This window comes from Candidatus Delongbacteria bacterium (assembly GCA_041675285.1).
Lineage (GTDB): Bacteria > CAIWAD01 > CAIWAD01 > CAIWAD01 > CAIWAD01 > CAIWAD01.
This window is the reverse complement of the sequence record JBAYTZ010000019.1, coordinates 1-57,671: the sequence shown is the minus strand read 5'-3', so window position 1 is coordinate 57,671 and position 57,671 is coordinate 1. Positions and strand designations below refer to the sequence as shown.

Here is a 57,671-nt window from a genome sequence, read left to right as displayed (position 1 = left end):
TCAGCCCGCCTCCCGGCGGGCTTCCGCTGGCGGCAGCGGCTCCTTCCTGTCTCCAGGTAGTTGGTTCCGCCTGACGGCGTCACCACCTGGTTCTGGTTCAGGCCTGAAGGCCTTCACCTCACGTGACACAAATCGTCTTTGAGCCTTAGAGCCTTCGTGCTCGACAGATCCTCTGACAAGCCGCACCCAACCCATTTCAAGAGTCATCCAAATGCCGAGCTCTGTGCCTCTGTGCCTCTCTGTTGGATCTACTCTCCGGGAGCCCCGAGCAGGGCGCGCAGGCCGGCCCGGAAGGCGGGCGCGCCGCCGTTGGCCGGATGGCGCACGGCCTGGTGGGCGATGCCCAACTCGTGTAGCACCTGCTCGGCCTTGCGGCCCACGGCGATCACCAATTCGATGGGAAAGAGCCCCAGGAGGCGCGGCAGCACGTGGGCGCAAGCCGCCAGCTCGGCGGGCGTGGGCGTGCGGTTGCTGGCCGGCCGGCCGGCGTGGTGCGGGTGGAGGGGAAAGGCGTTCCAGACGAAGGGCACGGCGGGCAGCTCCTCCACCACGCCCCAGAGAATGGTGCCCGAGGCCTCGCTCTCGCCCTTGGGATGCCCGCTGGTCCAGCCGTATCCCTTGCCCGGTCCGAACAGGCCGTGGCGCGGCAGCCCGCGGGTCAGCATCCGCTCCCCCATGAAGGGCACGCCCGACCAATGGCAGCCGTGGATGCCCGGCGCCTCGCCGATCAGCGCGGCGCGGGGTTGCCGCGCTCGCAGCTCCTCCAGGTAGAGGCGCAGGTTGCGCCGGCGCACGACGTCGCGGGTCGTGTCGCCGCTGGCGTAGGGGTGGTAGCAGTCGGACAGGGGCGGCAGGCTGAACAGCAGTTCCAGCACGCCTTCGAGTGCGGATTCCATCGAGGCTCCTGATTGACCCATCCAAGGTAGCGCTGCGGAACACCCGCCGCCGCCCGCATGTCCACGCGAGCGGACGAATCCCCAGGTTGGTGTCAGGCACGGTGCCAGAGCACTGCAGAATCGTCGTCGTGTCCCGCGTGTGCGCGAGTGGACAAATCCCCAAGTTGGTGTCAGGCACGGTGCCAGAGCATTTCCCAGAAAGGGAGCGGACGTGAAGGACGAGTTGATCGATCAGATGGAGCGCGTGCAGCGCGAGCACTTCTGGTTCCGGGCGCGGGCGGAGATCCTGCTGGCGCTGTTGCAGCCCCTGCTGCGGCCGGGCTTGCGCGTGCTGGACGCGGGCTGCGGCACGGGCCTGCTGCTCTCGCGTCTGACGGGCGGCCTGCGGCTGGCGGGCCTGGACCAAAGCCCACGCGCTCTGGAACACGCCGCCGCCCGCCTGCCCGGCGCCGAGCTGCGTGCCGGCTCGCTGCCCGGCCCGCTGCCCTTCCAGCCCGCCAGCCAGGACCTGATCCTGCTCACCGACGTCCTCGAACACATCGAAGATGATGCCGGCAGCTTGCTCGCGTTGCGGGATCTGCTGGCTCCCGGTGGCCGGCTGCTGCTCACCGTGCCCGCCCTGCCCACGCTTTGGACCCGCCATGACGAGGAACACGGCCACTTCCGCCGCTACACGCGTCCCCAGCTCGCGCTGCGGCTGGCCGCGGCCGGATTCGAACTCGAGAAACTGAGCTATTACAACTGCCTGCTGCTGCCGCTGGTGCTGGCCGTGCGCGAGCTGAAGCGTCTGTTGGGGCGGGACGGCGACGACATGGAGACACCCGCCCGCCCGCTCAACTCCCTGCTCTACCAGGTGTTCGCGCTGGAGCGCCACTGGCTGCCGCGGGCCAACTTCCCGCTGGGCGTCTCGCTTGTGGCCGTGGCCCGACGCCCGTCGAGCGCGCCCGCCGGCGCTTCGGCGGCGCCTCAGGCCCGGAACAGCGCCTTGTAGCTGGAGCGGTGGACCCAGGCCAGGAAAGCCGCGGCCAAGACCACAAACAACGCCACCGGCAGTCCCTCCGGCGCCAGGAAGACGTGCACCAGCAGGATGTTGACGAGGATCGGCGCCAGCAACAGCAGCGCCAGCGGCACGAAGCGCCCCAGTAGCAGGGCCGCGCCGCACGCCAGTTCCAGCGCCTTTACCGTGGGCAATAGATAGACAGAGGCTTCCAGCCCGGCGTTGAACTGCGCCAGCGCGCCCTCCGCGGGCGGCACGGGGATCAGCTTGAACCAGTAGGTGACGGACGCGAACAGGAACAGCAGCCCCAGCAGGCTGCGCACGATGACGACGGCGAACTTCATCCTCCGACCCCTTCCTTCCCGGCGCCCGCGCCGCGCGTGCACCGCGAGTCTGTTGCGAAAGTAGACGACACGGGAATCCTGCCCGCCGGCCCGCCCGCTCTACAGGGTGTTGTGGAAGACCAGCGAGACGCGCCAGCCCGCCACCGGATGGACGCTGTTCAAGTCGCCAAAGGCCTCCACACCCAGCCCCACTTCGGGCAGGACGAACCAGAGGGGCTTGACAAACACCTGCGCGTTGGCCCCCAGACCCACGCCCAGTTGCCGCGAGCGCTCCAGGCTCCAGTTGGCGTTCCTTGTTTCGTGGACGTGCCGGGACAGGGACGGACCCAGCGTGGCCGAGGCCAGCGCCCAGCGCTCGCGCGCGCGGACCCCCCAGCCGAGGCTCAGCCATTGCTGGCTGCGCTCGGCGTGACCAAAGACCTTGAAGCTGGTGTCCAGCCCCAGGCGCCAGACCAGATCGCCGCTCATCCAGCTCTGGCTGACCCCCAACTCGCCGCTCTCCTGCCCAGCCAGCGGACCCAGGCCCAGCGTGAGCCAGTGCGGAGTGTGCCCCACCGGAACCGATTCCCAGGCCGCCGCGCCCGTGCTCGCGCCCGCCAGCAGCAGGCCCACGTTCAGCGTGTGGATCAGCTTGTACATCCTGATTCTCCTGCTGCGCAGCGCATGGGCTGCGGATGACGGGTTTGGCTTGCCAGTGGCCTAGTCGCTGGGCTCGTGCGCTGACAATGCCATGCGTCCGGTGAGCACGAAGGCTCGAAGTCTCGAAGTGGTGTTACACTGCGGACCACCACCAGCGGCAATCTGGTAGCGCACATTCCATTTCCTGCGGGAGCCATCTCAATCCAAAGGGTGGATTGCCGGACCTGCGGGCCCGCACCGACCCGACCCTTCAGCCGTCCAGCAGAGCCCGGATGTATTGTCGCTGGTAATGCAGCTTGACGTTCCAGTTGAGCAGGCTGCCCCCGCCCACGACCAGAAAAATCGCGCCGGCCTTAAGGATCCAGGAATCCAGCTCCCGCCCGTACGCCGCCAGCAAGTAAAAAGACCCACCGAACAGCACGTTCGTGAGCCACACCTGCCAATGCCCAAAGGGCTTCCACATGGTGGCCACCAGCAGCTCGGTGCGTCGCGCCTTGGGCAGCCCAGCAAGTTCGGGAATGGAATGGGTGAACCAGTAGAATTTCATGGGTGGACCACTCTCAACTCAGAGACGCCTCTTATCATTCCTAAAAAAGCGCACAAATGAAGCAATAACCAGTGATATAGTTCTTCCTTATATCCACTACTTGCAACACATACAATCTAAATCAAACTCCTACTTTCTCTATTTCAATTGAAAGTAATAGGTTTGCCATTGAGTGATAAATTCCACCACTTCCTTTAATGACTAATGGAACATAAAGAACATAGACACCTAAAGCATCGAACAACATCGGACCATGGTCGACAATCACTGCTAATGCAATAGAATTGATTGCAATTCTGACGACTAATCTATTCCAACTTGCTGGGCGTTCGCCTTTCGTAAACCTAATCTTGCCGATGTACATTCCGAGAGTTTGACCTTGAAAGATGATAAGTCCTATCAAACCTGACAATAAGAAAAACATAGAATTTACAATCCATAGATCATCCAGATCACACAAGAATTTCCAATCAATATATCTCTTAATTATTGCAAAGTTGTCAAATATAAACAAAATATCAATCAAATCAGCCAATAAAATTCTAAGAGTTTTGTCAGTCACAACAACTCCTGATAGTAAACCTAACATTGGATTCAACTTCATCGCGCTTGGCGCGACGCTTGCCCTTTCCTACCGACTTCTCCTTCTGTCAAGCTCTGCAAGCGCCGTAATAAGCGCAAGATCGGCGGAAAACGCTGCTACTCATCATTGATTGATTGTGAATTGACTAATTCCAATAATCTATTCCATCAACGTGAAATTCAAAAGTTTGATTCCAGTACGTATAATTGTTACATTGATCAACAAATGCCGTGTTATTCCGCCAGTCACTCGATACATTTAGCCAGTCCCGAAATCTGATTCGTCCAAAGAGCAGGTATTTTTGACAGTTGTTTGACAAACGCTGATTATTATAGAAATATACTTCTTCATAGCCATTCCACCGATCACCCAGCCAACGTGTCTGGAATTGCTCGGATACGACAAACATATTCCCCCGTTCTGGGGCTACTGGAAAGCTATCGAAGCTAAACATGAGTCGCAGTTCTGATGCCCACAACGAATCTGGATTCGCAAGAAATGAATGATTGTTCCAGTATATCTGCGATTCAATCACAATTAGAGAGTCAACATAATTTACAATGCCATCTTCTGCGATTTCCTGAAGCGTGACACTAAATGTTTCGATTTGACCAGCGTCCGATTCACATCCAATGAAGCAAATACCTAGTAAAAGCGCGATTCCCAAACATCTATAGCCTCTCATGCCTACTCCCTTGGACGAGATGACGACCAGCTTTACACACACGGAGACCCCGTTGTAGCTTGATGGAGCGTCGACAAAGACTCAAACCCCCTCTCGCGACCAAGTGAACATTTCCGTGTGGGCGCTGCAAGGAGAATCTGGCCACCAAGGGAATCCAGGCAGGAAAAGCTGTCCAACACGTCCCCATCCGGTTTTGTCTGCGAAGCAGCCAAAACCGGCTTCCTTCGCGAGGCGCGGGGGAAGCGCCACCACCATCCACGTAACACGATTGGGCAGCGGCCACCAGGGATGGGATTCCCCGGTCAAGCCGGGGGATGACGGGACTGGCTGGGGATGACGAGCGAAGGTTCAGATTGGGCGACGCGGTGAAGGCCGCAGGGCTAACCGCCCGTGCCTGAACCACAACCGGGGTGAAGCGCGAAGGCTACCTGCCTGGGGCGAACCAACTACACGAAGACAGGAAGGAGGCGCTGCGGCCAGCGGAAGGCCACCGGGAGGTGGCCTGAGTCTGGACGGCCGGTCAGGCCCGTTGAGAAAAAGCGTTCTTTGGCGCCTAACCGGCCGTGCCACCTTTCTGCGCAACAGAAAGGTGGCATCAGGCGCGTCAGCGCCGAAGGGAGAAGCAACCGCAGCAGAAGCAGCGTCAGCGCAAACCAGAGCCAGCGCCAGCAGCAAGAGAGCCGTCAGTGCCAACAGGAGCCAGCGCCTGCAGCAGGAGCACCGTCAGTGCAATACGAGCCTGCGCCAGCATAAGCCCTCAGCCGCGAGGGTGATACGCCCGGTACTGCGTGCGCAGAAACTCGCGATCCACGTGCGTGTAGATCTGCGTGGTGGCGATGTCCGTGTGACCCAGCATCTCCTGCACCGCTCGCAGGCTGGCCCCGCCCTCCAGCAAGTGAGTGGCGAAACTGTGTCGAAGGCTGTGCGGATGGAATTCGCCCGTCAGCCCGGCCTCCGCCAGCCGCTTTTGGAGGATTTTCCAGAAACCCATCCGCGTCAGCGGTCCGCCTAGGTGGTTGAGGAAGAGGCGCCAGGCTGCGCCCCGGCTGCGCTCCGCGCTGCGCGAGCGCGCCACCAGACCGGGACGGGCCAGCTCCTGGTACTCCTTAAGGGCGTCCCAGGCCGGCGAACCCAGAGGTACCACGCGTTCCTTGGCGCCCTTGCCCAGGATGCGCAGCAGGCCCTCCTCGGGCAGCAGATTCTGGAAGCCCAGGCTGCAGAGTTCGCTGACCCGCAACCCCGCGCCGTAGGCCGTCTCCAGCAGGGCCTGGTCACGCAGCCAGAGCCAGCGTTTGAGGTCCGGGCCCGGCGCCGGCACCTCCAGCAGGCGATTCATCTCGTCCGCGCTCAAGGTGCGGGGCAGGGTGCGGATTAGGCGCGGCGTATCCAGCAAGCGGGCCGGATCGCTGCCGCGCAGGTTCTCCGCCGCCAGCCAGGCGTGGAAGCCGCGCAGAACGCTCACTGCCCGGGACTGGCTGCGCACGGAGAGGCCCAGTTCGTTGACCCAGACCAAGTAGCGCTCCAGCCCGCGGATGTCCACCTCCAGCGGCCCCAGGCCCTGCAGCTCCAGCGCCTCGAAATAGCGCAGCAAATCGTGCTCGTAGGCGGAGAGCGTGTTCTCCGCCAGACCGCGCTCGTAGCGACAGTGGTCCAGGTAGCGGCGCAGCAGGCGCGAGGTGTCAGACATGGGGGATTTCCAGACCGGCGGATGGAGCGGACAGCGGCGCGCCCGTCAGCGCCTCGGCGGGCCGCAGGTCCTCCAGCACCAGCTGCAGTTCCGTGCGGCCATTCCAGTGGTTCAGGCCCAGTTCGAAGACCACGTCCACCTGCTGGCCGTAGCGGATCCGCTCCGCTTGGGGGCCGTGCTTCCACCAGACGGCCTCCGCCCGCCGCCCTTCCGCCTGCAGCCAGAGCTTGAGGTGCTTGCCTTGCGACATCTGGAACACCCGCTCCACCTGGGCACCGAACAAGCCCAGCCGGGGCCGCGGATTGCCCGTGCCGCAGGGCTCCAGCACCTCCAGCTCGGCAGGCAGCGAGAGGGTCAGCTCGGACATGGCCACGGCGCTGTCCACGCGCAGCTCGGGCACGGGCAGGTCCGGAGCGCGCTCCTCCAGGTTCTCCCCCAGCCGGGCCATGAACTCGCGCAGGTGTTCCTCGCGCAGGGTCAGGCCCGCCGCCTCCGCGTGGCCGCCGAAGTCCACCAGCAGGTCGCGCTGACGCGCGATGGCTTCGGTGATGTTCAACCCGGGCACGCTGCGCGCCGAGCCCTTCACCAGCCCGTTGCCCAGCACGCGGCTGAGCACCAGCACGGGCCGCTCCCAGCTCTGGCAGAGGCGCCCGGCGATCAGCCCGATCACGCCCAGGTGCCAGTCCGCGCCCACGAAGATCAGGATGGCCGGCAGCTCGCCCGCGTCCCTCAACGCGTGCTCGGCCTGGGCCACGGCCTCGTCCTGCACGCGGCGGCGCTCCTGGTTCAGGGCGTCCAGCTGCGCGGCCAGGGCCTCGGTCTCGCGCCGGTCGCCGCCGTCCAGCAGGCGAAAGGCCAGCTCGGCTCCGGCCAGCCGGCCGGCGCAGTTGATGCGCGGCCCCAGCTGCCAGCCCAAGGTGCGGGCGTCCACGCCGCCCTGGGGCGGACGCACGCCGGGCAGCGCCAGCAGGGCCTCCAGGCCCGGCCGGCCGCCGCCGCGGATCACCTCCAACCCGCGCCGGATCAGCAGCCGGTTCTCGCCGGTCAACTGGGCCATGTCCGCCACGGTGCCCAGGGCCACCAGGTCCAGCCCGCGCTCCAGCTGACGCCAGCCCAGCGCCTCCAGCAGTTTCCAGGCCACGCCCACCGCGGCCAGGGCCTTGAAAGGGTAGCCGCAGCCCGGCTGGTGGGGATTGAGCAGGGCCACGACGGGCGGACGCGGACCGGTCAGGCTGTGGTGGTCCACCACGATCACGTCCAGGCCCTCGCGGGCGGCCAGCTCCAGCGGCTCCAGTGCCGACGTGCCGTTGTCCGCTGTCACGAGCAGGTCCGTCGGGCCGTCGAGGATCTCGCGCATCTGGGAGACCTGCAGGCCGTAGCCCTCCTCCACCCGGTGAGGCAGGCGCACGGCCACCGTGGCGCCCAGATCCGCCAACCCCTGGCGCAGCAGGGCCGCGGAGGTGACGCCGTCGGCGTCGTAATCGCCGAAGACCAGGATGCGCTCGCGCTCGCGGATCGCCCGCTGGATGCGCTCCACGGCTCTGTCCATGTCCAGCATGAGGAAGGGATCGTGCTGGCGCTCCGCCGCTGGGTCCAGCCCGCGCCGGCGCAGGATGCGCGCCGCCACGCCGCCGGGCTCCCAGGGGCCGCTCTGCACCTGCCAGCGCGGCCTCACGCCCGGGCCTCGGCGTCCAGGCGTGCGAACAGCCAATAGAGGCCCACCAGGGTCTTGCTGTCCTGGATCGCGCCCGACTCCAGCAGGTGGCGCACCTCGGCCAGCGGCAGGCGGTGGACGTCCAGGCACTCGCCCTCGTCCAGGCCCGCCCGGCCGGGGCTGAGTTCGTCGCAGTAGAAGATGTGGATCACCTCGTCCGAGTAGCCGATGCAGGGCAAGAGCGGCAGCACGTAGTGCAGGGCGCCCGCCCGCCAGCCCGTCTCCTCCTCCAGCTCGCGCCGACCGCAGGCCTCGGGGTCCTCGCCCGGATCCAGTTTGCCCGCGGGCAACTCCCAGACGGCCTTGCCGACGGGATAGCGGAACTGGCGCTCCAAGATCAATTCATCGCTGGCGCGCAGGTGCGCGATCACCGCCACCGCGCCGGGGTGGCGGATCCACTCGCGCACGGCCTCGCGGCCGTCGGGCAGGCGCACGGTGTCCGAAAAGACCTTGAGCAGCCGGCCGTCCAGCAGCTGCCGGCTCGCCACGCACTCCTCGTGCAGGTTCTCGGGTTGTCTCACGGCCGGCCCTGTTCCAGCAGGCCGCGCTCCCGCAGCCAGACCCGCAGGGCGGCGGCATCCAATGGATAGGCCTTGTGGAAGGCGCCCTGCCATTTCAGGTAGGGAATGCCGCGCTTGCCCGTGGCCGCCACCAGCTCCTCCGCCGCGGCGGGCCGGGCGTCGATGTCGATCTCTTCGTAGTCCACGCCCTCGGCGTCCAGGAAGCGCTTGAGCGCCCGGCAATCCCCGCACCAGGCCGTGCTGTACATTTGCAGACCCGTCATGATTCCTCCCTTGCTGCAGGCAAAGTAAGGAAGCCCCCGGGCTCCCCCTGAGCCGGGGCGAGGCGGGAATGGGCCGGCGAACCGCGGCGTCCAAGGCCCGTGACGAAGCGCCGGCCGCGGGTGGCCGGCGCCGCCGGGCCGCGCGCTGAGGCAGACAGGCAGCCCTTCAAACAGGACGGAACGATGCAGGTCGAATGGGACGCCAGCCGCGAAGAGCAGGAACGGGACTGGGTCCAGGCTGCGCTGGACGGCGACAGCGAGTCCTTTCGACTGCTGGTGGAAGCCTACGAGAGCCGCGTGGCGACCGTGGTGACAGGCATGCTGGGGGAAGGTCCCGACGCCGACGATGTGGGGCAGGAAGTCTTCATCCGCCTGCACCACTCGCTGGCCCAGTTCCGGGGCGAGTCCCGGCTGGGCACCTGGCTGACGCGCATCGCCATCAACCTCTGCCTGGACCGGCTGCGGGCGCGGCAGCGCTGGCACAAGCGCTTCCTGGGTCTGGAAGAAGACGAGCTGCGGCCCCGGGAACCCCGGGTGGACGGCGAGGCCCTGCTGGACGAGCGCGAGCGCGGGCGGATCGTGCGGCGCGCCGTGCGGCGCCTGCGGCCTTCCTGGCGGGCCGTGGTGGTGCTGCGCCACCTGCGCGGCTACAGCACCGAGGAGACCGCCCAGACCCTGGGCATTCCGTTCGGGACCGTGCTGTCCCGCCTGTCCCGCGCCCTCAAGGCCCTGCGGGAGGATCTGGGTCCCCTGCTCGAAGAGGGACCGACAGCGAGCAAGGAGAAGGTCGCATGAAGAACATCCAGGCTCCGGACCGACTGGAGGAGCTGCTGCGCGCCAGCGCCGACGGCACCTTCGCACCGGGCTTCTCCCAGCGCGTGCTGTCCCGGCTGGAACTCCGGCCCGGGCGGCCCGAGGCGGAGCTCGTCGCCCTCTGGACTTGCCGGCTCTTCCCGCGCGTGGCCGTCGCCGCCGGACTGCTGCTGGTGGCCATGGCCGCCTGGAATGTGGGCAGCACGGCCGGCGCAGGTGACTGGGTGGACCGCCTGCTGAGCCTGCCCGCCGCCACCCTGGACAACAGCCTGGCCCTCTCGCAACTGGAGGATTGGTCATGAACCCGCGTGTGCGCAGCTGGGCCGCCCTGGCCGTCACCCTGTTGCTGGGCCTGGGACTGGGCCTGTTGATCGGCAGCCGGCTGGCTGCCCAGCGCTTCTCCCGCCTGAACGCCCTGTCGCACCCGCCCATGCTGGTGGACATGCTGCACGAGACCCTGGATCTGGACGATGCCCAGCGGGCCGTACTCGACAGCCTGCTGGACGCCCAGGCCACCCAGGTGAGCCAGCGCATCCAGACCCATCGCCAGGTGATCCGCGAGCAGATGGACAGCCTGCTGCAGTCGCTGAGGCCCCACCTGCGCGCCGACCAATGGAAGCGCCTGCAGGAGAATCTGGGCCGCCCGCCCCGCCGCGGCTTCGGCCTGCGGCCGGACTTCGGTCCGGGAGGGCCCGGCATGCGCCGGGACGGTCGCGGACCCCACGGCCGCGGCCCGGGTAGACGTCCACGTGGCGGCTCCGACAGCCTGGACGTGCCGCCCCCGCCGCCTCCCGACATCGATTGACCATCGACCGAGCTGGAGATCCCCATGAATCTGCGTGAATCGGGCGCCGCCGGTCGGCGTCTGGCCCTGGCCATGGCCGTCACGGCCCTCGCCCTGTCCACCACGGCCTGCCGTGTCCAGCTGACGGCCGCACGCGCCGCGACGGCCCCCCGGGCGGACGGCGGCTTGGCGGACTGGGACTCCGTCCCGCGGCGACTGGTGGCCGGCGAGCGGCTGGGCCTGGCGGCGGCGTGCGACGAGGAGCGCCTGAGCCTGCTGCTGGAAGGCCGCGATCCGGCGTGGTTCCGGGCCCTGGCACAGGGCCGTGTGGAACTGCGCATCGGTCGCGTGGACGAGCGCGGACGGCGGCGCGTGCTGCGCCTCGCGCGCCCCCTGGCAGCCGGGATGGATGGTCTGGACGGACGGGCAGGCCGACCAAAACCGGGTCCGGGCGAGAGGCCTGGCAGCGGACCGGGACCGAGGCCGGGCACGGGTTCCCAGGCAGATCCGGAGCAGGCTTCGCGCCTGGAGTCCGGCCTGCGGGAAGCCATCTGGCTCTGGGTGCTGGAGGGAGAGGATTACCGCGATGAACGGCGACTGCCGCTTTCCGCACCACCCTCACCGCAGGCGGTCCTGTGCCAGCGGGCCGACGGCTGGTTCCTGGAACTGGAGCTGCCGCTGGAGCGCCTGGCCGCGGTTCAGGCCCAGCCCGGGCAGCTGCGGCTGGAAGTGGCCGCCGTCAAGGAGGCCGCGCAACCCTCGGCCGGGCGTGACACAGACGGCGCGGCGCTGCGCCAACCTTTCGGCGGCCCGCCCGGCGACAGCGCTGGCGGTCATCCGGGCGGCCGGGGCGGTGGTCCGGGTGGCGGCGACGGCGGAGGTTCCGGCAAGGGCATGGGCGGTCCGGGTGCTGGAATGGAGGGCGGTCCGAACGGTGGGATGGGAGGCCGGCCGGGCGGTGGCCCAGGCCAGCGACCGACGGAATCCACCAACAACCGACTCCAGCTGAGCGGACTGCCGGTGAAGCTGACCATTGAGTTGACGCAGTAGGGGAATGGGCCGACGGGTGATTACGTCCGACCGGCATCTGACATCAAGGAGGATCTCATGAACACGACCACTGTCCGCCGACTGGGCCTGGCCCTGCTGCTGGCCGCCCTGGGAGTGGCCGCGGCCCAGGCCGTGACCTCGCCCCGCGACCTGAGCGCCCAGCAGCGCCAGGAGCTGGCCGCCCTGCGCGACAAACTGGAGGCCCAGGGCGCGGACCGCGCGACCTGCCGGCTGGAACACGACAAGTTGCTCCAGTCTTGGGGCCTGGAGCCCATGGCCGGACCGGGCCGGGGCCGGGGACCGAGTGGACCCGGCGCGCTTCACGACCAGCTGACCCAGGCCCAGCGCACGGAGCTGCACGCTCTGATGGAGCGTCTGGACCAGCAGGACGCCGACCCCGAGCTGCGGCGCTCGGAGCACGACAAGCTGCTCCAGTCCTGGGGCCTGGAACCCGGCGCGGGCCGGGGACCCTGCGGACCGGATGGTCCCGGCGGACCCGGGGCCATGCACAACCAGCTGACCAAGGCCCAGCGCGCGGAACTGCGCGCCCTGATGGAGAGCCTGGACCAGCAGGACGCCGACCCCGAGCTGCGACGCACGGAACACGACAAGCTGCTGCAGTCATGGGGCCTGGAACCCGGTGCAGGCCGGGGCTGGGGACCCTGCGGGCCGGAAGGTCCCGGCGGACCGGGTGCGTTCCACGACAAACTGACCAAGGCGCAGCGCAAGGAACTCCGCGCCCTGAGGGAGCGCCTGGACGAGCAGGACGCCGACCCCGAACTGCGGCGCGCGGAACACGACAAGCTGCTCCAGTCCTGGGGCCTGGAACCCGGCGCGGGTCGGGGCCGGGGCCAGGGCTGCGGCCCGCGGGGTCGCAGTCTTCGCGGGCGACGCCCGTGTGAGACAGCGGCCCAGGCTGTGGACCCGACCACCGCCGGCAGCGGAAACGACCGCGCCGTCGCCACGGCAGGTCTCCAGCTGCTGCAGGGCAACCAGCCCAATCCCTTCAATCCGGAGACTTCCATCCGCTTCAGCCTGCCCGCGGCCGGGGACATTCGGCTGGCGGTCTACGATTTGAGCGGTTCCCTGGTGCGGGAACTGCAGAGCGGACGCCTGGAGGCGGGCGTCCACAGCGTCAGCTGGAATGGGGAGTCCGGCGCGGGACGTCCCGCCGCCAGCGGCACCTACCTCTACCGGCTGGAGTGGCAGGGCCACACGGAGACCGGGCGCATGACGCTGCTGCGCTGAACCTTCCTGTCTGCACTCCGCGAGGGACGGCCGGCTCCAGGAGGAGCGGCCGTCCTTCGCTTGTCTGACAGGTCCGCCGGGGCAATGCAATATTGGCGCCCCCAATGCGAGGCCACCATGCTGGATTCACTGATCACCCTGCCGTTGTTCTGGAAGACCGTCGCCGTGTCCGTGGCCACGGGCGGCATCATGGGCCTGGAGCGCCAACTGCGCGGCAAGCCGGCCGGCATCCGCACCAGCGTGCTGATCTGCCTGGGCACGACCATCTTCGTCTTCCTGTCCCACCAACTGGGCGGTCCGGGCACGGATCCCACCCGCGTGCTGGGCCAGGTGGTGACGGGAATCGGCTTCCTGGGAGGCGGCGTGATGCTGATCCGCGAGGGCATCGTCTATGGTGTCACAACGGCGGCGGTGATCTGGATGCTGGCCGCCGTGGGTTCGATGATCGGCTTGGGCTATTTCGGCGCGGCCTTTTCCATGGCCATCGTCCAGGTGGCCGTGCTGGTGGGCGTGGAGATGTTCGAGTCGCACTTCCCCTGGTTCCGGCGCGGCGTGCACTCCGTGTATCACAAGATCACGGTCCAGGAGCACGAGGAGGCGGAGCAGGTGCGTGATCGGTTGCGGGAAGAGGCCCTGAACCGCAACAAGGGGCAGTCGTCAGGCCGTCGCAACTCGGATGTTTGATCAATCCCCCAGCTGATACGAGCAAGGGCGCCTGCGGGCGCCCTTGGCATTTCGACGATGGAGTCGGAACGACGACAGTACGATGGTCAGCCGTCTTACCTGACTTCTTCGAGAAGCCCCGACTCGCGCCGGGGCTTCTCGAATTCGGTCAATCGCAGACTCAGGCCTGGCCGGCCAGGCGCTTGTAGAGTTCCCAGCGCTCGGCCACCTCGCTCTTGCCCTGCTCCAGCAGCGTCTTGGCGCGCGCCGGCTGGGCCTTGGCCAGCATGCGGTAGCGCGTCTCGCTGTAGGTGTACTCCTCCAGCGGAATGCTCGGGTCCTTGCTGTCCAAGAGGAGCGGGTTCTCGCCGGCCTCGGCCCGGCGCGGATCGTAGCGGTAGAGCAGCCAGTGACCGGACTTCACGGCCAGATCCTGCTGTTCCATCCCGCGCTCCATGGCGATGCCGTGGGCGATGCAGTGGCTGTAGGCGATCACCAGCGAGGGGCCGGGATAGGATTCGGCGTCCAACAGGGCCCGCAGGGTGTGCTGGTCCTTGGAGCCCATCGCCACCTGGGCCACGTAGACGTTGCCGTAGCTCATGGCCATCAGGCCCAGATCCTTCTTGCCCGAGGCCTTGCCGCCCGCGGCGAACTTGGCCACCGCGCCCGTGGGCGTGGACTTGCTGCTCTGGCCGCCGGTGTTGGAGTAGACTTCCGTGTCCAGCACCAGCACGTTGACGTTGGCGCCCGAGGCCAGCACGTGGTCCAGGCCGCCGTAGCCGATGTCGTAGGCCCAGCCGTCGCCGCCCATGATCCAGACGCTGCGCTTCACCAAGTTGCCCGCCAGGCTTCCCAGATGCAGGCTCTCCCAATCCATGCGGCCGGCGAGCTTGGCCCGCAGGGCCTCCACGCGACCGCGCTGGGCCGCGATGCCCGCCTCGTCGTCCTGCACGGCCTCCAACAGGGAGGTCACCAATTCGGCGCCCAGCACGTCGCGCAGCCGCACCAGCAGCTCGCGGGCGAACTCGGCCTGCTTGTCCACCGTCAGGCGGAAACCGAACCCGAATTCGGCGTTGTCCTCGAACAGGCTGTTGCTCCAGGCCGGACCGCGCCCGGCGCTGTCGCGGCTCCAGGGCGTGGTGGGCAGGTTGCCGCCGTAGATCGACGAGCAGCCCGTGGCGTTGGCCACCAGCATGCGGTCGCCGAAGAGCTGGCTAACCAGCTTGACGTAGGGCGTCTCGCCGCAGCCCGAGCAGGCGCCGCTGAACTCGAAGAGCGGCTGCAGCAGCTGGCTGCCCTTGATGCTGTCCACCTTGACCTGGCTGCGGTCCACCTCGGGCAGCTGGAAGAAGAACTCCCAGTTGGCCGCCTCCTGCTTGCGCACGGGGGGCTGGGAGATCATGTTCAGGGCCTTGCGGCTGGTGTCGGACTTGTTTTTGGCCGGGCAGTAGACCACGCACAGTTCGCAGCCCGTGCAGTCCTCGGGGGCCACCTGGATGGTGTAGGCCGTGCCCTCGGGCCAGTCCTTGCCCTTGACGGGCGTGTGCTTGTAGGTCGCCGGCGCGCCCTGCAGCAGGGCCGGATCGTAGACCTTGATGCGGATGGCGGCGTGCGGGCAGGCTAGCGCGCACTTGCCGCACTGGATGCAGCAGCTGGGATCCCACTCCGGGATCTCCAGCGCGATGTTGCGCTTTTCGTAGCGGGCGCTGGAGAGCGGCCAGGTGCCGTCCACGGGCATCTCGCTCACCTTGACCTCGTCGCCCATCCCGGCGACGATCTTGGCGATGGTCTCCTGCACGAAGGCCGGGGCGTCCGGCGTCACGGGCGGGCTCATGGTGATCAGGCTGCTGACCTCCGCCGGCACCTTCACCTCGTGGAGGCCGGCCAGCGAGCCGTCGATGGCCTCGTAGTTCTTCTGGACCACGGCGTCGCCCTTGGGGCCGTAGGTCTTCTTCACCGTCTCCTTGATGCGCATGATGGCCTCTTCGCGCGGCAGCACGCCGCTGATGGCGAAGAAACAGGTCTGCATCACGGTGTTGATGCGCTGGCCCATGCCCGTGGCCGCGGCCACCTTGTAGGCGTCGGTGACGAAGAAGCGGATGTTCTTCTCCACCAAGTGGTTCTGGATGTGGCGCGGCAGGTGCTCCCAGACCTCTTCAGGGCTGAAGCTCGTGTTGAGCAGGAAGGTGGAGCCCGGCATCGCCGTCTTCAGCACGTCGTACTTCTCAAGGAAGAAGAACTGGTGGCAGCCGATGAAGTTGGCCCGGTCCACCAGGTAGCTGCCGCGGATGGGCGTCCGCCCGAAGCGCAGGTGGCTGATGGTCATCGAGCCCGACTTCTTGGAGTCGTAGACGAAGTAGCCCTGGGCGAAGTTGTCCGTCTCCTCGCCGATGATCTTGATGGTGTTCTTGTTGGCGCCCACGGTGCCGTCCGCGCCCAGGCCGTAGAACATGGCGCGGAAGACGCCCTCGTCCTCGGCGCTCCAGTCCTTGTCCCATTCCAGGCTGGTGTGACACACGTCGTCGATGATGCCCACGGTGAAGTGGTTCTTGGGCTTGGGCAGGGTCAGGTTGTCGAAGACCGCCTTGACCATGGCCGGCGTGAACTCCTTCGAGGACAGGCCGTAGCGGCCGCTGATCACCCGGGGCAGCCCGCTGAAGGCCGCGTAGCCCTCGGAGATCCCCTCCTGCACGGCGGTCAGCACGTCCTGGTAGAGCGGCTCGCCCGCGCAACCCGGCTCCTTGGTGCGGTCCAGCACGACCAGGCGCTTGACCGAGGCCGGCAGGGCCTTGAGGAACAGCTCGGCGCCGAAGGGCCGGTACATGCGCACGTAGAGCAGGCCGGTCTTGCGGCCCTCGCGGTTGAGCCGGTCCACGGCCTCCTTGACGGCGCCCTGGCCCGAGCCCATGATCACCAGCACGTCTTCGGCCTGGGCGTCGCCGTAGAACTCGTAGGGCAGGTAGCTGCGGCCCGTGAGCCGGGCGAAGCGGGCGAAGATCTCGGCCAGGTGGCCCGGGAACTCGTTGTAGAAGGGGTTGACCGTCTCGCGGCCCTGGAAGTAGACGTCGGGGTTCTGGGCCGTGCCGCGCAGGACGGGGTTGTCCGGGTTCAGGCCGCGGGCACGGTGGGCCAGGATCCACTCGTCGTCCAGCATGGAGCGCATCACCTCGTCGTCGATGAGCTCGATCTTGGCCACCTCGTGGCTGGTGCGGAAGCCGTCGAAGAAGTGCAGCACGGGGATGCGGCTCTTCAGGGTGACGGCCTGGGAGCACAGCGCCATGTCCATCACTTCCTGCACGCTGCCGGCGGCCAGCATGGCCCAACCGGTCTGGCGCACGGCCATCACGTCGCTGTGGTCGCCGAAGATCGAGAGGGCCTGGGCCGCGATGCTGCGCGCGCTGACGTGGAAGACCGTGCTGGTCAGCTCCCCGGCGATCTTGTACATGTTGGGGATCATCAGCAGCAGGCCCTGGGAGGCCGTGAACGTGGTGGTCAGGGCGCCGGTCTGCAGCGCGCCGTGGCAGGCGCCGGAAGCGCCGCCCTCGCTCTGGAGCTCCACCACCCGCGGCACGGTGCCCCAGATGTTCGGTCGCTGCTCGCTGGACCACTGGTCGGCCCACTCGCCCATGTTGGAGGAGGGCGTGATGGGATAGATGGCGCAGATCTCGTTGGTCCGGTGTGCCACGTAGGCGGCGGCTTCGTTGCCGTCGATGGTGACCATGCGCTTGGACATGGCGTCTCCTCGTTTCTTTCCATCTCCCGGCCCGGCAACGGCTTGGCCAGGCTCTTCAGGAGAGGTATCCATAGAAAGTGAACCAATGTAAGAAGTGGGGAAGGAAACGTCAGAGGATTAACAGCCGATTTGGCCGCCTCTGGTGGGATTTTCTTGGAAGCGCTTGTCGGTCATGCGGAATTGGGGCTGAGTAGGATCGGATGTTAGGCGTCGCCAAGCGCTCAGGCCGCCGCCAACCGACGCACCACGAACTCCTTGCGGTGCTGCTCAGCCCGCCACAAGTCATACTGGGCCTGCTGGAGGACCCAGCTCTCCGCCGTGGTATCGAAAGCCAGGGAGAGTCGGACGGCCATTTCGGGACTGATTCCCGCCCGGCCGTTGAGGATGGCGGAAAGGGTCTTGCGGCTGACTCCTAGGGCCGCTGCGGATTCGGTTACACTCAGGCCCAAGGGCTCCAGGCACAGGGCCCACAACACCTCACCCGGATGGGGCGGGCACTGCATGCGGCTCGCACTCAATGGTAATCCTCCAAATCCACGCCGGCAGGTTCGCCGTCCACAAACCGAAAGGTCAAGCGCCAGTTGCCACTGATCCGCACAGCCCAGACATCCGCACGGTTCCCCTTCAAGCGATGAAGGCGCAGGCCGGGCAGGTCCAGGTCCCGGAGCTCTCGCGCCGCCTGCAATCGGGCCAGAACCAAGCGCAGGCGGGGAACCAGCGCCACGGGCACTCCACGAGGAGATCCCGAGGTGAACAGCTGCTCCAGACCTTTGTGACGAAATCGGTGGATCGGCATGAAGAGTGTAACGCTTTGGGTTACAGTCGGCAAGCTCCAACCGACTGCTCCACGGCAATCAGGCTGTCACTCTCCGGCCGTTCAAGCGCTCGGCTCTCACCGCGGTCCGCCAGTTGGGAGCTTGTCTGGGATGGTTGACACACTCCCCACGCTCAGCGCGATCCGCCCGACTCACCTTTCACCTCTCACATCTCAACACAGAGGCACAGAGACACAGAGGCTCGGATTGATTTGAGAATTGGGCGGGGGCGGGAAGCCTGCAGGTTCCGGATCCCGCCCCTCCCTCTTCTGACTCTGTGTCTCTGTGTCCCTGTGGTAGGATTCCTGACGAGGATCAGCCGGCCAGGGAGCCCACCACCGCCTCCACCTCGCGCAGGATGGCACCCTCGGCCACCAGCGCGGCCATGGTGTTGTGGTCCTTGTAGAGCGGGCGGTCGATCTCCAGATGCTCCACCTGGCGGCGGATCACCTCGCGGGCCTTGGCCACGCCGGCCCCGGGCTGGTGCTCGCGGAAGTCCAGTGCCTGGGCCGCGGCCATGAATTCGATCCCGACCACGGCGCGCCCGTTCTCGAGGATCTGCAGGTTCTTCAGCGCCGTGTTCATGCCCATGCTGACGAAGTCCTCCTGGTCCGCCGCGGCGGGGATGGACTGCACGCAGGCCGGCGCGCTGAGGATACGCTGCTCGACGATCAGCATGTCCGCCGTGTACTGGCTCAGCATCATGCCGCTGAACATGCCCGCGCCCTTGGTGAGGAAGGCCGGCAGGCCCACGCTAAGCGCCGGGTTGAGCAGGCGGTTCAGGCGCCGCTCGCTCAGCACGCTGACCATGGTCAGCGCCGCGCCGGCGCTGTCCATGGGCAGGGCCACGGGCGAGCCCTGGAAGTTGGCGCCGGTCAAGGTCAGGTTCTCCTCGGGCAGGAAGATCGGGTTGTCGCCCACGCCGCTGAGCTCGATCTCCACCTGCTGGCGCGCCCAGCGCAGGGCGTCGTGGGCCGCGCCCACCACCTGCGGCGTGGAGCGCATGGAATAGGCGTCCTGGACCTTGGTCTTGACCTTGCCGGTCAGCAGATCGCTGCCCTGCAGGCAGGCGCGGATGGCCCGCGCGCTACGCACGGCGCCGGGGAAGCCGCGCAGCTCGTGCAGGCGCGTGTCGTAGGGTTTCAAGTTGGCCAGCAGGGCCTCCAGGCTCATGGCGGCGGCGATCTCGGCCATGCGCAGCAGGCGGTCGAAGTCCACCAGGGTCAGCGCGCTCATGGCGGTGAGCAGGTTGCTGCCGTTGATGGCCGCCAGACCGTCCCGGGCCTGCAGACCGGGGATGGGAATGCCGGCCTTCTCCAGCGCCTGGGCGCCGGGCATGCGCTGGCCCTGGTAGAAGGCCTCGCCCTCGCCCATCAGCAGCAGCGCGATCTGGCTCATGGGGGCCAGGTCGCCGCAGGCGCCCACGCTGCCCTTGTTGCAGACCACGGGCGTGACGCCGCGGTTGAGCATCTGGAGCAGCGTGTCCGTGATCTCCGGCCGGCAGCCGCTGTTGCCGTGGGCGTGGACGTTGATCCGCGCCAGCATGGCGCCGCGCACCTGCTCGATGGGCACGGGCGTGCCGATGCCCGCGCTGTGGTTGTAGATCAGGTAGCGCTGGAACTGCTGCACCTGCTCGTCCGTCAGCACCACCTCGGAGAATTCGCCGATTCCCGTGTTGACGCCGTACATGATCTCCTTGGCGAGGATCTTCTTCTCCAGCATGGCGCGGCAGGCGCGGATGCGCTCCCAGGCCGCCGGGGCCAGCTCCACTCTCTCGCCCAAGCGGGCCACGCGCTCCACCAGTTCGATGCTCAGCTGGCCGCCGTCGATGATCAGGGACATGGGGAAATCTCCTAGCTGGAATCGGGGCTGTCGAGGCGCGCCGACCAACGCTCGCGCGCGGGGCGCAATCTAGTTGTTGGATGCTTGACAGGAGCTTGGGCGACGGGCGGGGTTGGGACAGCGGAGCATCTCCACCGCAGAGGCACGGAATCCGAATCGGTCTTGACCTGGGGTGGTCCTCGAACTACCCGAGATCTGTTTGAGCACGAAGGCCCGAAGGCTCGAAGTCGATTTGTGTCACGGGCGGTGAAGGTCGCAGTTCAGACATCACCCTGTGGTTCTTCACCACAGAGTCACAGAGGCACAGAGGCACGGAGCTCATTGGATCACGTGAGGTGAAGGCCTTCAGGCCTGAACCAGAAACTGGGTGAAGTCCGAAGGACGAACCAGCTACCTGGCTCGAGGAATGAGGGGCTGCCGCCAGCGGAAGCCCGCCGGGAGGCGGGCTGACTCTGGCGGGTGAGAAAAAGCGCGTCTTTGGCGCCACCTTTCTGCGCGCAAGCAGAAAGGTGGCAATCACCGCCCCCGGCATTCGCCGGGAAAACCGGTGAGGGGCTGGGATCCCCCGGACAAGCCGGGGGATGACGGACACAGCGGCTGCTCAGAGCCCCCGCGCCAGCGTCACTGTGAAGGTGCTTCCCACGCCCGCCGCGCTGGTCACCGTCACGTCGCCGGAGTAGAGCGCGCAGAGGCGCTTGAGGATGGAGAGGCCCAGCCCGCTGCCGCTGATGTGGCGCGTGTGCTCGTTCTTGATCCGCACGAACTCGCCGAACAGGCGTCCCACCTCCGCTTCGCTCATGCCGATGCCCGTGTCCTGGACCTCGATGCGCAGCACGGGGCCCTCTTCGAAGAGTCGCAGCGCCACGCTGCCGCCCTCGCGGTTGTACTTGACCGCGTTGGAGAGCAGGTTGTTGAAGAGGATCTCCAGCTCGCCCGTGTCCGCCGTCAGCGGCAGGCTCTCCGGCCCTTCCAAAGTCAACGTGATTCCGCGCTCGTCGGCCTGGGGCTTGACGGCTTCCAGCGCGCCCCGGGCCAGCACCGCCAGGTCGGTGGGCTGCAGGTCGCGCTGCTTCTGGCCGCTCTCGATCCGGGTCAGGTCCAGCAGATCGAAGATCAGCTTGCGCATGCCGTGGATGCGCTCCAGGCTGCGCCCCAGGAAGGGATCGTAGGTGGCCAGCTCGGGGCCCATGGTGCGGCGCTGGATCAGGTCCAGGTAGCTCTCCAGCACGGCCAGCGGCGCCTTCAGCTCGTGGGCCAGCACGCTGATGAACTGGAAGCGCACCCGGCGCTTCTCCTCGGCCAGCTCGCGCGCGCGGCGCTCCAGCAGGATGCGCTGGGCGGCTTTCTGGGCCACGGCGCGCAGCTCCTCGGGCGTGAAGGGCTTGGCCAGGAAATCCCAGGCCCCGCTCTTGGTGGTGGAGACCGCCATCTCCAGCGAGGCGTAGGCCGTGATCATCACCGTGAGCGGCGGATGGGGCTGGCTCTTCAGCCACTCCAGCACGTCCAGGCCGGTGCCGTCGGGCAGCTTGTAATCCAGCAGCAGAAGGTCCACCCCGCCCTGCTCCAGCCGCGCGCGGGCCTCCCCCACGCTGCCGGCGGTCTCGCAGGCGAAGCCGACCTCGCCGCCGTCCTCGGGCAGCGCGGCACGGGCAAGGCGCAGCGCGCGCTGGGCGCCGCCGCGCATGCCGGGTTCGTCATCGACAATGAGGACGTGAAGCTCGTCAATCATGCGATCTCCTGCCGGGGGCCTTGATTGCCACCTTTCTGCTTGCGCGCAGAAAGGTGGCGCCAAAGACGCGCTTTTTCAGCGGCCGTAACTAGGCGGCCTCACGGCCGCCGTCGGACAGACGGCCGATCCGTGTGATTCCTGGTGCCGTGTAGGTGGTTCGCCTGACGGCTTCACCCGTTTTCTAGTTCAGCGCTGCGCGCTTCACCTCACGTGCTCCACGGTACGTCGCGCTGGGGCCCGTGGTTCGGTGGCTAGCCCTTGTGACACATCAATCGTGTCTCTGTGTCTCTGTGTCTCCGTGGTGAGAATCCACCACCCATCATGAGGGCAGAGGCAGCAGGCGCTCCACCTCGCGGCGCAGTTGCTCGTAGCGGATGCCCTTGTCCAGCACCACGTCGGCCTTGATCCAGGCCCGTTCCTCGGGGCTGGTGTCCGCGAAGCGGAAGCCCGTCTCGGCGGAGACGCCGGTGACCAGGATCACCGGGGTTGTGGGATGCGCCTGCTTGAGCCGGTGGGCCAGCACGAAGCCCGAGTCGTGGTGCTCGAGCATCAGGTCGAACACGGCCAGGTCGGGTCGGGAGCGGGCGATCAGCCCCTCGCCCTCCGCCTGGGACGCGCCCTCGATCACGCTGAAACCCATCTTCTCCAGGTAGATCCGGACCTGCAGCAGGCAGTCCGGATCATCGTCCACGATCAGGGCCGTCCGGCCCTGGTACGGTGCGGGTTGTTCCATCACTCCTCCTTGCTCTCAGGCCGCAGGCCCTCCAGGGAGCCCGCGCCGTCCTCGCCGCGCCGGCAGGGCAGGATCACCCGGAACTCCGTTCCGACGGGCCCCTTGGTCGCGTCCGTGTTGGTGTCCACCTCGATCCGGCCGCGGTGCATCTTGACGATGCCGTAGGTGACGGCCAGGCCCAGGCCTGTGCCCTTGCCGATCTGCTTGGTCGTGAACAGGGGCTCGAAGATCCGCTCCAGCAGGGCCTCGGGAATCCCCGTGCCCGAATCCCGCACCCAGAGCACGGCCTCGTCGCCCTTGGCCCGGACGCCCACCTGCAGGCGGCCGCCGGCGGGCATGGCCTCTACGGCGTTGTTCACCAGGTTGGTGATCACCTGCACCAGCTGGTCCGGATCCACCTCGGCCTGCGGGGCGGAATCCGTGTCGATCTGCAGGCTGATCAGCTCCGGCACGCGCAGGGCCTTGAAGGCGTGGCGCAGCAACTGGCCCAGATCCGTGGCCTGCAGGACCACGCGGCTGCGGCGGGCGAAGTTGAGCAGGCCGGCCACGATCTTGCGGCAGCGCTCGGCCTGTTCCACGATCATCTCCAGATCCTCGCGCCGGCTGGCCCGCTCGCTCGCGTCGCCGCCCGCGGGTGCGCCCGGGGAATCCGCGTGCCCGGAGGCGATCTCCAGTTCGTCCAGCATGCTCCGGCCGTAGAGCAGGATCACGCCCAGCGGGTTGTTGATCTCGTGGGCGATGCCGGCGGAGAGCTGGCCCATGCTGGCCAGCTTTTCGGCGTTCACCAGCGCCTGGCGGGTCACGGCCAGCCGCTCGCCCGTCTCCCCCAGCTCGTTCAGCGAGTGGCGCAGCCGCTCGATCACCCAGGGCAGGCACATCTCGCTCTCGGCCAGCCCGCGGTGGATGGCCACGGCGTGCTCCTGGCAGCTCTCGTAGCCGCAGGCGCCGCAGTCCAGCTCGTCCTGGGGCAGGCGCTTGCCCAGCCGGGCCAGGATGGTCTTCAGCTCGTCGGGCGAGGGCGGCGGCAGGCGCTGGTCGTCGCGCCGGTAGCCGCGCTCCAGCGAGATCTCGGCGCTGGCCACCAGGGCGACGCGGTGCGTCTCGGGGTCGAAGGCCGCCATGCGCTCCCGGGCGTGCCGGCCCACCGCCGCGCGGCGCCGGAAGAGCGGGGCCTCCGCGCTGATGCCCGCACCCATGATGCAGCCGTTGCAGGACAAGCACTCCAGCAGGCGCGTGTCCAGGGCGTGGCTCTCGAACTCTTGCAGGGCCTCCACGGCGTGCCGGCGGCCGTCCACGGCCACCACCGTGCCGTCCAGCAGGTCCTCGTGCAGGCCGGCGGTCTGCAGCATGCCCCGGCTGACGGGAAAGAGCCGTCCCAGCCCGCTCAGCGGCGGGTCGAACTCGCCGTTCTCGCTCACGCCCGAGGTCCCGTCCTCCAAGCCGCGGGACATCTCCGCCAGCCCCTCCTGCTCCTCCAGCAGCTCGCGCAGCTCGCGGAAGGTCAGCACCTCCTCCACCTCGCCCTCCCGGGCGGCCTCGGCCTTCTTGGCCACGCAGGGCCCGGCGAAGACCAGGTGCAGGCGGGGATCGGGGTTCAGGCGCCGCACCACGCGGGCCATGGCGGTCATGGGCGAGACGATGGGCGCCAGCGCGGGCACCAGGTCCGGGTGGTACTTCTCCACGAAGAAGACGATGGCCGGGCAGGTGGTGGCGATCCAGCGCTCCGCGGGCCGGTCCTCCAGCAGTTCGCGATAGGCCCGGGCCACCAGGTCGGCGCCGAAGGCCACTTCCCAGATGCCCGCGAAGCCCAGCCGGCGCAGGCGGGCCAGCAGGCGGCCGCTGTGCTCGCTGCCGAACTCCGCCGGGAAGCTGGGCGCCATCAGCAGGCCGACGGGCTCGCCCGAGGCCAGCAGGTCGCGCACGGCCCCCAGACTGCCGGCGATCTGCTTGGCCTGCTGGCGGCAGACCAGCACGCAGTTGCCGCAGCCCACACAGCGCTCGGGCAGCACCTCGGCCTGGCCGCGCATGATGCGGATGGCCTTGGCCGGGCACTCGCGCACGCACGTGTAGCACGTGCGGCAGCGCTCGGGGATGGTGCGGATGAGGGCCCGCGTGGTGGGGCTCACGACTCCTCCGGGGTTGACGGCGTGCTCACGCCAGGGCGTCCTCTTCGTCCAGGAGGGGCGCACGGTGCACGTGCAGCAGCTCGTGGCTCTTCTCCGAGAGCGGCTCGCCCAGGAACTCGCGGTACAGCTCGTTCACGGCCCAGTTGCGGTGGCTGCGGCGCAGCATGCCTTCGTCGTCGATGCGGTGCAGGGCCTTGAGCCGCTCCTGCCGGCGCTCCAGCGCGTGCTCGCCGTCCTTGTGGATGGGCTGCCCGCCGCCGCCCACGCAGCCGCCCGGGCAGGTCATCACCTCCACGAACTGCAGCTCGGGGTGCTTGCCGGCGGCGATCTCGCCCAAGAGGGCCTGGGCGTGCCGCAGTCCGTTGGCCACGGCCACCTGGAGCTTGACGCCCCCCGCCTCGATGGAGGCGAACTTCACGCCTTCCAGGCCGTGCAGGGCCGCCACGCGCAGGGGCGGCGGATCCTCGCCCGTGAGCAGGAACCAGGCCGTGCGCAGGGCCGCCTCCATCACGCCGCCCGTGCCGCCGAAGAGCTTGCCCGCCGTGGAGCGCATGCCCAGGGGCAGGTCGGCGTGCTCGGGTTTCAGCTCCTGGATGCGGATGCCGCGCTGCTGGATCAGCCGCGCCAGCTCGCGCACGGTGAGCACGGCGTCCACGTCCGCCCGGCCCTCCCGGGCGTGTTCCGGACGGCCGGCCTCGGCCTTCTTGGCCGTGCAGGGCATCACGCTGACGCTGAAGATCTTCGCCGGGTCCAGTTTTTTGGTCTGGGCGAACCAGGATTTGATCACTGCGCCCATCATCTGCTGGGGGCTCTTGCAGGTGGAGAGGTTGGGCAGCAGCTCGGGACGTGCCTGCTCCACCCAGCGCACCCAGCCCGGCGAGCAGCTGGTGAACATGGGCAGCGGCCCGCCCTGCCGGAGGCGGCGCACCAGCTCGGCGGCCTCCTCCATGATGGTCAGATCGGCGGAGAAGCCCGTGTCGAAGACGTACTCGAAGCCCAGCAGGCGCAGGGCGGCCACCAGCTGCGGATTGAAATCCTGGCCGCCGGGCAGGTCCAGCTCCTCGGCGATGGAGACCGAGACCGCCGGGGCGTGCTGGATCACCACGGTGAGCTCCGGATCCGCCAGCGCCGCGCTGACCCGGTCCAGCTGGCTGCGCTCGCGCAGGGCGCCCGTGGGGCAGACCACGATGCACTGGCCGCAGCCGATGCACGTGGAACGGTTCAGATCGCCGCCGTAGGCCGGGGCGATCACGGTCCGGCTGCCGCGGTGGGTGAAGTCGATGGCCGAGACGCCCATCACTTCCTCGCAGGCCCGCACGCACTTGCCGCACAGGATGCACTTGTCGGGGTCCCGCACCAGGGCCGGACTGGAGACGTCCAGGCTGTGGTGGCGCAGGCCGGCGGGCCAGCGACGGCGCCGCACGCCGTAGGACTGGGCCAGGTCCTGCAGCTCGCACTTGCTGCTGCGCACGCAGTACAGGCAGTCGTCCGGGTGGTTGGCCAGCAGCAGTTCCACCAGGGTCTTGCGCGTCTCCACGGCTCGGGTGGAGTGGGTCTGGATCACCATCCCGTCCTGCACCGGGTGCGAGCAGGCGGGCAGCAGGCCCTTCTGGCCCTCCACCTCCACCACGCAGACCCGGCAGGCGCCGGAGGGCAGCAAGCCCTTCATGTGGCAGAGGGTGGGAATGGCGTGGCCCTCGCGGCGCGCCAGCTCGAGGATGGTTTCGCCCTCGCGGGCCTCCGCCGGCCGGTTGTTGATGGTCACTTGCATGGCAACCTCACGAGACCTTGATGGCGCCGGACGGGCAGGCGGTCAGGCAGGACCCGCAGCCCGTGCACTTCTCGGCGATGATGTGGTGGGGCGACTTGCGGCTGCCCACGATGGCCTCCGCCGGGCACTTGCGCGCACAGACCGTGCAGCCGTTGCAGAGGTCCTCCTCGATCTCGTAGAGCAGGAGGTCCGGGCAGACCTTGGCCGGACAGCGGCGGTCGTAGACGTGGGCCTCGTACTCCGCGCGGAACCAGTGCAGGGTGCTGAGCACGGGGTTGGGCGCGGACTGGCCCAGCCCGCAGAGGCTGGAGTCCTGGATCACGCGGGCCAGCCGCTCGAGGCTGATCAGGCCCTGGAAGCGCTCCAGCGCCCCGGCGGGCTCTTCCCGGCGCCGGCCGCGGCCCAGGCTGTCCAGGATGGCCAGCATCTGGCGCGTGCCTTCCCGGCAGGGGATGCACTTGCCGCAGCTCTCGCGCTGGATGAAGTCCATGAAGTAGCGCGCCACGTCCACCATGCAGGCGCGCTCGTCCATCACCACCAGGCCGCCGGAGCCCACCATGGCGCCCACGGTCTTGAGGGACTCGTAGTCCACGGGGATGTCCAGCTGCGGGCCGGGCAGGCAGCCGCCGGAGGGGCCGCCGATCTGCACGGCCTTGAATGTGTGGCCCTCCGGCACGCCGCCGCCGATCTCCTCGACGATGCGGCGCAGGGGTTCGCCCATGGCCACTTCCACCAGGCCCGTGCGGTTGATCTGCCCGGAGAGGGCGAAAACCTTGGTGCCCTTGCTGCCCGCCGTGCCCAGCGCGGCGAAGGCCTCGGGGCCCATCCGGAACAGGCCGGGCAGGTTGGCCATGGTCTCCACGTTGTTGATCACCGTGGGCCGGCCGAACAGGCCGCGGGTGACCGGGTAGGGCGGACGCGGGCGCGGCATGCCGCGCTTGCCCTCGATGGAGTGGATCAGCGCGGTCTCCTCGCCGCAGACGAAGGCGCCGGCGCCCTTCTTGATCTTCACCTCGAGCCGGCGGCCGCTGCCCAGGATGTCCGCCCCCAGCAGGCCGCAGTCCCGGGCCTGGGTGATGGCGCGCTCCAGCCGGCGGATGGCCAGCGGATACTCGGCACGGATGTAGATCCAGGCCTCTTCCGCCTCGATGGCGAAGGCCGAGATGGCGATGCCCTCCAGCACGCGGTGCGGGTCGCCCTCGATCACGGCCCGGTCCATGAAGGCCCCGGGATCGCCCTCGTCGGCGTTGCAGATCACCGTGCGCGGACCCTCGTTCTGGCGCGCGAAGCGCCACTTGCGGCCGGTGGGGAAGCCGCCCCCGCCCCGGCCGCGCAGCCCGGCGCGCTCCACGTCCTCCACCACGCGCTCGGGAGTGCCTTCGCGGAGCAGGCGGGCGTAGGCCGTCCAGGCGCCGCGCGCCACGGCCTCCTCCAGGCTGTCGGGATTCACCAGACCGCAGTCCGTCAGGACCCAGCGGGTCTGCGGGGCGAAGAAAGGATGTTGATCGATGAAGGGCACGCCGTCCCAGGCCGTCTGGCCCTCACCGCGGAACTGGAAGACCGGGCTGGGATTCTCCCGCGGCAGAGCGCCCCCGGCGGCGAAGGCCAGCAGGGCGTCCAGGTCGGCGGCGCGCACCTTGCGGAAGGCCACGCGCGTGCGGCCGGGCAGCTGCACGTCCACCAGGGGCTCGTCGGAGCACAGGCCGATGCAGCCCACCTCCACCAGTTCGATCCCGGCGGGGGGACAGGCCGCGCGCAGGCGGGCCAGCAGTTTGTCCGCCCCGGCGGAGAGACCGCAGGTGCCCGCGCCGATGATTAATGTGGGCCGGCCCACGTCCTCGCGCCGATGGCGGCGGCCCCACTCCTTGAGTTCGATGCCGCCGCGCTGGCCGTGCAGCGCTTCCTGCACCAGCAGAAGACCCACGCGCTCGTTCATGCCACCGCCTCCTCGACCACTGCCTCCGCCGGGGCGTCCTCCGCGGCGCGGCGCCGGCAGTCCGCCAGGATCCGCCCCACCTGCTGGGGCGTCACGCCGGCGTGGTAGTCGTCGCCCACGGCGATGACCGGCGCCAGCCCGCAAGCCCCGATGCAGGCCACCACCTCCAGGCTGAACAGGCCGTCCCGGGTGGTGGCGCCGGGTTCGATTTTCAGTTCGCGCTGCAGGGCGGCCAGCACGGCGGCCGAGCCCTTCACGTGGCAGGCCGTGCCGCGGCAGACCGCGATGGGAAAGCGCCCGCGCGGCTGGAAGCGGAACTGGTTGTAGAAGGTGGCCACGCCCCAGACCTTGCTGGCGGGCAGCCCCAGATGCTCCGCCACCTGGCGGATGGCCGGGCGGGAGAGGAATCCCAGTTCCTCCTGCAATTCCTGCAGCAGGGGGATCAGGTGATCACGGCTCGGGCCGGGATGGCGGGCCAGGACCTGTTCGATGGACATGTGCGCCTCCTTCACTGACGCTGGATATGTTACTTCTTTAACGATTCGATGTCAAGTCTCTCTCCGACTCTTCCCGCTGGCCGAGGCTCCTTGAGTGCGATCACCTTGATTCAAACGAACTTCTTTCTCCTGACCCATGGTTCATCTGTTTAATTTTTGACGTGTTGAGTTCACGTCTACTACATTATCGACCACAGCGACACCGAACTTCACGCCCGGGAAGCTCTGGCCGACGGCGCGACCCGGGGCGTGGGCTTTCCTACATTCTGGGCGTCCGTGCCGGACCACAATTCGGGAGGATCCATGGAAGCGCCGCGTCGCCTCACCCTGGCACTCTGTGTCGCCTGCGGACTGGGCCTGGCCCTGACCTCCGCCCGGGCCGCCGAGGACCTGACCCCCGTGCTCAGCCTGACCCCCGGCCAGGTGCTGCGCCTCGCGGGCCCCCAGCTGGGTCTCAGCACCCAGTATCCCTGGCTGGTGCGCACGCCGCCTCCCGGCCTGCTGGTCTCCGCCCCCCCCGGCCACCTGGAATTGACCGCCCGGGAGGCCCTGCCCTGGCGCGTGGTGGAGACCAACCACGGCGCGTTGCTGGTGCGGACCCGGGACGGCGTGCCCGTCAAGCTGGCCTGGCAGGGCGAGCCGGGCCAGGCCGTGAGCGCGGCGGGCAATTTCAACGACTGGAACGGCGCCAGCCACCCCCTGACCGAAGTCGCCCCGGGCCGCTACCAGCTGGATTTGCTGGCCGCCCCCGGCGAATTGATCTATCTGCTGAAGGTGGGCGAGCGCTACCTGCGCGACCCGGCCAACCCGGACAGCATCCCCAACGGCTTCGGCAGCTGGAACTCGCGCCGGGTGCTGCAGGACGAGGGCGGCGCGCCGCCGCGCCTGCGCCGGCTGGGCTGGACGCGCCAGGGCGAGGGGCGCGTGGTCTCCTTCCTGGCCGAGGGCCTGGGCGCCGACTGGAGCTGGGCCGGCCTGCACGGCAACCAGGCCCTGGCGGAAACGGCGGTCAGCCGCGCCGGGGACACCCTGCGCGTGCGCCTGGGGGCGGGTCCGACCCTGGGTCCCGACCGCCTGCGCTTCGCCGTGAGCCGCGGCACGCGCCGTTCCACCCTGCAGACGGTCTTCCTGGATTCGGCCTTCGTCTGGCAGGACGCCGTGGTCTACGCCCTGATGCCCGACCGCTTCCGCAACGGCGATCCGGCCAACGACGCGCCCGTCCGCCATCCCGACCTGCTGGGACCGGCCAACTGGCAGGGCGGCGACCTGGCGGGCATCCTGGCCTGCCTGGACGAGGGCTACTTCCGCCGGCTGGGCGTCAACGCGCTCTGGATCTACCCTTTGAACGAGAGCACGGACCAGGCCTGGCAGGAATACCCGGAGCCCCACCGCTGGTACACGGGCTACCATGGCTACTGGCCTGTCCATCCCACCCGCATCGAGCCGCGCTTCGGAGACAGCCTGCTCTTCCGCCAGGTGGTGGACCGCGCGCACGCCCAGGACATGCGCGTGCTGCTGGATCTGGTGGCCAACCACGTGCATCAGGAGCATCCCTGGGTCACGGAGCATCCGGACTGGTTCGGCTCGCTGCTGCTGCCCGACGGGCGGCGCAACCTGCGCATCTGGGACGAGCAGCGGCTCACCACCTGGTTCGAGCCCTACATGCCCGACATCGACTATGGCGCCCACCCCGAGGCCGTGGACGCCATGTGCGAGGTGGCCCTCAAGTGGGTGGACGGCTACGGCCTGGACGGCTTCCGCCACGACGCCGTCAAGCACGTGCCGCGGGAACTCTGGGAGGGCTTGACGCGCTGGATGAAGGCCGGCGTGCCCGACAAGCCCTTCTACCAGATCGGCGAGACCTTCGGCTCCGACGAGTTGATCCAGTCCTACGTGGGCCCGGACGCCCTGGACGCCCAGTTCAACTTCAACCTCTTCCATCCGGCGCGCGAGGTCTTCCTGGACTCCACCCGCTCCTTCGAGGAATTGGCGCGGATCCTCGAGCTGAACCTGGCCAACTACGGGGCCAACAGTTTGATGGGCAATCTGATGGACAGCCACGACAAGGCACGCTGGCCCAGCCTGGCGGAGGGCGACCTGCCCCTCTCCGGCGCCAACGGCCAGGAGATCGGCTGGACGAAGCCGCCCGAGAATGACGATCCGCGCACCTACGACAAGACTCGCCTCTTCCTCACCTGGCTGCTGGGGCTGCCCGGCGTGCCCTTCCTCTACTACGGCGACGAGATCGCCCTGGCCGGGGCGGAGGATCCGGACAACCGGCGGATGATGCGCTTCGGCGCGCAGCTGAGCGAGCTCGAGCGCCGCCAGCTGGAGCTCACGGCCGAGCTGGTGCGCGTGCGCCGGACGCGGCCCGAGCTGCGGCGCGGCGATCTGGAGATCGTCCACGCCGGGCACGACGTGCTGGTCTTCCTGCGCAGCGCGGAGGACGAGCAGGGCCGGCCCAGCCGCAGCCTGGTGGCCCTGAACAAGAGCGGCCGGCCGCAGCGGGCGGAGCTCCGGCTGCCCCTGGGATTGGGCTCGCGCACGCTGGAACTGAAGCCCTGGGAGGGCCGGATCCTGCCGCTGTAGCCGCGCGGCCCGACCCGCGACCGCGACCCGCAGGCCCGGCCCCGGCTGTTCAAGCCGCCGCCAGAACTGTTCAAATCCCAGCAGTCCGTCCACCCGGTGGATTGACGGACAAGGGTTTGCCGAACTGGCACCCCCTTTGCGCCTCAGGCGGACGGCAACATCAAACTCAATCACCATCACTCTTGAGGTCACCATGAAGCTTGGCATCCTCTTGCCTGCGGCCCTGCTGGGCGCCGTCCTGACGGCCGCCCCGGCCCGCGCGGCCTACGATTTCCCCGGCGCCGTCCGGCCCGCCCACCTGCCGGTGGGGCACTACTACGGCTGGCTCAGCGACGCGCCCGACGTGCTGATCAGCGGCGCGGGCGACAACTGCGTGGTCTGGAAGGATCTGGACTTCAGCCTGGCCCAGTTGCAGGCCGCCGGCTCGGCCCTGCTCTCGCTGGGCTTCGACGACGGCGCCCAGGTCTGGATCAACGGCCAGAACCTCATGGACCTGTGGTGGGATGCCCACGGCGTGGGCTACTGGAACGCCCAGCTGGATCTGCGCCCCTACCTGAGCGTGGGCCGCAACCGGCTGGTGGTGCGCGTCTTCAACGCCTGCTACGCCGGTTCCGGCGAAGGCGGGCTGGACATGGAGCTGATGCTGGGCGGCGACGTGGTCTTCCCCAACGGCAGCACCTTCCCGCAAGACCCGCGCACGGCACTCTGGTATGACGGCGGCGACTGCGGCTGGGGCCCGCCCGCGGACGCCCGCGGCCTGGACTTCACCCAGCGCGACTACGGCTGGGTGGACGAGACGGTGGGCGCCGTGGACACGCCCCGCGCCTTCAGCCTGGCGCCGGCCTTCCCCAACCCCTTCAACCCGGCCACCACGCTGAGCTACACGCTGGCCGCGACGGGCGCCGCGCGCCTGGCGGTCTACGACCTGGCCGGCCGGCAGGTGGCCGTGCTGGCCGACGGCCTGCAGGCGGCAGGGACGCACCAGCTGAACTTCGACGCCGCGGGCCTGCCCGCCGGCCTCTACCTGGCGCGGCTGGAGGCCGACGGCCACAGCCAGACGCAGAAACTGCTGCTGGTGAAGTAAAACCCCCGCACATGCGAAATCAAACGAGGCGGGCCCGCGGGTCCGCCTCGTTCATGACCAGCCCGGCCTGAACCTCAGTGTCTCTGTGTCTCCGTGTCACCGTGGTGAGATCCCCCAGCAACCGCCACCCCGAGCCCGCCCCGGAAATCCAGGAAGCGCGCCCGGGGATCCCGGGCCAGCTCCTCCAGCAAGTGGAAGCCGCTGCCCACCTGCTCCGGGCGGTGGGCGTCGGACGCGCTGCTGAGCGGGATGCCGCGGGCCAGCACCTCTTCCAATAACCAGGGCGCAGGATAGAGGGTCCGGCCGCCCTTGCGCACCAGGCTGGTGTTGCACTCCACGGCCACGCCCGCCCGCGCCGCGCGGTCCAGGGCCCGGCAGGCCAGTGCGCGCTCGCCGGGCAGGGGCTCGCGCTCCACGCTGCGGTAGACGTCCGGGTGGCTCAACACCTGGAAGAAGCCGGACTCCGCCGCGTCGCCCCAGGCCTGCCAGTAGGCCGCCAGGATCGCCTGCTCGGCGCCCGCCGGCCGGCGGATGATGAACTCCCAGCCCGCCGGGGCCGGGACGAAGTGCACGCTGCCCAGGCAGAGGTCCCAGGGCGCGGCGTCGACCGCGGCGCGGATCCAGTCCTCGTAGCCGGCCAGCCAGTCCAGCTCCAGGCCCACGCCGATCTCCAGCCGGCCGCGCCAGGCCTCCGCCAGGGCGCGGATCTGGGCGTGATAGGGCAGCAGCTCGGCGCGGGTCATCCGGTGCACCAGGTCCATCTCGTCGTCCAGGGGTGCATGGTCGGTGAACACGATGCGCGTCAGACCGGCCGCCCGGGCGGCCTCGGCGTAGGCCTCGGGCTCGCCCTGGGCGTGCTTGCAGCGCGGCGTGTGCATGTGCAGGTCGGGAAGCATGCGGGTCAGGGCCTCTTGGGTGGGGGAGCCGGCGCCCGGCGTCCCGGCCGCGGTGGTTCCAGCTCCGCGCGCACCTCCGCGCGATCGGCGCCACTCAGGCGCGCCAGATCCAGCCGGGTGCGGGCGGCCTGGATGCCCAGATCCAACCGGCGGAGCCGGGCCTGGGAGAGCGCGCGCTCGGCGTCGATGAGTTGCTGGCTGGTGATCTGGCCGGCCTGGAAGCGCTCCTGGCTGATGCGCGCGTCCTGGCTCGCCAGCTCCAGCTGGCGCTCGAGCAGCGGGGCCTGCAGGCGCTGCTCCTCCAGTTCCAGCCCGAGGCGGTCCAGCGCCGATAGCAGACTCTCGCGCAGTTCGGCCAGCGACAGCTCGCCGCGCCGCAGGGCCAGCTCGGCCCGGCGCACGGCGCGCGTGCGCTCGCCGCCCGTGAACAGCGGCCAGTCCAGCACCAGGCTCAGGGAGCGGTCCAGGCCGGGCTCGTCCCCGCGCCAGCTCCACTCCGGCTGCTCCTCGTTCCAGCTCCAGTCCAGGTTCAGGTTGAGTTCGGGCAGCCGCTCCAGCCGCTTGCCGCGCAGCTCGCGCCGCAACTTGAGCTGCTCCAGCCGGCGGCGGGCCAGACCGGCGTTGCCCTCCTCCAGGACGCGCTCCAACTCCTCCCGGGCGGGCGGGGGCGGCCCGGCGGGCAAGGTCTCGTCCAGTTGGGGCAGCGGCGCGCTGCGCCCCAGCAGCCGGGCCAGGTCGCGCTCCTGCAGCGCGAGGGCCAGCGAGTCGGACTGGAAGGCCGCCTGATGCTGCAGGTCCTCCAGCTCCACCTTCAGGTAATCGCTCTCGGCGATCAAGCCGGCGGCGAAGCGGGCCTGGGCCCGCTCGCGGTTGGCGCGCGAGACCCGGCCGTCCTGGCGCGCCAGCTCCAGCCCCTGCTGGGCGCGCAGCACGTCCAGGAACTGTCCTGCGGCCCGGTGGCGGAAATCGGCCAGGGACTCCAGCGCCTCCAGCTCGGCCTGATCGGCCTCGCGCTCGCTCTCGCGCAGGTCGCCCCAGAGCGTGCGGCGCGGCAGCAGGTCCTGGCGCAGGCCGAAGCGGTAGGTGCGGCCGTATTCCTCGTCGAAACTGCCCGTTTCCGACGTGCGGTGCCAGGCGTCCGCGCCAGCCTCCAGGGTCGTGCCCAGCGGGGACTCGCCGCTCAGCAGCAGGGCTCCGCTGTCCCGGCGCTGCTGCCAGTCCACGCGCACCAGCCGCGCGCTGTCCCCCTGGCCGCTCCAGATCTCGTTGCGCGTGTCCAGGATGCTCGGGGCCACCAGCTGCAGACTCAGGCGCGGGGCCAGCCGCAGGCGGGTCTCCAGCCGGTCCAGCCGCGCCTCCTGCAGGGCCAGGCGGGCACGCTCCGCGTCCCGGTGGCTGGCCAGCGCCTCGGCCAGCGCCTGTTCCAGACCCAGGCGGGGGGTGGATTCAGCCTCCCCGGCGGCCCGGCCGGTCAGGCCGGCCAGCAGCAGGAGCAGGCCCAGCAGCAGGTGGATGGCGAGGGGTCTATTCATGGCGCAGGGCCTCGATGGGATTGAGCCGGGCCGCGCGGGCGGCGGGCATCAGGCCGAAGACCAGCCCGGTCACGGCGGAGACGCCGAAGGAGAGCAGCACGCTCCAGACCTGGACCACCGTGGCCCAGCCCGCCAGGCGCCCGATGCCCCAGGAGAGGGCCAGACCCAGCACCACGCCGGCCAGGCCGCCGCCCAGCGAGATCAGCACGGCCTCCACCAGGAACTGCAGCTTGACCTCCGAGGCCAGCGCGCCCAGGGCGCGTCTCACGCCGATCTCGCGCGTGCGCTCGAGCACGCTGGAGAGCAGGATGTTCATGATGCCGATGCCGCCCACCAGGAGCGATATGGAGGCGATGGCGCCCATCACCAGGTTGAACATGCGCTGGGTGGCCTGCTGCTGGCGGATCAGCTCCAGCGGCACCACCAGCCGCGTGTCCCGGGCGCCCAGGTGACGCCGGGTCAGCACGGCGCGCACGCGCTCCACGGCAGGCAGCACGGCGGCCGTGGAGGCCACGCGCACCACCAGCTCGTCCACGCCGCCCTCGCGGGCCTCCGGCGCGTGGCGGGCGACCAGCGTGGCAAAGGGCACCCAGGCCACCACGGCGTCCTCGCCCGCGTCCGCCGCCGCCGCGCCCGCCCCTGCCCCCGATGCGGCCCCGCCGGCCAGGCTGTCTTCCTCGGCGCTTTCCACCACGCCCACCACGCGGTACCACTGACCGCCCAGTTTCACCAATCGGCCCAGCGGGTCGTCCGAGGGCGAAAGCCGGCGCGCCGCCGCCGCGGCCAGCAGGCAGACCCGGCTGGCCAGCCGCTCGTCCACGGGAGTGAAGGAGCGGCCGCGCACGCGCAGCCCGGGAAAGAGTCCCAGGTAGTCGGCGGGCACGCCCCGGACCTTGCCGCGCAGGCGGCGCCGATCCAGCTGCAGGTTGAGTTCACGGGAGAGGGACGCGCTCAGGCGGGCCTCCGGCACCAGGGCCGCGATGGCCGCCGCGTCGCGCCGGTGCAGGCCGGGGGAGTTCAATTCGCGGTCCTCCTCGGGGACCTGCTTCTCCTCCAGGGCCTGCACGAGGATGTTCTCCGCGCCCAGCCGGCGCAGGCGCTCCAGGGCCTGGCGCCGGGCGCCTTCGCCGATGGCCAGCATGGAAATCACCGCCGCCACGCCGAAGACCATCCCCAGCATGGAGAGGGCCGTGCGCAGCTTGTGCGAGGCCAGCGAGCGCCGGCCCTCGCGCCAGGCCTCCAGCAGCACACGCAGTTCCGGCGTGCGCCGGGGCCGCTCCGTCGCCGCAGGGCTCACGGCCGGCCCTGTGGCGCCGCAGGCTTCTTGCCGCCCTTGGCTCGCGCGGCCTCGCGCACGGCCTCGGCGCCGGCGGGCTGCCCAAGCAGCACCTTCTGGCCCTCCGTCACACCACTGCGGATCAGCACGCGGTCGCCGTCGCCGGGACCGGGCTCCACGGCCTGGCGGCGCACGGCCTGGCCGTCGGGGACCAGCACGTGCCAGCCCTGGTCGTCCTGGTGCAGGGCCTCCACGGGCAGGTAGAGCGCGTCGTCCTCGTGGAAGCCGAACAGCGTCACCCGGGCGTTCATCCCGGGCTTGAGGATCGGATCGGTCTTGTCCAGCCGCACGCGCACGTCGAAGGCCTTGATCCCGCTCTCGTCGTCGCGTTCCCGGGCCAGCACGCCCATGTCCAGCACGCGGCCGCTGAAGCGCCGGTCCGGCCAGGCGTCCAGCACCACCTCGCAGGAGTCCTGGACGTGCAGGAGCCCCAGGTCCACCTCGTTGACGGACAGGTCCACCAGCATGGTGTCAAAGTCGGGCAGCTCCAGGATGGACGAGCCGCGCCAGGGGCTGTCGCCCACCTTGACCTTGCCCATCCGGTCGCCCTTCCAGATGGGCAGGTAGACCACCATGCCCCGCCGGGGCGCCTGGATCACCATCTGTGCCAGGGCCTCGCGCGCGCTGGCCAGTTCGGCCCGGGCCTGGTTCACCTTGAGCTCGAGGCTGCCCAGGCTCTCCTTGCCGATGGCCTCCTGGGCCCGGCTCTGGGCCACGGACTTCTCCAGCGAAAGGGTGGACTGGTGGAACTGCAGCTCGGCCTCCTGGCGGGCCACCTCGCTCTCCCAGCGCGTGCGGTCCGCCTGCAGGCGCGAGAGGCGCCAGGAAATGCTGTCGTAGGTCAGCGTGCTCTTCAGGCCGGCCATCTGCGCGGCGTGCTCGGCCTGGCCCTTGCGCAGCGCGGCCAGGGCAATGTCCAGCTCGGCCTCCTTGTCCTCCACCTGCTTGCGGGCCTCGGTGGGGTCGAAGCGCACCAGCGTGTCGCCGGGGGCCACGGACAGTCCCTCGTCCGCCAGCCAGAGGATCTGCAGGTTCATGCGCAGCGCGGGCACGTCCACGGTGGTGGAGTGCAGGGCCGAGATGCTGCCCGCCTCCACCAGCCGCACGTCGAAGGGACCGCGCTGCACGGCCACGGTGGATGGGCCGCCCTGCTCGCAGGCCAGGGCCAGCAGCAGGCCGGACAGCAGCAGGCTGAAGCCCGCCAGGCGCGCGCCGCCGGATGACCAGGCAGCTCTCACGCGCCGGCCATGGCGTCGGGAAGCAGGTGATAGAACCAGGCCGCGGCGCGCATGCCGCCGAAGATGTTCTCCAGGCTCAGGTTCTCGTTGGGGCTGTGGCAGCGGCTGTCCGGCAGGCCGAAACCCATCAGCACGGTCTTGACCCCCAGCACCTCGTCGAAGGCGGCCACGATGGGAATGGAGCCGCCCTCGCGCTGGTAGACCGGCGGCACGCCGAAGCCCTGCTCCAGCGCCGCCATGCCCGTCTTCACCACCGGATGGTCGATGGGCGTCAGGGCCGGCTTGCCCGAGTGGTGACGGGTCACGGTCAGCGTCACACCGGCGGGCAGCAGGCGCCGCCAGTGGGCCTCCACCAGATCCGCGATCTCCCCCGGCGTCTGGTCGGGCACCAGGCGGAAGCTCACCTTGGCTCCGGCCCGGGCGGGCAGCACGGTCTTGGCGCCCGTGCCCGTGAAGCCGCCGCTGAAGCCGTTGACGTCGCAGGTGGGCCGCGCCCAGAGGTGCTCGAGCACGGTGTAGCCGGCCTCGGGGCTGAGGGCGTCCACGCTCAGCGAGGCCATCAGGCCGGGCACGTCGAAGTTCAGCGCGGCGAAGGCCTGGCGCTCCACGTCCGTCAGGGGCAGCACCTGGTCGTAGAAGCCGGCCACCGCCACCCGGCCCTGCCCGTCCTTGAGCGAGGCCAGCAGCATGGCCAGCGTGTTCAGCGGATTGACCACCGGGCCGCCGAAACTGCCGCTGTGCAGGTCGTGGCTGGGGCCCGTGACCTCCAGCTCCAGGTAGCAGAGTCCCTTCAATCCATAGGTGATGCTGGGCCGTCCCGCGGCAAACATGGCCGTGTCGCTGACCACGGCGCAGTCGCAGGCCAGCAGTTCCTTGTGGCTGCGCAGGAAGGCGTCCAGGTTGGGGCTGCCGATCTCCTCCTCGCCCTCGAAGAGCAGGACCACGTTGACCGGCAGGCGGCCGTGCTCGGCCAGCAGGGCCTCCAGGGCCTTCATGTGGCAGAAGATCTGGCCCTTGTCGTCGGCCACGCCCCGGGCGTAGAGCCGGCCGTCGCGCAGGGCGGGTTCGAAGGGCGGCGTGGTCCAGAGGTCCAGCGGATCCACGGGCTGCACGTCGTAGTGCCCGTAGAGCAGGACCGTGGGCGCCCCCGGGGTCCCGCGCCACTCGGCCGTGACGATGGGATGGCCCGCGGTCTCGTGCAGCGTGGTGTGCGCGAAGCCCTGCGCCTGCAGCCGCCCCAGCAGGTATTCGGCGCAGGCCCGCACCTGGGTCGCGCACTCTGGATCCGTTGAAATGGAGGGATAGCGCAGGAAGGTCTCCAGTTCCCGCATCTGCTTGTCCTGCTCCGCCGCCAGCCGCTTGATCACCGCTTCCATGCCGCTCCCCCGTTGTCCTATTTTGCTCCGGACTGCAGTCCCGTGACCGCGGGCCAAGGTATCACAATCGAGGAAGGCCCCAGATGAAGCAGTGGAACGGACTGGCCACCCCCGCCGGCACCCGGCGCTGGTGCGGCACACGCCTGCCGGCGCAGGCCTGGAGCACCCAGGCGGGCTTGAGCGTCGCGGGCCTCGGCTGGGGCACGCTGCCCGGCGAACTGAAGAACATCGTGGACTCCAAGATCGAGCGCGCCCTGGTCCAGGTGCTGGCGGGCGGGCTCAACGTGCTGGACACCAGCCCGGCCTACCGCCACCGGCGCAGCCAGGCGGCCGTGGGACAGGCCCTGGGCCGGGAGCTGGCGCGGGGCGCCCTGGCCCGCGAAGAGCTGGTGGTCTCCACCCACGCGGGCTGGCTGTCCTTCAACCGCCAAGAGGAGGATCCGGCCACGGTGCTGGCCCGGGACGTGACGGCCGCCACGGGGCTCGGCGCGGCGGACTTCGTGGGCGGGGTCTGGAGCCTGCGGCCCGCCTGGTTGCGCCACCAGCTGGAGTTGTCCACGCGGCTGTGCGGGCTGGAGTCCTTCGACCTGCTCTTCCTGGACGCGCCGGAGACCGGGCTCAAGGTCTGGCCGCGCGAGCGCTGGCGCACGGAGCTGCGCGAGGCCTTCGTGGCCTGCGAGGAGTTGGTGGCCGAAGGCCGCTTGGGCGGCTACGGCGTGGCCAGCCTGGAGGGCTTCCGCTGCGACGCCCAGGGTCGGGCGCGCCTGGAAGCGGACGAACTGCTGCAGCTGGCCCGCGAGGCCGCCGGCGGCGAACCGGCCCTGCGCGCCCTGCAGCTGCCCTACAGCCTGGCCGCCTTGGACGTGCTCAACCTGACGGTGGCCGGACAGCCCTGGCTGGAGTACGCGGCGGCCCAGGGGCTGTGGGTGCAGACTGTGCTGGGGCTGGGCCAGGGCCAGCTGGCCCAGGGCCTGCCCGGCTACCTGCGCGAGCTGATGCCCGGCCTGAGCAGCGCGCAGGCGGCGCTGCAGGTGGTCCGCTCCACGCCGGGCGTGGGCACCGTCTTGGTGGGCATGAAGACCCGCGAGCACGTCGCGGAGAACCTGGCCCTGCTGGGCGATCCTCCTCTCTCTCAAGCAGATTGGCAACGCCTGTTCCAGGCGGGCGAGTAGGCGCGAGCCCGCTGGCGCAGCGGCTCTCCAGCCATTCCCCCCTGTTGACAGGCTCTCAGTCTTAACCTATTTTTAACCCAAGTCCGGCTGTGACACAGCCAGACCCGACTCGAAACGACACCGAGGTCAAGTCCCAGGACGACATGGAATCTGCCCCGCACGCCGGGCTGACCCACTTGTTCACCAGACCCAGTCGGCCGGAAGACTCTCTTCCGCGGGCCGGCGGGGTCTTTCTGCTCTCAGACGACTCGCACACAACTTCCCAAACCACTTGGAGGCTCTCATGAAGAAGGCACTGCTCTTCTCCGTCATGGCACTGGCTCTCACGGCCCAGGCAGCGGACGTGAAGTTCGACGGCCAGGTCCGCTACCGGATGGACAACACCAACGGCACCTTCAACAGCGACGTGGACAGCTACAACGTCAGCAAGCTGCGCACGCGGCTGGCGGCCAGCGTGTCACCCCAGGACGGCTTGAACATCTACATCCAGGCCCAGGACAGCCGCACCATCGGCGACCCGGCCACGGGCGTCAGCGCCAGCACGGCGGACGACGAGGGTCTGGGCGTGCACCAGGCCTACTTCACCTGGAACTGCCAGGCTCTGAGCGGGCTGACCATCCTGGCCGGCCGCTTCGAGTATTCCAAGGCCGATGAGCGCTTCTTCGGCAAGAGCGACTGGAACAACGTGGGTTTGGCGCATGAAGGCTGGGCCCTGTTCTATCAGACCCCCATCGGCGTGGTGGACGTGTTCGGCGTGAAGGCGGCGGAGAACATGGCGTCCAAGCAGGACGTCACCAACTTCGGCATCTACTTCAACAACATCCTCGACAAGCGCATCGACCTGATCTTCAACAACCTGAACTTCGGCGAGGTGGACACGGACGCCGATGGCGAGCTGGACGCCAAGAACAGCTTCAACACCATCGCCCTGCACTACGACAACGTCTACATGGACAAGCTCGGCGTGAACTTCAATTTCGCCACCCAGATGGGCGCGGACGAAGTGGCCGACGTGGACTACACGGGCATGATGTACGGCCTGGACGTGAACTACGACCTGGGTCTGGGCTTCCTCAACAAGGTGGGCTTCGGCTACGAGTCCACCAGCGCCGACGACCCCGACACGGGTGACTACGGCTGGCAGGAGCTGTTCGCCACCGGGCACAAGTTCTGGGGCCTCCAGGACCTCGTGACGCCGGGCGCCGCGGGTCTCAACGACATCCAGCTGAACTTCGCCGGCGACCTGCCCCTGGGTATCGGCTACAAGCTGGACTACCACATGTTCAGCTACATCGAGGACACGGGCTTCGAGGGCAACACGGACCTGGGCAGCGAACTGGACCTGAGCCTGATGAAGAAGATGGACAACTTCGGCGTCAACCTGGGCTACAGCATGTTCACGCCCACGGACAACATTGCCCCGGCTGGCGATCCCCAGAGCGCGATGTACCTGCAGTTCACCGCGGGCTTCTAGTCCTTCGGACATCCGCAGCACACGACGGGCCCCGCGCGGGGCCCGTTTTCCGTTCCGGCCGGCCACGTGTGACACGGACCGGCAAGCGGAAGGGGTCCGCGGGGACCCCTTCCTGTGAGACAAGCTTGCAGAGGGAGCGGGGCCTAGAGACCCATTCCCAGCACCAGGCTGAAGGTGAACCCGCCAACGGCCACGTCCGTGCCGCTGAAGTCCGCCGTGGCGCTCGAATAGCGCAGGTCCAGCCCGACGTTGAACTTCTCGTTGATCGGATACTGGGCGCCGCCGTTGGCGAAGAAGCCCAGGGCACCGGCGTTGTCGTCGAAGGAGTTGATCTCAACCTTGCCGCTGATGAAGGCGAGGCCGGCCCCGACGTAGGGCTTGATCTTCTCCATCTCGAAGAACTTGCGCACGCCCACGCCGATCTCCATGGTGCTGCCCTTGAGATCGCCATCGGAGCCGCTGGACATCAGCAGATCGGCGGCCAGGTTCACGGGCCAGCCCATGTCCTTGTCGAAATGCAGGCCGTAGAGCAGCTGGGAGGAGATGTCCAGCGAACCCATTTCCCAATCGTCCGTGCTCAGCCCCTTCTGGCCAAGCTGGAACCCCAGATTCATGCCTTCCGCGTGGGCCATGCCGGCCATCAGGCACAACACGCTCAAACCGATGATGCTACGCTTCATGGTGCCTCCTTGTGAGCGATGGACGCCGATTGTCAGCGTCTCAACAACCTCAAGGTAGACAAGCCCGGCTCTCGCGTCAATGGGTGCCTCCGGATGAATGAACCATCAGCCGAACCCCCGCGCCCCGCGCCGCCGCCGCCCGTCCACCCAAGCAAAAGGGCCCGGCGGGCCCTTTTGAAGAGGAGTTGGCGCGGAGGCTACCAGGCGAATCCCAGCACCACGTTGAACGAGGTCCCGCCGCAGGCCACCTTGTAGTCATCGAAGTTATCGTCGTCGGGCTTCATGGTGGGCTTGGCCGAGCTGTTGCGCAGGTCAAGGCCCAGCACCACGGGTCCCAGCGGCACCAGCACGCCGGCGTCGAAGGCGAAGCCGATGGTGCTGCCCGTCCAGCTATACTTGTCGGAGCCGTCGTCCAGCTCTTGGCTGGCGCCCATCAGCCCCAGCCCGGCGCCCACGTAGGGCAGCAGCTTGCCGCCGGCCACGGGGATGGTGTAGCGCAGCCCGGCGGTGAGTTCATAGGTGACGGCGGTGACGTCGAATTCGTAATCGAACCAGCCGTCCGAGACCACGATGGTGCCGCTCTTGGCGCTGGCCAGGAAATCCAGCGCCAGACTGACAGGCAGCCCGCCCAGGGGCGTGTCGAAGTGCACGCCGAACTGACCCTGTTTCTCCACGGGCTCCCAGTCACTCTTCTTGAGGGACTTGCTGCCGAACTGGACGGCCAGGGTGCGCTTCGGCTCGCCGGGCGCGGCGGTCGGCTGGGCCTTGAGCTTGGCCGGGGCCGGTTCCGGCTTCTTCTCGGCCGGCACGACCGGGCTGGCCTTGACCGGCTCAGCGGGCGCGGCGGGCTGGGTCTGAGCCGGCTGGGCCTGAACCGGCTGGGCCTGAGCCGCCGCCGCGGGCGGGACGGCGGGCTGCGCGGCCTGCAGGCGCTTCTGCTCAGCCTCGATGGCCTTCATCATCTGGGTGTCGTCCAGCTTGATTGAGACCTTGTAGTAGATGGTGCGGCCATCGACACGCTGCTCCAGGACCTTCTTCTGCTTGACCAGCGCCGCGGCCAGCGTGCTCACCAGATCGTCCTTGAGCTGGTAGTTCTCGATGTTGGTCGTGCTGGAGACGAAGACCGCGCACTGCTCGATGGCCGCCCGGATGGCCAGGTTCTCGCAGCGCTGCTTGGCGCTCATGATGCTCTCGGCGTCGCCGTAGGTGTATTCGTACTCGCCCGTGCTCTCGCACATCTCCGCCAGCGCGGGGCGCGCCGCGGCCGCCGTCAACAAGGCGAGGACCAACCAGGCCGTGGGTTTCATGCGTACTCCAGTCAGTTGCTCGGTTCAGGTCAATCTTCCGTGTGTGACAAGCCGGCCGGAGCGCCCCCCAGTGGAATCACGCCCCGGGCCGGAAACAAGTTCACGAATTCCGGCTGTTCGCGCACCCCGCCCGGTGCAGGATCCGCAGCGGCCGGCGGCGGGAAATCAGGGTGCCCGCTCTCAGAGCGCCCGCTCCAGATAGACCACCCCCGGCAGGGGATTGGCGTAGTAGGCCGGCACCGGCCGGAAGCCCAGTTGCTGGTAGAGGGTCAGCGCCGCGGCCAGCCGATCCAGCGTGTCCAGCCGCATGCGCGCGTAGCCCTGGCCGCGCGCCCGCTCCAGCAGGTCGTCGCAGAGCCGCCGGCCCAGCCCCAGGCCGCGCGCGGAGGGCCGGACATAGAGGCGCTTCATCTCGCAGATCCCCGCTCCCAGGTCCTTGAAGGCCCCGCAGCCCACGGGGTCGCCGTCCACCCGGGCCAGCAGGACCAGGCCGGCGGGCCGGGCGTAGACGCCGGGCAGGGCGGCCAGCTCGGCCTCGAAACCCTGGAAGCAGAGGTCTGCCTCCAGCCCGCGCTCGTACTCGCGGAACAGGCCGCGCACCGTCTCCAACTCGGCCGGGAACTCGGCGGGTGCGATGGTGATCATGGTCGTCTCCAACTGCGCTGTGGGATCCCCCGGTCAAGCCGGGGGATGACGGTCCTGGTCATTCCTCGAGCTTGCGATAGAGGCTGGAAAGGCTGATCTCCAGCCGCTGGGCGGCCAGGTTCTTGTCGCCGCCGGCCAGTTCCACCTGGCGCTGGATGTGCCGGCGCTCGAAGACGTGGACGGCCTCCTTCAAGGCCTCGGGCAGGCCCTCCTCCTCGCTGCGCGCCACCAGCTGGCTGCTCAGGTGCTCGGGCAGGAGGATCTCGCCGTCGCAGAAGATCATCGCGCGCTCCACGGCGTTCTCCAGCTCGCGCACGTTGCCGCGCCAGCGGTGCCGGCGGAAGAGCCGCAGCACTTCGGGGCTGGCCGCGCGCACGGGCTTTTTCATCTCGCGCGCGTGCTTCTGGATGAAGTGCTCCACCAGGGGTGGGATGTCCTCCTCGCGCTCGGCCAGCGCCGGCAGGCGGATCTCCACCACGTTGAGCCGGTAGTAGAGGTCCTGGCGGAACAGCCCGGCCTCCACCATCTCCTCCAGGTTGCGGTTGGTGGCGGCGATCAGGCGCAGGTCCACGGGCTGGGGGTCCACCGAGCCCACGGGCTGGACTTCGCGCTCCTCGATGGCGCGCAGCAGTTTGGCCTGCAGGTGCAGGGGCACTTCGCTGATCTCGTCCAGGAAGAGCGTGCCGCCCCCGGCGGCGGTCATCAGCCCCTCCTTGTTGCGGATGGCCCCGGTGAACGAGCCTTTGCGGTGCCCGAAGAGCTCGGACTCCAGCAGGGTCTCGGGCACGGCCGCCAGGTTGATGGCCACGAAGCGCCCCTCGCAGCGCGGGCTGCGGCTGTGGATGGCCCGGGCCACCAGCTCCTTGCCCGTCCCGCTGGGTCCCAGCACCAGCACGGTGCCGTCGGAGGCGGCCACCGTGTCGATGGTGCGCAGCACCTCCTGCATCTGCGGGCTGCGGGCCACGATGTCGCGCGAGGGCTCGCGCAGGTGGAGCTGGCGCTTGAGAAGCTGGTTCTCGCGCTGCATGTCGCGCAGTTCGGCCAGCCGCAGGACGCGCAGGGCCAGCTCCTCGTATTCGACGGGCTTGAGCAGGTAGTCCACGGCGCCGCGGCGCAGGGCCTCCACGGCGTTCTCCACGCTGGCGTAGGCCGTCAGCATGATCACCAAGGTGCCCGGGTGGTCGGACTGCACGCGGTCCAGCAGCTCCAGGCCGTCCATGCCCGCCATGCGCAGGTCGGTGAGCACCAGATCGGCCTCCTCCTCATCCAGCTGGGCCAGCGCCCGGCGGCCGTCCTCCGCCGCCCGCACCCGGTGCCCGCGCTCGCGCAGGAAGGCCCGCAGGTCCTCGCGCAGGATCGGCTCGTCCTCAACGACCAGGATGTTCAGCTTCATTGGGAATCCTTATGCGCACCGTGACCCGGGTGCCCTGACCCGGTCGGCTCTCCAGTTGCAGGTCGCCGGCCAGGGATTCGAGGATGCCCTGGCAGATCCAGAGCCCCAGTCCCGTGCCCCGGCCGGGCTCCTTGGTGGTGAAGAAGGGATCGAGGACGCGCGCCAGGTCGGCGGCCGGGATGCCGCAGCCGTTGTCCTCCACCGTGAACACGGCGAAGTCGCCGGCCCGGCCGCTGTGCACGCGCACGGAGCGCCAGCTACCGCCCTCCGTGGCGTCGATGGCGTTGTGGAACAGGTTGAGGAAGACCTGCTGCACCTGGTGGGCCGTCACGGGCACGGCGGGCAGCCGGTCGTCCAGCTCCAGGGTCAGGTCCACGCCCCGGGCCCGGGGCTCGAAGCGCATCAGGCGGGCCGTGCCGCGCACCAGTTCGTTCAGGTCCGTGGGGCGCCGGCGCTCGGTGGAGGGCCGCGAGTATTCCACCAACTGGCGGATGATCGCGTTGATCCTCCCCACCTGCTCCTTGACCAGCAGCAGGCGCTCGCGGGCCGTCTCGTCCTCCGTGCGCAAGAGCAGGGTCTGGACGATGCTCGAGATGCCCGCCAGCGGGTTGCCCACCTCGTGGGCGATGCCCGCGGCCATCTTGCCCAGCTGGGAGAGGCGCTCGCTGTGCTCGAGGACCGCCCGCAACCGCTCGGTCTCGCCGGACTCGCCGTCGGGCCCGCGGGTGGCCAGCAGCAGGCAGGCCACCGCGCACAGCAGCTCCGGATCCGGCGCCAGTGGTGGTTCGCTCCAGCCCACCTGCAGGACGTGCTCGGGATCGGGGCCGGACTCCAGCGGCAGTAGCAGCCACTCGCGCCCCCCCTGGGAGCGTCCGTGGACCTGGCCGTCCGCACACTCCAACGGCGCCTCCGTCCCCGGCGGCGGCTCCGGCAGCGCGGGCAGGGGCTGCCAGCCGGCCTCGCCGCGGCACCAGAACCAGCCGACCTCGGCGCCGCACAATTCCAGCAGCGCCTCCAGACCCTCCCGCAGGGTGAAACAGCCGCCGCCGGCGCCGCAGAGCGTCAGCAGGAAGCTGCGCAGCCGCGCTTCGGAGGGGGCGGGGATCGGGGTCCGTGGGTCCACTCGGGGGCTCCGGCTTGCACGTTGGGACGGGGTCGCCCGCCAATGTACAACAGCGGCGGAGCGGGCCCGCCACCGCCGACGGGACCCCGTCAACGAGACAATTGCTTGACAAGATGGGACGCCGCTCCTCCTAGCTTCTCCCATCCTCAGAAAGGGATCTCATGAAACACTTGTCCTTCGTGGCACGGCACCTCTGGCCGGCCCTGCTTCTGTTGTGGCTCGCGGCGACTCCGGCCCCGGCCCCGGCCGCGGACCTCTCCAGCGACTCCTTCGCCCGGCTGGTGGTGCTGGAAGGCGGCCGCCACAAACCGATGGACTCCTACGCCTGGGAGAGCATCCGCAGCATCTACGGCAAATCCCACGTGAAGGATGCCGACGGCAAGCGCTGGAACTCCATCGACCTGGTGCTGGACATCGCCGCACGGCCCGAGCACTGGCGCACGCAGAAACTGGTGCGCATCGACTTCTTCGGGCTGAAGGAGAAGCTGGGCTTCCAGAAGGGCGACAAGTACTTCAGCTTCGACGAGATCGTCAGCAACCAGGCCCTGGGGCCGCTCATCGACGAGGCCCGCCGCCTGAACGGCGACGCCTCCACCTCCACCAAGCTCTCCACCGAGACCCAGGACCTCTACAACCGCCTGGTGGTGCTGGACGAGCTGCTCTCCGGCGCGGGCTTCCGCTTCATCCCCGATCCCCGCGACCGCCAGGCCCCCTGGTTGAACCCGATGGAGACCGGCCCCGACCCGGCCCAGAACTGGCAGCGCCTGCTGGCTGGCTGGTCCGCCGGGGACGCCTTCAACTTCAGCGAGGGTCTGACCCAGCTGCAGTCGGTGGTGAAGCAGACGGCGGGGCCGGACTATCCCAGCGAGACAGCCATCAGCCGGGAGATCCGCTACAACCGCCTCCAGCCCTTCCACAAGGCCTGGAACCTCTACATGCTGCTGGCCCTGACCACGCTGCTGGCGGCCTCGCTCAGCAGCTTCCAGGTCAAGGACACGCTCAAGCGCGGACTGGGCTGGCTGAACACGGGCCTGCTGCTGGTGGCCCTGGCCTTCCACACCACGGGCCTCTACTACATCACGATCCTGACGGGCCGCGCGCCCATCTCGAACCTCTTCGAGTCGATGGTCTTCATCATCTGGGCCATGATCCTGCTGGCGACCATCTTCCACTTCATCAGCAAGCGCGAGAACTACCTGGCCATGACGGCCGGCGTGCTGGGCACGGTGGCCATGGCCTACGCGCTGGATTCCACCATCGACATCAGCATCAACCCGCTGGTGCCCGTGCTCAAGAGCTACTGGCTGAACATCCACGTCACGGTGATCACCTTCAGCTACGGCGCCTTCGCCGTGGCCGCCGGACTGGGGCACGCCTACCTCTGGAAGTTCCGTTCCAACCCGCGGGATGTCCAGACCCTCAACAAGATCGACAAGCTCTCCTACCGCGTGCTGGGCGTGGGCGTGGTGACCCTCACCGCGGGCATCATCCTGGGCGCCGTCTGGGCCAACGAGAGCTGGGGTCGCTACTGGGGCTGGGATCCCAAGGAGACCTGGAGCCTGATCACCCTGCTCTTCTACGTGGCCCTGATCCACGGCCGGATGAACGGCTGGATCAACAAACGCAACACGGCGGTGGTGAACATCGCGGGTCTGGTGGTGGTGTTGATGACCTACTTCGGCGTCAACTATTACCTGACCGGCCTGCACAGCTACGCCACGGGCAATCCGGAGCCCATTCCCCTGAAGCTGCTGGTCTATCTGGCGCTGGAAGTGCTCTTCGTGATCTGGTGCGTGCTGGGCGGCCGCAGCAAGGAGAAGCACGACAGTCGGCCGGCCCAGGCGTAGCAGCCAGCCGGGGGCTCAATTCCTACCTTGTGACATGAGTGGATGCAATCCCCAAGCGGCGGGCCTCCCCACGGAGCCCGCCGCCTTGTTGCTGGACCTGGGCGGCGTGCTGGTGGGATTGGAGCCGGAGCGCTTCCTGGCCCACTGGTCCCGGCTGGGCGTGCCCGCCGCACGCGTGGAGCGCTTCCTGGCAGGGTCCTGCAACAGCGACTGGAATCTGGGCCGGATCCCCGTCGAGGACTTCCCGCGCCTGCTGCGCCGGGAGCTGCAGGTGATCGGCTGGCCGGCGGAGCGCTTGCGCGAGGCCTGGAACTCGCTGATCGGCGACCCCCTGCCGGAGCTGGTGGAGCTGGCCCGGGCGGCGGCCGCCGCGGAGCTGCGGGTGGGCCTGTTGTCCAACACGGATCCCTGGCACTGGGCCACGGCCTACTTCCGTTTGGGCTTCCGGGACTTCGACCCGCTGGGCCTGTCCTACGAACTGGCGGCCCTGAAGCCCGCGCCCGCCGCTTTCCGGCACTTTCTGGCGGCCGGGGACCCGGGCCTGCCGCGGCTGGAGCCCGCGCGGACCTTGTTCGTGGATGACCGCGAGGAAAACCTGCGCGCCGCGGCGGAACTGGGCTATCAGACCTGGCTCCATCCCAGTGGCCTCAACGACGCCTCCGCACTCCGTCAGCGCCTGGGGCTAGGCCAGCCGGAAGCGGGCATCGTCCTCGAGCTGTGATGGGCCCTTTGCTGGGCCCACGTCGCATGATTTTGAGATGCAGCGAAGGACATGGGTTGCTTGAGGTGAAGGCCGAAGGCCTGAACCAGAACCAGGTGGTGACGCCGTCAGGCGGAACCAACTACATGGTTGCAGGAAGGATGAGATCCGGCCAGCGGAAGGCCACCGCGAGGTGGCCTGACTCTGGCCGTTGAGAAGAGAGGCCCTTTCTTTGGGCGTCTTTCTTTGGGCCAACAAAGAAAGACGCGAAAACAAGGCGCCCCTTACAGCAGGAGAACAGGAGATCGTGATGCGACGCTATGTGATCCTGGGTGTCTTGGGGGCCTTGGCCCCCGCGGCCTTTGGGCTGCTGCCCGCCCTGCCGAACAACGCCTCCCTGCACCGGCTGGACAACGGGCTTGAGGTGCTGCTGCTGCAGATTCCCGACGCCCCGATGGTGGGCATGAACGTCCAGGTCAAGACGGGCAGCGCGCGGGAGAGCTTCCGCACCAGCGGCATGTCCCACATGCTCGAGCACCTGCTGTTCAACGGCACCACCCAGCTGGACCAGGCCGCCTTCTACGCCGCCACGGACCGCATCGGCGCCTACAACAACGCCAACACCAACCGCCACTTCACCAACTATATGATGCTCGTGCCCACGGCCGAATTGGCCACGGGCATGAACCTGCAGAGCCAGATGCTCTTCAGCAGCACCCTGCCGCCCGAGAAGTTCCAGAAGGAGCGGGGCATCGTGCTGGAGGAGCTGGCTCAGGACGCCGATTCGCCCGAGGGCCGCGACGAAGCCCTCTGGGAGGACTTCCTCTTCGCGGGCAGCTGCTTCGCCCTGCCCACGCTGGGCACGCCCGCCACCATCCGGCACCTGGAGCGCGACCGGGTCTGGGACTACTACCGCTCCTGGTATGTGCCCAACAACATGCTGCTCTCCGTGGTGGGCGGCTTCGATCCCGCCACCGTGCTGGACGAGGTGGAACGCTGGTACGGGCAGGCCGCCCCGGGCGAACTCCCCGTCCAGGAGTTGAAGCCGTTGCAGTGGCAGCCGGGCGCCCTGCGCCTGCGCCACAGCGCACGCGCCACCCGCAGCCTGCGGCTGGCCTGGCCCGCCCCGGACCAGGGCGATCCCGACCAGCTGGCCGCCGGGCTGCTGGCCTGGGCCGCCGGCGACCCGCGGGACGGCGTGCTCTCGGCGCTGCTGTTCTCCGAGGGTCTGCCGCCGCTGGAGGGGCTCAGCCTGACCCACTACGACGACCTGGGCTTCGGGCGCTTCGAATTGAGCGCCGACTTGCCCGCCGGCCTGGACGCCGAAGAGGCCATCGCCGGCCTGACCCGCGCCCTGGTCCGCCTCAAGGACTATCCCTTCCCCGCGGAGACCATCGCCCTGCGCCTGCTGGACGAGCGGGCCAGCCTGGCCCAGCTGATGGAGAAGCCGCACTACTTCGGCCTGATGCAGGCCGCCTCCTTCGTCCAGCAGGGCTTCGAACCCGTGCTGACGCGGGGTGCGCGCCTGGCGGCGCTGAGCCCCGCGGATCTGCAGGCTTGCGCCGCGCGCTGGCTGGATGGGCGGCCGCCCATGGCCCTGGTGCTCGAGCCGGTTGGGGAACAGGGGACCGCCACGCAGAGCGTGGCGGACCGCCTCCGCCAACCCGCCGCCCTGGACACTCCCGCCCTGCTGCTGGAGGGCGGCCGGCCGGGCGAGATCTTCGCCCTGCAGGTGGTGGTGCGCGGCCGCGCCGTCTGGGAAGGGGAGTCCGCCGCCGGCGGGCTCAACCTGATCCACCGCCTGCTGCCGGAAGGCGCCGCGGGCCAGTCCGCCGCCGAGCTGTCGGCGCGCCTGCGCCGGGTGGGCGGCAAGCTCACTCTCGCGGACAATCCGGCCATTCCCTACGACGACCACTACACCAGCCCGTCCCACACCTTCCTGCGGCTGGAGTGCCTGGCCGAGCACTGGCAGTCCGCCTGCAGCCTGGCCGTGGATCTGCTGCTGAAGCCCGACTTCCCCGCCGAGGCCTTCGAGCGCGAACGCGCCGATTTGCTGGAGCGCCTGGACAATCAGGACGGCAGTGCCCGGGCGCGCAGCCGTCAGCTGCTGGACAGCCTGCTGCTGGCCGGCCTGCCCGCCGCCCTGCCGCCCGAGGGCCGGGCCGGAGCCGTGGCGGCCCTCACGCTGGAGGATCTGCGTCACCTGCACGCGCTGGCCTTCCGGCCCGAGAACCTGATCCTGGCCGTGGTGGGTCCGCCGCCCGCCGCCCACGTGGCCGAGTGCCTGACCGGCCTCTTGGCGCCCTTCTCCTCCGCGCCCGCGCCGGCGGACCTGGACTGGCTGCGAGCCCACAGCCCCTGGCTGGCGCCCGCGGCCGGCGAGCGGCCCCTGGTCCCCGGCCGCCGCGTGCCCGAACCCGTCCGCCAACCCGTGAGCTTGACGGAGACCCTGGGCGGCGAGATGAGCGCCCTGCGGCTGGGCACGCGCGTGGTGGTGGATCCCGCCGACCAGCCCGCCCTGCGCTTGCTCTTCGCCGTGCTCTCCGACCGCATCTCCTTCGACCTGCGCGAAGAGCGCGGCTGGGCCTACTCCATCGGCTGCTGGGCCGGCGGATCCGGCGAGCGCGCCACCCTGGAGGCCTACATGGGCACGCGGCCCGAGAATCTGGAACCGGCGCTCAAGGCCCTGCGCGAGTACCTCGCGGGCCAGGGCAAGCCCATCACCCAGACGGAGCTGGACAAGGTGCGGGGCGGGATGCTGGGTCGCGAACTGATGCGCGGCCTGGCCAGCATCAACCAGGCCTGGCAGCTGGCCACGGGCGAGCTGGCCGGCCAGGCCGACCAGGCACGCCAGGAGGAGGAGGCCCTGCGACGGGTCACGCCCGCCGATCTGGCCCGCCTCTCCCAGACCTACCTGCGGAACACTCCCTGGATCACGGTCCAGGTGCAATAGGAGGGATCGTCATGCCCGCTCTGCGTCGCCCGGCCGGATTCGTCCTGCCCCTGTTGGCCCTGGGCCTGTTCACGTCCTGCGGTGGCCGCTTCCTCTGCAAGATGCCCGACACCGCCGACAGCGTGCCCTTCCGCCTGTTGCACCACGCGCTGGCCCTGCGCCTGGAGCCGGCCAGCCATGAAGTCTGGCTGACGGATTCCCTGCGCTATTCCGGCACGCTGACCCGCTTCGAGCTGAACGCCGGACTAAGCCTGACCCGGCTCAGCGTGGGCGGCCACAAGGTTCCCCTCAAGCGGCTGGTGGTCAAACCCTCCGACGACGGCAAGCGCACGGTCTACCTGCTGGCCTGCCGTCTGCGCGAGCCCGGATTGATCGTCATCGAGGCCCGGGGCGCGCTCTGGCAGGATCCCGCCCAGGTCCGCTTCGGCCACGAAAACGTGGGCAACGAGCTGAGCGCCAGCGTGGGCGTCGAAGGAGCCTGGTTCGCGCCGGAATCCGCCCTGCTGCCCGTGACCGAATCCAGCGGGCTGGTGCCCCACCGCCTGCACGCCGACCTGCCCGCGGACTGGTCGCTGGTCACCGACGGACGGCTGGTGCGTGACGAAGTGGTGGCCGGCCGCCACCACATGAGCTGGGACGAAACCCTGCCCGGCGGCCCGCTCTCCATCGCTGCCGGACCCTACGACATCCGCCGGGAAGACGTGGACGGCGTGGAGGTTTCCAGCTGGTTCTTCCGCCGCGATCCCGCCGCCGGCCCCTTCGAGGGCATCTCCGGTCCCGTGGACGATCAACAGGTGCGGGACACCCTGCACCGCATGAGCGCCTACTATCTCAAGATGTATCACGAGCTGCTGGGCCCCTATCCCTACAGCAAGTTCGCCGTGGTGGAGAGCTTCTTCCCCTCGGGCTACGGCATGCCAGGCTGGACCCTGCTGGGCTCCCAGGTCATCCGCATGCCCTACATCCCCTACACCAGCCTGGGCCACGAGCTGCTGCACAATTATTGGGGCAACGGCGTCTACGTGGACGGGACGCGCGGCAACTGGTGCGAAGGCCTGACCGTCTACGACGCCGACTATCGCTACAAGCGGCTGGAGAGCCCGGAGGCCGGGCGCGACTACCGCAAGGGCGTGCTGAAGGACTACCGCAGCTACGTGGACTCCAGCGGCGACCTGCCCCTGCGCGAGTTCCAGAACCGCCACGACGGCGCCACCCGGGCCATCGGCTACGGCAAGTCCATGCTGGTGTATCACATGCTGGAAGGCCTGCTGGGTCGCGAGGCCTTCGACCGCGTGCGGCGCACCTTCTATCAGACGTGGACCGGTCGCGAGGCCTCCTGGGACGACTTCCTGGCGCTCTGCGAGAGCGAGGGCCAGCTGGATCTGGGCGCCTTCTCCAGCCAGTGGCTGGACCGCCCCGGCGCGCCGGCCCTGCGGCTGGAGGAGGTCGACTGGGAAGGCGGCCGCCTGCGCGGCCGGCTGCTCCAGGTGCAGACCGGACCGGCCTACCAGCTGGAAGTGCCCGTGCGGATCGAGTGCCACGACGGCAGCATCCTCACTGAGCGCGTGTTGATGGACGGCGCCGAACTGGAGCTGGACGTGGCCTGCCCGCAGCCGCGCCGCGTGCAGGTGGATCCGGACTACGACCTCTTCCGCCTGCTGGACGGACACGAGATGGAGCCTGTGATCAGCGTGGTGCTGGCCGAGGACTCGCCGCTGTTCACGGCCCCGCGCGCCTGGCTGGAAGACGGCGAGCGGCGAGCCGCGCTGGAGAGTTTCGCCCAGGCCCTGTGTGAAGTGGAGCAGCCGGAGTGGGTGGCCGCGGAGGATTTCCAGCCCGCCGTGCTGGCCACGCGCAGCGTGATCGCCCTCAATCTGCCCGCGCTGCCCGGTGGCCTGGAATTCCTGGACCTGAGGCTGTCAGCCGACCGCTGGGAGATCGCCGGCGAACAGGGCGCGCGCGCCGAGCGCAGTCTGGTGCTGGCCGCCAAATCCGCGCAGAACGACCGCAAGGGCGCCCTCCTGGTCTGGGTGCCCGGCCCGGAGGCCCTGCCCGCCCTGGCGCGCAAGGTGCCCCACTACGGCAAGTACAGCTACCTGGCCTTCGACCCGGCCGGCACCAACGTGCTGAAGGGCAATCTGACTCCCCGGGGCAACCCGCTGGAGCGCCGCTTCGGCAGCTGGTAAGGGACCGGGCGGCTCCCGGGAGGGACCGCATGCGCCGCATCCTGTTCGGACTCTGGCTGGGGGCTACGCTGCCCGCGGCCGCCACCACCATCCAAGAGATTCAGCAGACCGCGCTTCCCGGTCCCCAGGGCACCTGGCCCTCGCCCCTGGCGGGCCAGGCGGTCACCGTGGAGGGCGTGGTCTGCGCCACGGGCTATTACAGCACGCGCTGGTTCCTGGCGGATCCCGCGGGCGGCCCCTGGAGCGGCCTGCTGATCTGGAACCCGGCGGGCGCGCTGCAGCCCGGGGACTGGGTGCGCGTGAGCGGCACCGTGACCGAGTACTACGGCCACACTGAGCTCGCCCCCGTCAGCAGTGTGCAGGTGCTGGCCAGCGGCACGCCGCTGCCACCGGCCGCGCCCGTCACCTGCGCCGATCTGGCGGACGAGGCCTGGGAGGGCGTGCTGACGCGACTGGGACCCGTCAACGTGATCGCCGGCCAGGACACCTACGGCCAGTGGCGCGTCGCTGACGCCACGGGCAGCGTGGAGGTGGACGACGCCTTCTTCGACCTGGGCGCCGCGGGGCTGTCGGTGACGCCGGGCCAGACTTGGGAGAGCCTGACGGGCGTGGCCGACTTCCAGAACAGCGCCCGGGCCCTCAACCCGCGCACGCCGCTGGACCTGCTTTCCGGCCAGGGCGGAGTCACGGTGACCCTGGGCAGCATCCTGCTGCCGCTGGGGGAGGCGGGCGACTGCGCCCTCACCAGCTCCACCCTCTCCGCCGACTGGGGCCTGCTCTCCTTCGAGCTGGAACTGGCCTGGAATCCCGCGCTGGCGGCGCTGGAATCCGCCACGCTGGACGGCACGCTGGCAGCAGGTCGGAGCCTTGTATTGACCCAGATCGCACCTGGCCAAGCCACGCTGGAGACCGGCGCGGGCGCGCCCCTGGCCGGCACCGGCGAGCTGCTGCGTCTGCGCTTCCGCGGCCTGGCGGAAGGTGTCACGCCCCTGGAGCTGCCCGTCTTCACCTTCCGCAGCGACGCGGATCCCCAGCGATTGGCCGGCCAACTGCAGGTCCTGCGCGCCCCGGCCCGGGGCGACACGCTGACTCTGATCCAGCGCCCGTTGCCCACTCTGCCGGCCTTCCTCCTGCCCGGCGATAGCCTGGAAGTCTGGTGCGAGGCGGAGGCCGGCACCCAGGACTGGTGGCTGGGACTGGCCGCGGGCGAGCGCTGGCTGCCCGCCACAGCCCTCCAGGCCGACTGGGTGGCCGAGCGGCGCGGGTGGCGGTTGCGCGCGCAGTTGCCCGAGGCCGGCGAACGGCTCTGGGACCTGGTGGTGGGCGCCGCGGGCCTGCCCGCCGACACGGCGCGCCAGGCGGTGATGAGCCTGCCGGCCTGGGAGGAGTCCTTTTGCTTCGCCCAGGTGACGGACACGCACCTGCCCACCCACTTCTTCTACCCCAGCGAGGAATCGGCCACGGACTCCGGCTCCACGGAGGACTTCCGCGCGGTGCTGGATGACCTGAATCTGATCCATCCGGCCTTCGTGCTGCACACGGGGGATCTGGTCAACGAGGGCGAGCTGGAGGACCTGCTGCTGCGCCGGGTCTACAGCCGGGCCCAGGCCCTGCTGGGGGAATGCCAGGTGCCGCTCTTCCTGACGGCGGGCAACCACGACATCGGCGGCTGGCCCGCCACCCCGGAACCCGCGGGTACGGCCATGCGCACCTGGTGGCGCTTCTTCGGCTGGCGGCAACTGGACGATCCGCCGCCGGGTGCGCCCTGGCGCACCCAGAACACGGCCTTCGACTACGGCCCGCTCCACGTGGCCCTGCTCCAGGCTTGGGACAACTACGACTCGTGGCGGCCGGAGATCTACGGCGAGACCAGCTTCATCCAGGAGCAGCTGGAGTGGCTGCAGTCGGATCTGGCGGCCAGCCCGGCGCCGCACAAGGTCCTGGCCACGCACTTCGACTTCGCCGGCCAGATCCCCGCCGGCCACCAGGGCCTGGAGCTGATCCTGATGGGCCACATCCACTCCAACTCCGGCGAGGGCGGGGCGGCGCCCTGGCGCCTGACCACCGAGGCCTGCACGGACGGAGGCCGGGCCTACCGGATCATCGAGGTGGGGCCGGGGGGATTGACCCCACGCCCCACCCAGTTCGCCGGCGTCGCGGGCGAGCGGTTGCGGACCGAATGGAGTGCGCCCAATGACGGCACGGCGGATAGCTTGTGCGCCACGGTGGTCAACCAGCAGACGCTGGCCTTTCCCCGGGCCCGGCTGGTCTTCCGGCTGGCGCCCGGCCTGCGGGACGTGGACGTCCAGGGTGGACGGCTGTTGCGCATGGAAGCGGAATCCGGCGCCACGCGCGTGGACGTGGAGGTGGATCTGCCCGCCGCCGCCCAGACAACGGTCCAGGTACGCGGGACCCGGCGTCCCGCCGCACCCCAGGGACTGGAGATCGGCCTGTTGCCGGGCCGCATCCGCCTGAGCTGGCTGCCCGTTCCCGGCGCAGCGGGCTACCGTGTGGAGGGCCGCCGACTGCCCGACGGCGTCTGGAGCGACGTGAGCCTGGAAGGGAGCTTCCAGGACGCCAGTTGGGAGCGGTCGACTCTGTCCGGCTCGCGGCTCTTTCGCGTGCTGGCCTTAGCGCCGTGACGCTCTCATGTCCAGTCGGCCTCACAGCGGCGACAGATCCATCGTCCCAAGCCCCGTCGGGGTGAATCTGAGATCCGCCGCCGAGCGTTCCGGGTCCTCCACAACCGGAGGAACCAGCCATGGGACGACCCCTGCGCACCCACGAAGCAGACCTGATCCTGCACGTCACGGCCCACGCCATTCCTGATCGCCTGTGCTTTCCCGACGAGACAGCCCGCATCCTTTTTCTCCAGCACGCCCTCCAGCTCCAGGGCCACGAAGCCTGCCGCCTGCACGCCTACGCCATGATGGACAATCACCTGCACTTGCTGCTGGCGGGGACATCGGATGGAGCGATCTGCCGCTTCCTGCAGCAGGTGCTGGGGCGGCACGTGCAGCTGCTCAACCGAATGCAGGGCCGGCGCGGTCCCTGTTGGCACGGACGCTACTCCTTCATCCCCATCCTGGATGAGTCGCACCTGCTCAACAGCCACTTGTACATCGAGGCCAATCCGTGGCGGGCCAGGCTGGTGGAGCACCCGGCGGAATCAGGTTGGACGAGCTATGGATGCAAAGGGCTGGGGCGCGAGGAAGAGCTGCTCACTCCGCACGAAGTTCTGCGCCACCTGGGAGGAAGCACCGAGGATTGGCACAGCGCCTACGCCCGCCTGATGGACGAGTACATCCGCACGGCCGTCCGCTTCAAACCACCAATCCGCATCCCCGTGTGCGCCGATCCGCTGGCCGGCCTGCACGTTTGCATGGTCAAGGTCGAGTAAGCGCTCTGGCACCGGCCTGGCACTGACCTGGCACCGGCCTGGCACCGACCTGGCACCGGCCTGGCACCGGCCTGGCACCGGCCTGGCACCGACCTGGCACCGACCTGGCACCGGCCTGGCACCG

47 protein-coding genes are annotated in these 57,671 nt (G+C 69.1%); 17 read left to right on the top strand and 30 right to left on the bottom strand.

Translation table 11 applies throughout. From position 1 onward, the window contains the following. Window positions 1-248: 248 nt before the first annotated feature. Window positions 249-896, bottom strand: a complete 648-nt coding sequence (locus WC326_14730; GenBank protein ID MFA7332323.1) for a uracil-DNA glycosylase — start codon at window positions 894-896, stop codon at window positions 249-251. A 211-nt stretch (window positions 897-1,107) separates the two neighbouring features. On the opposite strand from WC326_14730, the gene WC326_14725 reads away from it, so the two are divergent. Continuing rightward, complete coding sequence (locus WC326_14725; GenBank protein ID MFA7332322.1) at window positions 1,108-1,887, top strand: class I SAM-dependent methyltransferase; 780 nt, start codon at window positions 1,108-1,110, stop codon at window positions 1,885-1,887. On the opposite strand, the gene WC326_14720 is transcribed toward WC326_14725, so the two are convergent. The 9 genes from WC326_14720 to WC326_14680 all read right to left on the bottom strand — a co-directional run bounded on the left by WC326_14720 (window position 1,863) and on the right by WC326_14680 (window position 8,876). Then, complete coding sequence (locus WC326_14720) at window positions 1,863-2,237, bottom strand: DoxX family membrane protein (protein ID MFA7332321.1); 375 nt, start codon at window positions 2,235-2,237, stop codon at window positions 1,863-1,865. The genes WC326_14725 and WC326_14720 overlap by 25 nt on opposite strands. Window positions 2,238-2,336: 99 nt before the next feature. Continuing rightward, the gene (locus tag WC326_14715; GenBank protein MFA7332320.1) at window positions 2,337-2,876 is read right to left on the bottom strand and encodes a hypothetical protein; all 540 of its coding nucleotides are present in this window, start codon (window positions 2,874-2,876) and stop codon (window positions 2,337-2,339) included. Between the two features lie 250 nt (window positions 2,877-3,126). Continuing rightward, window positions 3,127-3,423, bottom strand: a complete 297-nt coding sequence (locus tag WC326_14710) for a hypothetical protein (GenBank protein MFA7332319.1) — start codon at window positions 3,421-3,423, stop codon at window positions 3,127-3,129. A 121-nt stretch (window positions 3,424-3,544) separates the two neighbouring features. Continuing rightward, window positions 3,545-3,985: a hypothetical protein gene (locus tag WC326_14705; GenBank protein ID MFA7332318.1), complete on the bottom strand. Its 441-nt coding sequence runs from the start codon at window positions 3,983-3,985 to the stop codon at window positions 3,545-3,547. Window positions 3,986-4,151: 166 nt separating this feature from the next. Next, a complete protein-coding gene (locus WC326_14700) occupies window positions 4,152-4,691 on the bottom strand; it encodes a hypothetical protein (GenBank protein MFA7332317.1) in 540 nt (179 codons plus the stop codon). A gap of 757 nt (window positions 4,692-5,448) precedes the next feature. Beyond that, window positions 5,449-6,378 (bottom strand): site-specific tyrosine recombinase, encoded by a 930-nt coding sequence (locus WC326_14695; GenBank protein MFA7332316.1) that lies wholly within the window; start codon window positions 6,376-6,378, stop codon window positions 5,449-5,451. Then, entirely contained in the window at window positions 6,371-8,053 is a 1,683-nt protein-coding gene (gene recJ / locus WC326_14690) for a single-stranded-DNA-specific exonuclease RecJ (protein ID MFA7332315.1), read from the bottom strand. Before recJ ends, WC326_14695 begins: the two co-directional genes overlap by 8 nt. After that, complete coding sequence (locus tag WC326_14685) at window positions 8,050-8,613, bottom strand: NUDIX hydrolase (GenBank protein MFA7332314.1); 564 nt, start codon at window positions 8,611-8,613, stop codon at window positions 8,050-8,052. The genes recJ and WC326_14685 overlap by 4 nt, the downstream gene beginning before the upstream one ends. Continuing rightward, window positions 8,610-8,876 (bottom strand): glutaredoxin family protein, encoded by a 267-nt coding sequence (locus WC326_14680; GenBank protein ID MFA7332313.1) that lies wholly within the window; start codon window positions 8,874-8,876, stop codon window positions 8,610-8,612. Before WC326_14680 ends, WC326_14685 begins: the two co-directional genes overlap by 4 nt. 183 nt (window positions 8,877-9,059) lie before the next feature. On the opposite strand from WC326_14680, the gene WC326_14675 reads away from it, so the two are divergent. From WC326_14675 to WC326_14650, 6 genes are all read left to right on the top strand, one after another. Continuing rightward, window positions 9,060-9,671: a sigma-70 family RNA polymerase sigma factor gene (locus tag WC326_14675; GenBank protein ID MFA7332312.1), complete on the top strand. Its 612-nt coding sequence runs from the start codon at window positions 9,060-9,062 to the stop codon at window positions 9,669-9,671. Then, window positions 9,668-9,991, top strand: coding sequence for a hypothetical protein (locus WC326_14670; protein MFA7332311.1), 324 nt, complete (start codon window positions 9,668-9,670; stop codon window positions 9,989-9,991). The genes WC326_14675 and WC326_14670 overlap by 4 nt, the downstream gene beginning before the upstream one ends. Next, window positions 9,988-10,494: a hypothetical protein gene (locus WC326_14665; protein ID MFA7332310.1), complete on the top strand. Its 507-nt coding sequence runs from the start codon at window positions 9,988-9,990 to the stop codon at window positions 10,492-10,494. Before WC326_14670 ends, WC326_14665 begins: the two co-directional genes overlap by 4 nt. 24 nt (window positions 10,495-10,518) lie before the next feature. Further along, window positions 10,519-11,523 carry a hypothetical protein gene (locus WC326_14660; protein ID MFA7332309.1) on the top strand — a complete coding sequence of 335 codons (1,005 nt, stop codon included), beginning with the start codon at window positions 10,519-10,521 and terminating at the stop codon, window positions 11,521-11,523. 57 nt (window positions 11,524-11,580) lie between these two features. Next, the gene (locus tag WC326_14655) at window positions 11,581-12,771 is read left to right on the top strand and encodes a FlgD immunoglobulin-like domain containing protein (protein ID MFA7332308.1); all 1,191 of its coding nucleotides are present in this window, start codon (window positions 11,581-11,583) and stop codon (window positions 12,769-12,771) included. Between the two features lie 117 nt (window positions 12,772-12,888). Continuing rightward, window positions 12,889-13,455 carry an MgtC/SapB family protein gene (locus tag WC326_14650; protein ID MFA7332307.1) on the top strand — a complete coding sequence of 189 codons (567 nt, stop codon included), beginning with the start codon at window positions 12,889-12,891 and terminating at the stop codon, window positions 13,453-13,455. A gap of 160 nt (window positions 13,456-13,615) precedes the next feature. On the opposite strand, the gene nifJ is transcribed toward WC326_14650, so the two are convergent. From nifJ to nuoE, 10 genes are all read right to left on the bottom strand, one after another. Beyond that, the gene (nifJ, locus tag WC326_14645; protein ID MFA7332306.1) at window positions 13,616-17,167 is read right to left on the bottom strand and encodes a pyruvate:ferredoxin (flavodoxin) oxidoreductase; all 3,552 of its coding nucleotides are present in this window, start codon (window positions 17,165-17,167) and stop codon (window positions 13,616-13,618) included. A gap of 221 nt (window positions 17,168-17,388) precedes the next feature. Continuing rightward, window positions 17,389-17,670, bottom strand: coding sequence for a HigA family addiction module antitoxin (locus WC326_14640; protein ID MFA7332305.1), 282 nt, complete (start codon window positions 17,668-17,670; stop codon window positions 17,389-17,391). An 11-nt stretch (window positions 17,671-17,681) separates the two neighbouring features. Continuing rightward, a complete protein-coding gene (locus WC326_14635) occupies window positions 17,682-17,891 on the bottom strand; it encodes a type II toxin-antitoxin system RelE/ParE family toxin (GenBank protein ID MFA7332304.1) in 210 nt (69 codons plus the stop codon). Between the two features lie 406 nt (window positions 17,892-18,297). After that, window positions 18,298-19,824, bottom strand: coding sequence for an aromatic amino acid ammonia-lyase (locus tag WC326_14630; protein MFA7332303.1), 1,527 nt, complete (start codon window positions 19,822-19,824; stop codon window positions 18,298-18,300). 601 nt (window positions 19,825-20,425) lie between these two features. Continuing rightward, window positions 20,426-21,553, bottom strand: coding sequence for an ATP-binding protein (locus tag WC326_14625; protein ID MFA7332302.1), 1,128 nt, complete (start codon window positions 21,551-21,553; stop codon window positions 20,426-20,428). 319 nt (window positions 21,554-21,872) lie between these two features. Then, the gene (locus WC326_14620; protein ID MFA7332301.1) at window positions 21,873-22,286 is read right to left on the bottom strand and encodes a response regulator; all 414 of its coding nucleotides are present in this window, start codon (window positions 22,284-22,286) and stop codon (window positions 21,873-21,875) included. Beyond that, window positions 22,286-24,412, bottom strand: a complete 2,127-nt coding sequence (locus tag WC326_14615) for a [Fe-Fe] hydrogenase large subunit C-terminal domain-containing protein (GenBank protein MFA7332300.1) — start codon at window positions 24,410-24,412, stop codon at window positions 22,286-22,288. The genes WC326_14620 and WC326_14615 overlap by 1 nt, the downstream gene beginning before the upstream one ends. A 25-nt stretch (window positions 24,413-24,437) precedes the next feature. Continuing rightward, on the bottom strand, window positions 24,438-26,183 hold the full coding sequence (locus tag WC326_14610) for a [FeFe] hydrogenase, group A (GenBank protein MFA7332299.1): 1,746 nt from the start codon (window positions 26,181-26,183) through the stop codon (window positions 24,438-24,440). 7 nt (window positions 26,184-26,190) lie between these two features. Then, window positions 26,191-28,119 carry an NADH-ubiquinone oxidoreductase-F iron-sulfur binding region domain-containing protein gene (locus tag WC326_14605; GenBank protein ID MFA7332298.1) on the bottom strand — a complete coding sequence of 643 codons (1,929 nt, stop codon included), beginning with the start codon at window positions 28,117-28,119 and terminating at the stop codon, window positions 26,191-26,193. After that, entirely contained in the window at window positions 28,116-28,616 is a 501-nt protein-coding gene (gene nuoE / locus WC326_14600; protein MFA7332297.1) for an NADH-quinone oxidoreductase subunit NuoE, read from the bottom strand. The genes WC326_14605 and nuoE overlap by 4 nt, the downstream gene beginning before the upstream one ends. Window positions 28,617-28,919: 303 nt before the next feature. Here nuoE and WC326_14595 point away from each other — a divergent pair, with 303 nt between their 5' ends. Together WC326_14595 and WC326_14590 are read left to right on the top strand one after the other, a co-directional pair. Then, complete coding sequence (locus WC326_14595; GenBank protein ID MFA7332296.1) at window positions 28,920-31,205, top strand: alpha-amylase family glycosyl hydrolase; 2,286 nt, start codon at window positions 28,920-28,922, stop codon at window positions 31,203-31,205. Window positions 31,206-31,398: 193 nt separating this feature from the next. After that, window positions 31,399-32,289, top strand: coding sequence for a T9SS type A sorting domain-containing protein (locus WC326_14590; GenBank protein MFA7332295.1), 891 nt, complete (start codon window positions 31,399-31,401; stop codon window positions 32,287-32,289). 74 nt (window positions 32,290-32,363) lie between these two features. On the opposite strand, the gene WC326_14585 is transcribed toward WC326_14590, so the two are convergent. From WC326_14585 to WC326_14565, 5 genes are read right to left on the bottom strand one after another with little or no spacing between them, the layout of a single operon-like run. Then, the gene (locus WC326_14585; GenBank protein MFA7332294.1) at window positions 32,364-33,185 is read right to left on the bottom strand and encodes a histidinol-phosphatase; all 822 of its coding nucleotides are present in this window, start codon (window positions 33,183-33,185) and stop codon (window positions 32,364-32,366) included. A 5-nt stretch (window positions 33,186-33,190) separates the two neighbouring features. After that, entirely contained in the window at window positions 33,191-34,717 is a 1,527-nt protein-coding gene (locus WC326_14580; protein MFA7332293.1) for a TolC family protein, read from the bottom strand. Then, on the bottom strand, window positions 34,710-36,014 hold the full coding sequence (locus WC326_14575; GenBank protein MFA7332292.1) for an ABC transporter permease: 1,305 nt from the start codon (window positions 36,012-36,014) through the stop codon (window positions 34,710-34,712). The genes WC326_14580 and WC326_14575 overlap by 8 nt, the downstream gene beginning before the upstream one ends. Further along, complete coding sequence (locus WC326_14570; protein ID MFA7332291.1) at window positions 36,011-37,291, bottom strand: efflux RND transporter periplasmic adaptor subunit; 1,281 nt, start codon at window positions 37,289-37,291, stop codon at window positions 36,011-36,013. Before WC326_14570 ends, WC326_14575 begins: the two co-directional genes overlap by 4 nt. Beyond that, window positions 37,288-38,667 (bottom strand): dipeptidase, encoded by a 1,380-nt coding sequence (locus tag WC326_14565; GenBank protein ID MFA7332290.1) that lies wholly within the window; start codon window positions 38,665-38,667, stop codon window positions 37,288-37,290. Before WC326_14565 ends, WC326_14570 begins: the two co-directional genes overlap by 4 nt. A gap of 83 nt (window positions 38,668-38,750) precedes the next feature. Between WC326_14565 and WC326_14560 the strand changes: the two genes are divergently transcribed. Together WC326_14560 and WC326_14555 are read left to right on the top strand one after the other, a co-directional pair. Next, complete coding sequence (locus WC326_14560; GenBank protein MFA7332289.1) at window positions 38,751-39,839, top strand: aldo/keto reductase; 1,089 nt, start codon at window positions 38,751-38,753, stop codon at window positions 39,837-39,839. Window positions 39,840-40,122: 283 nt separating this feature from the next. Then, window positions 40,123-41,313 carry an alginate export family protein gene (locus tag WC326_14555; protein ID MFA7332288.1) on the top strand — a complete coding sequence of 397 codons (1,191 nt, stop codon included), beginning with the start codon at window positions 40,123-40,125 and terminating at the stop codon, window positions 41,311-41,313. Window positions 41,314-41,456: 143 nt separating this feature from the next. Here WC326_14555 and WC326_14550 read toward each other — a convergent pair whose 3' ends face one another. The 5 genes from WC326_14550 to WC326_14530 all read right to left on the bottom strand — a co-directional run bounded on the left by WC326_14550 (window position 41,457) and on the right by WC326_14530 (window position 46,461). After that, window positions 41,457-41,993, bottom strand: coding sequence for an outer membrane beta-barrel protein (locus tag WC326_14550; GenBank protein MFA7332287.1), 537 nt, complete (start codon window positions 41,991-41,993; stop codon window positions 41,457-41,459). A 197-nt stretch (window positions 41,994-42,190) separates the two neighbouring features. Further along, window positions 42,191-43,300: a hypothetical protein gene (locus tag WC326_14545; GenBank protein ID MFA7332286.1), complete on the bottom strand. Its 1,110-nt coding sequence runs from the start codon at window positions 43,298-43,300 to the stop codon at window positions 42,191-42,193. A gap of 180 nt (window positions 43,301-43,480) precedes the next feature. Beyond that, on the bottom strand, window positions 43,481-43,945 hold the full coding sequence (locus WC326_14540; GenBank protein ID MFA7332285.1) for a GNAT family N-acetyltransferase: 465 nt from the start codon (window positions 43,943-43,945) through the stop codon (window positions 43,481-43,483). Between the two features lie 58 nt (window positions 43,946-44,003). Then, window positions 44,004-45,338, bottom strand: coding sequence for a sigma-54 dependent transcriptional regulator (locus WC326_14535; protein ID MFA7332284.1), 1,335 nt, complete (start codon window positions 45,336-45,338; stop codon window positions 44,004-44,006). Then, the gene (locus WC326_14530) at window positions 45,313-46,461 is read right to left on the bottom strand and encodes an ATP-binding protein (protein MFA7332283.1); all 1,149 of its coding nucleotides are present in this window, start codon (window positions 46,459-46,461) and stop codon (window positions 45,313-45,315) included. Before WC326_14530 ends, WC326_14535 begins: the two co-directional genes overlap by 26 nt. A gap of 161 nt (window positions 46,462-46,622) precedes the next feature. Here WC326_14530 and ccsB point away from each other — a divergent pair, with 161 nt between their 5' ends. The 6 genes from ccsB (at window position 46,623) to WC326_14500 (ending at window position 57,547) form a co-directional block, all read left to right on the top strand. Continuing rightward, window positions 46,623-48,308, top strand: coding sequence for a c-type cytochrome biogenesis protein CcsB (ccsB, locus tag WC326_14525; GenBank protein MFA7332282.1), 1,686 nt, complete (start codon window positions 46,623-46,625; stop codon window positions 48,306-48,308). An 85-nt stretch (window positions 48,309-48,393) separates the two neighbouring features. Then, window positions 48,394-49,029 (top strand): HAD family hydrolase, encoded by a 636-nt coding sequence (locus tag WC326_14520; GenBank protein MFA7332281.1) that lies wholly within the window; start codon window positions 48,394-48,396, stop codon window positions 49,027-49,029. Between the two features lie 289 nt (window positions 49,030-49,318). Continuing rightward, the gene (locus WC326_14515; GenBank protein ID MFA7332280.1) at window positions 49,319-51,961 is read left to right on the top strand and encodes an insulinase family protein; all 2,643 of its coding nucleotides are present in this window, start codon (window positions 49,319-49,321) and stop codon (window positions 51,959-51,961) included. An 11-nt stretch (window positions 51,962-51,972) separates the two neighbouring features. Next, entirely contained in the window at window positions 51,973-54,147 is a 2,175-nt protein-coding gene (locus WC326_14510; protein ID MFA7332279.1) for a hypothetical protein, read from the top strand. 29 nt (window positions 54,148-54,176) lie between these two features. After that, window positions 54,177-56,789, top strand: coding sequence for a metallophosphoesterase (locus tag WC326_14505; GenBank protein ID MFA7332278.1), 2,613 nt, complete (start codon window positions 54,177-54,179; stop codon window positions 56,787-56,789). Between the two features lie 119 nt (window positions 56,790-56,908). Beyond that, a complete protein-coding gene (locus WC326_14500) occupies window positions 56,909-57,547 on the top strand; it encodes a transposase (protein ID MFA7332277.1) in 639 nt (212 codons plus the stop codon). Window positions 57,548-57,671 lie beyond the last annotated feature (124 nt).

Coding starts and splice junctions, on each gene's coding strand:
- WC326_14515 (MFA7332280.1), top strand. CDS start 49,319: ATGCGACGCTATGTGATCCTGGGTGTCTTGGGGGCCTTGGCCCCCGCG.
- WC326_14605 (MFA7332298.1), bottom strand. CDS start 28,119: ATGAACGAGCGCGTGGGTCTTCTGCTGGTGCAGGAAGCGCTGCACGGC.
- WC326_14565 (MFA7332290.1), bottom strand. CDS start 38,667: ATGGAAGCGGTGATCAAGCGGCTGGCGGCGGAGCAGGACAAGCAGATG.
- WC326_14730 (MFA7332323.1), bottom strand. CDS start 896: ATGGAATCCGCACTCGAAGGCGTGCTGGAACTGCTGTTCAGCCTGCCG.
- WC326_14660 (MFA7332309.1), top strand. CDS start 10,519: ATGAATCTGCGTGAATCGGGCGCCGCCGGTCGGCGTCTGGCCCTGGCC.
- WC326_14650 (MFA7332307.1), top strand. CDS start 12,889: ATGCTGGATTCACTGATCACCCTGCCGTTGTTCTGGAAGACCGTCGCC.
- WC326_14670 (MFA7332311.1), top strand. CDS start 9,668: ATGAAGAACATCCAGGCTCCGGACCGACTGGAGGAGCTGCTGCGCGCC.
- WC326_14540 (MFA7332285.1), bottom strand. CDS start 43,945: ATGATCACCATCGCACCCGCCGAGTTCCCGGCCGAGTTGGAGACGGTG.
- WC326_14640 (MFA7332305.1), bottom strand. CDS start 17,670: ATGCAGTGCCCGCCCCATCCGGGTGAGGTGTTGTGGGCCCTGTGCCTG.
- WC326_14630 (MFA7332303.1), bottom strand. CDS start 19,824: ATGTCCCTGATCATCGACGGCGGCCAGCTGAGCATCGAACTGGTGGAG.
- nifJ (MFA7332306.1), bottom strand. CDS start 17,167: ATGTCCAAGCGCATGGTCACCATCGACGGCAACGAAGCCGCCGCCTAC.
- WC326_14580 (MFA7332293.1), bottom strand. CDS start 34,717: ATGAATAGACCCCTCGCCATCCACCTGCTGCTGGGCCTGCTCCTGCTG.
- WC326_14550 (MFA7332287.1), bottom strand. CDS start 41,993: ATGAAGCGTAGCATCATCGGTTTGAGCGTGTTGTGCCTGATGGCCGGC.
- WC326_14715 (MFA7332320.1), bottom strand. CDS start 2,876: ATGTACAAGCTGATCCACACGCTGAACGTGGGCCTGCTGCTGGCGGGC.
- WC326_14545 (MFA7332286.1), bottom strand. CDS start 43,300: ATGAAACCCACGGCCTGGTTGGTCCTCGCCTTGTTGACGGCGGCCGCG.
- WC326_14590 (MFA7332295.1), top strand. CDS start 31,399: ATGAAGCTTGGCATCCTCTTGCCTGCGGCCCTGCTGGGCGCCGTCCTG.
- WC326_14625 (MFA7332302.1), bottom strand. CDS start 21,553: ATGATTGACGAGCTTCACGTCCTCATTGTCGATGACGAACCCGGCATG.
- WC326_14610 (MFA7332299.1), bottom strand. CDS start 26,183: ATGCAAGTGACCATCAACAACCGGCCGGCGGAGGCCCGCGAGGGCGAA.
- WC326_14510 (MFA7332279.1), top strand. CDS start 51,973: ATGCCCGCTCTGCGTCGCCCGGCCGGATTCGTCCTGCCCCTGTTGGCC.
- WC326_14505 (MFA7332278.1), top strand. CDS start 54,177: ATGCGCCGCATCCTGTTCGGACTCTGGCTGGGGGCTACGCTGCCCGCG.
- WC326_14620 (MFA7332301.1), bottom strand. CDS start 22,286: ATGGAACAACCCGCACCGTACCAGGGCCGGACGGCCCTGATCGTGGAC.
- WC326_14595 (MFA7332296.1), top strand. CDS start 28,920: ATGGAAGCGCCGCGTCGCCTCACCCTGGCACTCTGTGTCGCCTGCGGA.
- WC326_14710 (MFA7332319.1), bottom strand. CDS start 3,423: ATGAAATTCTACTGGTTCACCCATTCCATTCCCGAACTTGCTGGGCTG.
- WC326_14585 (MFA7332294.1), bottom strand. CDS start 33,185: ATGCTTCCCGACCTGCACATGCACACGCCGCGCTGCAAGCACGCCCAG.
- WC326_14555 (MFA7332288.1), top strand. CDS start 40,123: ATGAAGAAGGCACTGCTCTTCTCCGTCATGGCACTGGCTCTCACGGCC.
- WC326_14720 (MFA7332321.1), bottom strand. CDS start 2,237: ATGAAGTTCGCCGTCGTCATCGTGCGCAGCCTGCTGGGGCTGCTGTTC.
- WC326_14535 (MFA7332284.1), bottom strand. CDS start 45,338: ATGAAGCTGAACATCCTGGTCGTTGAGGACGAGCCGATCCTGCGCGAG.
- WC326_14695 (MFA7332316.1), bottom strand. CDS start 6,378: ATGTCTGACACCTCGCGCCTGCTGCGCCGCTACCTGGACCACTGTCGC.
- WC326_14700 (MFA7332317.1), bottom strand. CDS start 4,691: ATGAGAGGCTATAGATGTTTGGGAATCGCGCTTTTACTAGGTATTTGC.
- ccsB (MFA7332282.1), top strand. CDS start 46,623: ATGAAACACTTGTCCTTCGTGGCACGGCACCTCTGGCCGGCCCTGCTT.
- WC326_14500 (MFA7332277.1), top strand. CDS start 56,909: ATGGGACGACCCCTGCGCACCCACGAAGCAGACCTGATCCTGCACGTC.
- WC326_14665 (MFA7332310.1), top strand. CDS start 9,988: ATGAACCCGCGTGTGCGCAGCTGGGCCGCCCTGGCCGTCACCCTGTTG.
- WC326_14560 (MFA7332289.1), top strand. CDS start 38,751: ATGAAGCAGTGGAACGGACTGGCCACCCCCGCCGGCACCCGGCGCTGG.
- WC326_14655 (MFA7332308.1), top strand. CDS start 11,581: ATGAACACGACCACTGTCCGCCGACTGGGCCTGGCCCTGCTGCTGGCC.
- WC326_14680 (MFA7332313.1), bottom strand. CDS start 8,876: ATGACGGGTCTGCAAATGTACAGCACGGCCTGGTGCGGGGATTGCCGG.
- WC326_14675 (MFA7332312.1), top strand. CDS start 9,060: ATGCAGGTCGAATGGGACGCCAGCCGCGAAGAGCAGGAACGGGACTGG.
- nuoE (MFA7332297.1), bottom strand. CDS start 28,616: ATGTCCATCGAACAGGTCCTGGCCCGCCATCCCGGCCCGAGCCGTGAT.